Source organism: Spectribacter acetivorans (assembly GCF_031846305.1).
GTDB classification, from domain to species: domain Bacteria; phylum Pseudomonadota; class Gammaproteobacteria; order Nevskiales; family Salinisphaeraceae; genus Spectribacter; species Spectribacter acetivorans.
Genome location: NZ_JAVRHY010000001.1, coordinates 1 through 57,671 on the forward strand (window position 1 = coordinate 1; position 57,671 = coordinate 57,671).

Annotated in this window: 54 protein-coding genes (1 of these 54 running past the window's edge); 44 read left to right on the top strand and 10 right to left on the bottom strand. The window is 67.0% G+C overall.

Annotated features, from left to right (window positions below; all coding sequences use genetic code 11):
* Positions 1–163: 163 nt before the first annotated feature.
* Both RM531_RS00005 and RM531_RS00010 read left to right on the top strand, forming a co-directional pair.
* A complete protein-coding gene (locus RM531_RS00005) occupies positions 164–2,125 on the top strand; it encodes a YjbH domain-containing protein (RefSeq protein ID WP_311656323.1) in 1,962 nt (653 codons plus the stop codon).
* 626 nt (positions 2,126–2,751) lie between these two features.
* Complete coding sequence (locus tag RM531_RS00010; protein WP_311656325.1) at positions 2,752–3,729, top strand: IS110 family RNA-guided transposase; 978 nt, start codon at positions 2,752–2,754, stop codon at positions 3,727–3,729.
* Between the two features lie 152 nt (positions 3,730–3,881).
* On the opposite strand, the gene RM531_RS00015 is transcribed toward RM531_RS00010, so the two are convergent.
* Together RM531_RS00015 and RM531_RS00020 are read right to left on the bottom strand one after the other, a co-directional pair.
* Positions 3,882–5,030 carry an OmpA family protein gene (locus tag RM531_RS00015; protein ID WP_311656327.1) on the bottom strand — a complete coding sequence of 383 codons (1,149 nt, stop codon included), beginning with the start codon at positions 5,028–5,030 and terminating at the stop codon, positions 3,882–3,884.
* A gap of 195 nt (positions 5,031–5,225) precedes the next feature.
* Positions 5,226–6,350, bottom strand: a complete 1,125-nt coding sequence (locus RM531_RS00020; RefSeq protein WP_311656328.1) for an OmpA family protein — start codon at positions 6,348–6,350, stop codon at positions 5,226–5,228.
* Positions 6,351–6,656: 306 nt separating this feature from the next.
* On the opposite strand from RM531_RS00020, the gene prfB reads away from it, so the two are divergent.
* Both prfB and lysS read left to right on the top strand, forming a co-directional pair.
* Positions 6,657–7,728 (top strand): peptide chain release factor 2 gene (gene prfB, locus RM531_RS00025; RefSeq protein WP_349255367.1). Its coding sequence is split into 2 segments (ribosomal slippage): positions 6,657–6,701 and positions 6,703–7,728, totalling 1,071 coding nucleotides; the frame shifts between segments, so codons are not numbered across the junction.
* A gap of 21 nt (positions 7,729–7,749) precedes the next feature.
* Positions 7,750–9,264, top strand: coding sequence for a lysine--tRNA ligase (gene lysS, locus RM531_RS00030; RefSeq protein WP_311656330.1), 1,515 nt, complete (start codon positions 7,750–7,752; stop codon positions 9,262–9,264).
* Positions 9,265–9,515: 251 nt separating this feature from the next.
* Here lysS and ygfZ read toward each other — a convergent pair whose 3' ends face one another.
* Positions 9,516–10,475, bottom strand: coding sequence for a CAF17-like 4Fe-4S cluster assembly/insertion protein YgfZ (gene ygfZ, locus RM531_RS00035; protein ID WP_311656332.1), 960 nt, complete (start codon positions 10,473–10,475; stop codon positions 9,516–9,518).
* A 46-nt stretch (positions 10,476–10,521) separates the two neighbouring features.
* On the opposite strand from ygfZ, the gene RM531_RS00040 reads away from it, so the two are divergent.
* From RM531_RS00040 to RM531_RS00070, 7 genes are all read left to right on the top strand, one after another.
* A complete protein-coding gene (locus RM531_RS00040) occupies positions 10,522–10,665 on the top strand; it encodes a DUF1674 domain-containing protein (RefSeq protein WP_311656333.1) in 144 nt (47 codons plus the stop codon).
* 24 nt (positions 10,666–10,689) lie between these two features.
* Positions 10,690–11,067 carry a succinate dehydrogenase, cytochrome b556 subunit gene (gene sdhC, locus RM531_RS00045; protein ID WP_311656335.1) on the top strand — a complete coding sequence of 126 codons (378 nt, stop codon included), beginning with the start codon at positions 10,690–10,692 and terminating at the stop codon, positions 11,065–11,067.
* 98 nt (positions 11,068–11,165) lie between these two features.
* Positions 11,166–11,555, top strand: a complete 390-nt coding sequence (gene sdhD, locus RM531_RS00050; RefSeq protein WP_311656337.1) for a succinate dehydrogenase, hydrophobic membrane anchor protein — start codon at positions 11,166–11,168, stop codon at positions 11,553–11,555.
* The gene (sdhA, locus tag RM531_RS00055) at positions 11,552–13,339 is read left to right on the top strand and encodes a succinate dehydrogenase flavoprotein subunit (RefSeq protein WP_311656338.1); all 1,788 of its coding nucleotides are present in this window, start codon (positions 11,552–11,554) and stop codon (positions 13,337–13,339) included. The genes sdhD and sdhA overlap by 4 nt, the downstream gene beginning before the upstream one ends.
* A 92-nt stretch (positions 13,340–13,431) precedes the next feature.
* Positions 13,432–14,211 (top strand): succinate dehydrogenase iron-sulfur subunit, encoded by a 780-nt coding sequence (locus RM531_RS00060; protein WP_311656339.1) that lies wholly within the window; start codon positions 13,432–13,434, stop codon positions 14,209–14,211.
* A gap of 36 nt (positions 14,212–14,247) precedes the next feature.
* Positions 14,248–14,493: an FAD assembly factor SdhE gene (locus tag RM531_RS00065; protein ID WP_311656341.1), complete on the top strand. Its 246-nt coding sequence runs from the start codon at positions 14,248–14,250 to the stop codon at positions 14,491–14,493.
* Positions 14,490–14,924 (top strand): protein YgfX, encoded by a 435-nt coding sequence (locus RM531_RS00070; protein WP_311656343.1) that lies wholly within the window; start codon positions 14,490–14,492, stop codon positions 14,922–14,924. The genes RM531_RS00065 and RM531_RS00070 overlap by 4 nt, the downstream gene beginning before the upstream one ends.
* Before the next feature lie 627 nt (positions 14,925–15,551).
* Here RM531_RS00070 and nadB read toward each other — a convergent pair.
* Positions 15,552–17,174, bottom strand: a complete 1,623-nt coding sequence (gene nadB, locus RM531_RS00075; RefSeq protein WP_311656344.1) for an L-aspartate oxidase — start codon at positions 17,172–17,174, stop codon at positions 15,552–15,554.
* A 271-nt stretch (positions 17,175–17,445) separates the two neighbouring features.
* On the opposite strand from nadB, the gene rpoE reads away from it, so the two are divergent.
* The 13 genes from rpoE to RM531_RS00140 all read left to right on the top strand — a co-directional run bounded on the left by rpoE (position 17,446) and on the right by RM531_RS00140 (position 28,505).
* The gene (gene rpoE / locus RM531_RS00080; RefSeq protein WP_311656345.1) at positions 17,446–18,021 is read left to right on the top strand and encodes an RNA polymerase sigma factor RpoE; all 576 of its coding nucleotides are present in this window, start codon (positions 17,446–17,448) and stop codon (positions 18,019–18,021) included.
* 3 nt (positions 18,022–18,024) lie between these two features.
* Positions 18,025–18,639 (top strand): sigma-E factor negative regulatory protein, encoded by a 615-nt coding sequence (locus tag RM531_RS00085; RefSeq protein WP_311656347.1) that lies wholly within the window; start codon positions 18,025–18,027, stop codon positions 18,637–18,639.
* Positions 18,636–19,610: a MucB/RseB C-terminal domain-containing protein gene (locus tag RM531_RS00090; RefSeq protein WP_311656348.1), complete on the top strand. Its 975-nt coding sequence runs from the start codon at positions 18,636–18,638 to the stop codon at positions 19,608–19,610. Before RM531_RS00085 ends, RM531_RS00090 begins: the two co-directional genes overlap by 4 nt.
* 163 nt (positions 19,611–19,773) lie before the next feature.
* Positions 19,774–21,129, top strand: coding sequence for a DegQ family serine endoprotease (locus RM531_RS00095; RefSeq protein ID WP_311656350.1), 1,356 nt, complete (start codon positions 19,774–19,776; stop codon positions 21,127–21,129).
* 116 nt (positions 21,130–21,245) lie between these two features.
* Positions 21,246–23,045: a translation elongation factor 4 gene (lepA, locus tag RM531_RS00100; RefSeq protein WP_311656351.1), complete on the top strand. Its 1,800-nt coding sequence runs from the start codon at positions 21,246–21,248 to the stop codon at positions 23,043–23,045.
* 301 nt (positions 23,046–23,346) lie between these two features.
* Positions 23,347–24,123, top strand: coding sequence for a signal peptidase I (gene lepB, locus RM531_RS00105; RefSeq protein ID WP_311656352.1), 777 nt, complete (start codon positions 23,347–23,349; stop codon positions 24,121–24,123).
* Between the two features lie 38 nt (positions 24,124–24,161).
* On the top strand, positions 24,162–24,515 hold the full coding sequence (locus tag RM531_RS00110) for a DUF4845 domain-containing protein (protein WP_311656354.1): 354 nt from the start codon (positions 24,162–24,164) through the stop codon (positions 24,513–24,515).
* Positions 24,512–25,207: a ribonuclease III gene (gene rnc, locus RM531_RS00115; protein WP_311656355.1), complete on the top strand. Its 696-nt coding sequence runs from the start codon at positions 24,512–24,514 to the stop codon at positions 25,205–25,207. The genes RM531_RS00110 and rnc overlap by 4 nt, the downstream gene beginning before the upstream one ends.
* Complete coding sequence (era, locus tag RM531_RS00120; protein ID WP_311656357.1) at positions 25,200–26,090, top strand: GTPase Era; 891 nt, start codon at positions 25,200–25,202, stop codon at positions 26,088–26,090. The genes rnc and era overlap by 8 nt, the downstream gene beginning before the upstream one ends.
* A gap of 15 nt (positions 26,091–26,105) precedes the next feature.
* Positions 26,106–26,831: a DNA repair protein RecO gene (gene recO, locus RM531_RS00125; RefSeq protein ID WP_311656359.1), complete on the top strand. Its 726-nt coding sequence runs from the start codon at positions 26,106–26,108 to the stop codon at positions 26,829–26,831.
* Between the two features lie 7 nt (positions 26,832–26,838).
* The gene (pdxJ, locus tag RM531_RS00130) at positions 26,839–27,564 is read left to right on the top strand and encodes a pyridoxine 5'-phosphate synthase (RefSeq protein WP_311656360.1); all 726 of its coding nucleotides are present in this window, start codon (positions 26,839–26,841) and stop codon (positions 27,562–27,564) included.
* 285 nt (positions 27,565–27,849) lie between these two features.
* Complete coding sequence (locus RM531_RS00135; RefSeq protein ID WP_311656362.1) at positions 27,850–28,080, top strand: hypothetical protein; 231 nt, start codon at positions 27,850–27,852, stop codon at positions 28,078–28,080.
* A gap of 2 nt (positions 28,081–28,082) precedes the next feature.
* On the top strand, positions 28,083–28,505 hold the full coding sequence (locus RM531_RS00140; RefSeq protein WP_311656364.1) for a PIN domain-containing protein: 423 nt from the start codon (positions 28,083–28,085) through the stop codon (positions 28,503–28,505).
* 109 nt (positions 28,506–28,614) lie between these two features.
* Here the strand turns inward: RM531_RS00140 and RM531_RS00145 are convergent, their stop codons facing one another.
* Positions 28,615–31,209, bottom strand: a complete 2,595-nt coding sequence (locus tag RM531_RS00145) for a hybrid sensor histidine kinase/response regulator (protein ID WP_311656366.1) — start codon at positions 31,207–31,209, stop codon at positions 28,615–28,617.
* 66 nt (positions 31,210–31,275) lie between these two features.
* On the opposite strand from RM531_RS00145, the gene cysM reads away from it, so the two are divergent.
* From cysM to RM531_RS00195, 10 genes are read left to right on the top strand one after another with little or no spacing between them, the layout of a single operon-like run.
* Entirely contained in the window at positions 31,276–32,166 is an 891-nt protein-coding gene (cysM, locus tag RM531_RS00150; RefSeq protein WP_311656368.1) for a cysteine synthase CysM, read from the top strand.
* Positions 32,163–32,798: a 3'-5' exonuclease family protein gene (locus RM531_RS00155; RefSeq protein WP_311656370.1), complete on the top strand. Its 636-nt coding sequence runs from the start codon at positions 32,163–32,165 to the stop codon at positions 32,796–32,798. The genes cysM and RM531_RS00155 overlap by 4 nt, the downstream gene beginning before the upstream one ends.
* Positions 32,795–34,126 carry a 23S rRNA (uracil(1939)-C(5))-methyltransferase RlmD gene (gene rlmD, locus RM531_RS00160; RefSeq protein WP_311656372.1) on the top strand — a complete coding sequence of 444 codons (1,332 nt, stop codon included), beginning with the start codon at positions 32,795–32,797 and terminating at the stop codon, positions 34,124–34,126. The genes RM531_RS00155 and rlmD overlap by 4 nt, the downstream gene beginning before the upstream one ends.
* Positions 34,127–34,134: 8 nt before the next feature.
* Complete coding sequence (locus tag RM531_RS00165; protein WP_311656373.1) at positions 34,135–34,617, top strand: CYTH domain-containing protein; 483 nt, start codon at positions 34,135–34,137, stop codon at positions 34,615–34,617.
* On the top strand, positions 34,607–35,104 hold the full coding sequence (locus RM531_RS00170) for a L,D-transpeptidase family protein (RefSeq protein WP_311656374.1): 498 nt from the start codon (positions 34,607–34,609) through the stop codon (positions 35,102–35,104). Before RM531_RS00165 ends, RM531_RS00170 begins: the two co-directional genes overlap by 11 nt.
* Positions 35,101–36,123 carry a beta-N-acetylhexosaminidase gene (gene nagZ / locus RM531_RS00175; protein ID WP_311656376.1) on the top strand — a complete coding sequence of 341 codons (1,023 nt, stop codon included), beginning with the start codon at positions 35,101–35,103 and terminating at the stop codon, positions 36,121–36,123. Before RM531_RS00170 ends, nagZ begins: the two co-directional genes overlap by 4 nt.
* A complete protein-coding gene (locus RM531_RS00180) occupies positions 36,117–37,298 on the top strand; it encodes a mechanosensitive ion channel family protein (protein WP_311656378.1) in 1,182 nt (393 codons plus the stop codon). Before nagZ ends, RM531_RS00180 begins: the two co-directional genes overlap by 7 nt.
* On the top strand, positions 37,285–37,848 hold the full coding sequence (locus tag RM531_RS00185; RefSeq protein ID WP_311656379.1) for a hypoxanthine-guanine phosphoribosyltransferase: 564 nt from the start codon (positions 37,285–37,287) through the stop codon (positions 37,846–37,848). Before RM531_RS00180 ends, RM531_RS00185 begins: the two co-directional genes overlap by 14 nt.
* Positions 37,845–38,588: an S-methyl-5'-thioinosine phosphorylase gene (locus tag RM531_RS00190; RefSeq protein ID WP_311656380.1), complete on the top strand. Its 744-nt coding sequence runs from the start codon at positions 37,845–37,847 to the stop codon at positions 38,586–38,588. Before RM531_RS00185 ends, RM531_RS00190 begins: the two co-directional genes overlap by 4 nt.
* Positions 38,585–39,463: an SAM-dependent methyltransferase gene (locus tag RM531_RS00195; protein ID WP_311656382.1), complete on the top strand. Its 879-nt coding sequence runs from the start codon at positions 38,585–38,587 to the stop codon at positions 39,461–39,463. Before RM531_RS00190 ends, RM531_RS00195 begins: the two co-directional genes overlap by 4 nt.
* Here the strand turns inward: RM531_RS00195 and mfd are convergent, their stop codons facing one another.
* Positions 39,464–42,931, bottom strand: coding sequence for a transcription-repair coupling factor (gene mfd, locus RM531_RS00200; protein ID WP_311656384.1), 3,468 nt, complete (start codon positions 42,929–42,931; stop codon positions 39,464–39,466).
* A 159-nt stretch (positions 42,932–43,090) separates the two neighbouring features.
* Between mfd and RM531_RS00205 the strand changes: the two genes are divergently transcribed.
* Positions 43,091–43,933, top strand: coding sequence for a sulfotransferase (locus RM531_RS00205; RefSeq protein ID WP_311656386.1), 843 nt, complete (start codon positions 43,091–43,093; stop codon positions 43,931–43,933).
* On the opposite strand, the gene RM531_RS00210 is transcribed toward RM531_RS00205, so the two are convergent.
* Genes RM531_RS00210 through RM531_RS00220 form a run of 3 tightly spaced genes read right to left on the bottom strand, consistent with a single transcriptional unit; the run spans position 43,918 to position 46,172 of the window.
* Positions 43,918–44,799 (bottom strand): carbon-nitrogen hydrolase, encoded by an 882-nt coding sequence (locus tag RM531_RS00210; RefSeq protein WP_311656388.1) that lies wholly within the window; start codon positions 44,797–44,799, stop codon positions 43,918–43,920. The two genes, RM531_RS00205 and RM531_RS00210, sit on opposite strands and share 16 nt — an antisense overlap.
* The gene (locus RM531_RS00215) at positions 44,792–45,826 is read right to left on the bottom strand and encodes an agmatine deiminase family protein (RefSeq protein WP_311656390.1); all 1,035 of its coding nucleotides are present in this window, start codon (positions 45,824–45,826) and stop codon (positions 44,792–44,794) included. Before RM531_RS00215 ends, RM531_RS00210 begins: the two co-directional genes overlap by 8 nt.
* Before the next feature lie 7 nt (positions 45,827–45,833).
* Positions 45,834–46,172 (bottom strand): hypothetical protein, encoded by a 339-nt coding sequence (locus RM531_RS00220; RefSeq protein ID WP_311656391.1) that lies wholly within the window; start codon positions 46,170–46,172, stop codon positions 45,834–45,836.
* Positions 46,173–46,269: 97 nt separating this feature from the next.
* Between RM531_RS00220 and RM531_RS00225 the strand changes: the two genes are divergently transcribed.
* The 9 genes from RM531_RS00225 to RM531_RS00265 are packed head-to-tail and all read left to right on the top strand — an operon-like array spanning position 46,270 to position 55,521.
* On the top strand, positions 46,270–47,520 hold the full coding sequence (locus RM531_RS00225) for a lipoprotein-releasing ABC transporter permease subunit (protein ID WP_311656393.1): 1,251 nt from the start codon (positions 46,270–46,272) through the stop codon (positions 47,518–47,520).
* Entirely contained in the window at positions 47,513–48,202 is a 690-nt protein-coding gene (gene lolD / locus RM531_RS00230) for a lipoprotein-releasing ABC transporter ATP-binding protein LolD (RefSeq protein ID WP_311656395.1), read from the top strand. Before RM531_RS00225 ends, lolD begins: the two co-directional genes overlap by 8 nt.
* On the top strand, positions 48,160–50,496 hold the full coding sequence (locus RM531_RS00235; protein ID WP_311656397.1) for a DNA internalization-related competence protein ComEC/Rec2: 2,337 nt from the start codon (positions 48,160–48,162) through the stop codon (positions 50,494–50,496). The genes lolD and RM531_RS00235 overlap by 43 nt, the downstream gene beginning before the upstream one ends.
* Positions 50,497–50,498: 2 nt before the next feature.
* Complete coding sequence (locus tag RM531_RS00240) at positions 50,499–51,107, top strand: MotA/TolQ/ExbB proton channel family protein (protein WP_311656398.1); 609 nt, start codon at positions 50,499–50,501, stop codon at positions 51,105–51,107.
* Entirely contained in the window at positions 51,104–51,517 is a 414-nt protein-coding gene (locus RM531_RS00245) for an ExbD/TolR family protein (protein WP_311656399.1), read from the top strand. Before RM531_RS00240 ends, RM531_RS00245 begins: the two co-directional genes overlap by 4 nt.
* Positions 51,514–53,283 (top strand): lipid A export permease/ATP-binding protein MsbA, encoded by a 1,770-nt coding sequence (msbA, locus tag RM531_RS00250; protein WP_311656400.1) that lies wholly within the window; start codon positions 51,514–51,516, stop codon positions 53,281–53,283. Before RM531_RS00245 ends, msbA begins: the two co-directional genes overlap by 4 nt.
* Complete coding sequence (gene lpxK / locus RM531_RS00255; protein ID WP_311656401.1) at positions 53,280–54,254, top strand: tetraacyldisaccharide 4'-kinase; 975 nt, start codon at positions 53,280–53,282, stop codon at positions 54,252–54,254. The genes msbA and lpxK overlap by 4 nt, the downstream gene beginning before the upstream one ends.
* A complete protein-coding gene (gene kdsB, locus RM531_RS00260) occupies positions 54,251–54,991 on the top strand; it encodes a 3-deoxy-manno-octulosonate cytidylyltransferase (RefSeq protein ID WP_311656402.1) in 741 nt (246 codons plus the stop codon). The genes lpxK and kdsB overlap by 4 nt, the downstream gene beginning before the upstream one ends.
* Before the next feature lie 56 nt (positions 54,992–55,047).
* Positions 55,048–55,521 (top strand): low molecular weight protein-tyrosine-phosphatase, encoded by a 474-nt coding sequence (locus RM531_RS00265; protein ID WP_311656403.1) that lies wholly within the window; start codon positions 55,048–55,050, stop codon positions 55,519–55,521.
* 43 nt (positions 55,522–55,564) lie between these two features.
* Here the strand turns inward: RM531_RS00265 and RM531_RS00270 are convergent, their stop codons facing one another.
* Positions 55,565–57,671, bottom strand: partial view of an Rne/Rng family ribonuclease gene (locus RM531_RS00270; RefSeq protein ID WP_311656405.1) — the 3' portion only. Its footprint extends 935 nt past the window's final position; the window shows 2,107 of its 3,042 coding nt (coding positions 936–3,042); the start codon falls outside the window, past its right edge — the gene reads right to left on this strand; its stop codon occupies positions 55,565–55,567.

Genomic DNA, 57,671 nt, shown 5'->3' on the forward strand with positions numbered 1-57,671 from the left:
ATTCATGCCGCCAGGTCGCGATGGCAGGGGCCGGTTTGTGGTGTTAGGCGTGATGAATCACGCCCTACGGTCCGGACGTGTAGGGCGGCATTCATGCCGCCATGTCGAGACGATGGAAGCGTATTGAAGCAATGAAAAGGCCGATCGCATGAGTTTCCGATGCGTGCCGCGATGGGTTATCGCGGCTTTGCTGCTGGTGCCGATGACGGCGGCAGCCGATGGCTGGATGAGCTTCCAGGGCCAGACCGGGCTGATCACGGTGCCCGATGCGGGCCTGCTGGAGGCTGAGGAAGTCGTTATGCACGCCAATAACGACTTCGTGTCGGAGGGACGCGATCTGGATCGCGCCAGCAATTACGTACTGGGCTACGCACCGTTGCCGTTCGTGGAACTCAGCGGCCGGGTCTTGACCAATTACAACGCCAACGGCCGCCGCACGCGTAATGACTTGTCCGGCAACATCAAGCTGCGGCCACTGGACACGGAATATCTCGATTTTGCCGTCGGCCTGCAGGATTTCGCGGGCGATGCCCAGCAGGTAGAGGCTCGATACGCGGTGGCAACGGGGCATCTCGGCCCGCTGGATGTGACGCTGGGTTATGGCGACGGGCCGGACAGGCTGACATCGGAATTCGGCGGGTTGGCCTGGAATATCGGCAACTGGGGCCGCGTGGTGGCCGATTACGACGGCGAGTTCGTGCGCGCCGGGCTGGGCGCCCGGTATCAATTCTCCGACCGCGGCATGGTGGCGCTGTCGACCAAGCTCTACAGCGAGGACGACCGCGAGGATTTCGCGGCCGGGCTGTCGCTGCGCTTTGCGTTCGGCAAGTCACCAGCGCCCATTTCGGGGCCGGTGCAGCATGCCTCGCCGGCACCGGCACCCGCTGCGGCTAGTGAGGCGCCATCTGCTAGCCCGCTCACGGCGGATCAGGCCAGCCGTGTGGCTGACCAGCTGGCAGCGGCGGGGCTGTCTGATGTTTCGGTAGGCCGGGACGAGGAGGCACGCGTGATCGTGCAATTCGAAAACCGGCGTTTCCTGCACAATCATCTGGACGGGTATCAGGTGGTGCGGGACGTGTTGCGCCGGACCGGCCTCCAGCCCGAGGGCTGGGCGTTGTTCGAGCAGCGCAATGGGGTTCCGCGCTCGGCGGTGTTGCTGGACGAGAACGCCAATGCGCGCCGCATCGCCTGGGGCTCGGATGACCCGGCCGGCGTTGACTGGCTGGCGGAATCGGCCAGCCCGGCGATCGGTGCCGAACTGCGTCTGGAGCCGGTGCTGGACAGCGCCACGGCCACCGATTTCGGCGTGTTCGATTATGACGTGGCGCTGCAGTCGTCGCTGCGCCTGATGTTCGGCAGCGGGCTCTCGGCTCATGTCGCAGGGTTGGTGGAAGGTGCTCGCTCGGATTCCTACCGGGATGGCGGCGCATTTGCCGGCCGGCAGCAGGATAGCGGGCTGGATGAGGCGTTCGCCCAGTGGACTCATCGCCCCGTATCAAGCTACCTGGGACAGCTCTCGCTGGGCATCCAGCGCATCGGGCAGGACGACCATAGCGTTATCGATTACGAGGCGTTGCTCCATTCGCCGACCGGACGTCATCAGGTTCATGCGCATCTGGCGCGGTACCAGAACGAGGATGTGTCCGGTCTGGAGGCGCAGGATCTGGCGATCGGCTCTTACCGGTTCTGGTGGTGGGAGCAGGATCTGAGTCTGTCCTTTTCCTACGGTCAGTTCTTCGGTGAAGACCGCGGCGGGCGGGTCATTCTTCGCCGTTACATCGGCGACGTGATTGTTGGTTTGTTCTACCTCCGCGACGAGGATGATCAGCAGTTTGGCGGCCTCTCCGTCAGCCTGCCGTTGACTCCGCGGGTGGGGATGAAGCCCTGGAATGGCGTTACCGTGACCGGTCAGCCGCGCTGGCAGTATTCGACGGGCACCGTGATCGATGGTCCCGGCAATCGCAATGTGCTGCGCCCCGATTTTCTGGTCGAGCCCACCCAGAACTACAACCTGCGGCGCGATTTTCTGGATTCGGACCGGGCGCTACCTGGCCACATGCGTCAGCACTGGCGTGATCGCGTTGGCGCCGATGAGGTGTGGGAGGTTGCACAGCCGGGCCGGTAGGGTGTGGTGTGCTTCATCGCGCCTGTCTGTCATAGCGAGGCGCGAAGCGCCGCGGCTGTACCGTTCGGATGGGGCCCTGAGGCATGACCGAGCCGGAGATCGCCGCGTCAGCCCCGCTGGCGCGGGACTTCCTCGCGATGACAGGGGTGGGGAAAGGCGTCGAATCTGGCAGGCCGAATGAAGTCGGCCCTACGATGAACCTCGCCCGTCGCATCCCTTGGCAGCAGGCTGTAGGGCGTGATTTATCGCGCCTGCCTGTCATAACCAGGCGCGAAGCGCCGTGGCTATGCCGTATGGGTGGGGCACCCTTTTGAGGTGATCCGGCCGGAGGTTGCCGCAGTAGACCCGCTGACGCGGGGCTTCCTCGGGATGAATTGGGTTGCGATGGGAGTCGGACCTGGCAGGCCGAATGAATTCGGCCCTTGTATGTTGATCCTGGTTCCAGGACGCTGGAGCCGGACGGGCCAGATGAGGCTGTTTCGGCCCTTAGGTGGCACCAACCTGTGACGTAGATCAAGCCCCTGGCCCGGCTTTCTGTCGCGCACAGATCGAACGGTATCGAAGACCGCCCGGCAGGCCCGGGCTGAGTCTGGATGAGCAAGGTTGATCGGACAGGAGGTGATGCCATGACAACCGAGGCAGTGTTGGGCATCGATGTCGCCAAGCAGGATCTGCATGTGGCGCTGTTACGCGCCGACGGCAAACGCAAGCACAAACGGTTTACCAACAGCCCGGCGGGTTTCGGGCAACTGGCCGACTGGCTGGCCGAGCGCGGGGTTGCCACGGTTCATGCCTGCCTGGAGGCCACCGGCGGCCATGAGCAGGCCGTGGCCACGTATCTCTACGAGGCCGGCCATGTGGTGAGTGTGATCAATCCCGCGCAGGTGGCCAAATATGCCCAGAGCCTGCTGAGTCGCAACAAGACCGACCGGGCCGATGCCAGCGTGATCGCCCGGTTTGCCGCCACCCAGGCGCCCGAGCCCTGGGCCCCGCCGCCGGTGGAAGTGCGCCAGCTCCAGGCCCTGGTCCGGCGACTGGTCGCGGTCCAGACCATGCGTGACGAGGAAAACAACCGGCGCGCCAGTCCCGCGCTGCCCGACGCCGTCGCGCAGTCCATCACACAGGTCCAGGCCGAACTCGAGCGCGAGATCGCGCGCCTCAGGCGTGAGATCGACACCCACATCAACAATCACCCGCACCTGCGCGAGCAACAGGACCTGCTGGCCACCATCCCCGGCATCGGGGTGGCCACCGCCCAGCGGCTTATCGCCGAAATCGGGTCGTTGACGCGCTATACCGGCGCCCGCCAACTGGCTGCGGCCGCTGGCTTAACGCCCCGTCAGCACCGCTCCGGACGCAGCGTGTGCGGGCCCAGTCGCTTGAGCAAGACCGGTAACGCCCATCTGCGGCAGGCCTTGTACTTCCCTGCCATCGTGGCCTGGACCCATAACCCGGTCATCCGAACCTTCTGCGACCGCCTGCGCCACCAGGGCAAGCCCAAAATGAGCGTGCTCGCCGCCGCCATGCGAAAACTGCTGCACATCGTCTTCGGGGTGCTCAAACACCGGCAGCCCTTCAATCCCGATATCCCGCAAACCGCTTGACGGGTAAGACGGTATCTACCGGTAGCTGGTTCCACTTATCCACCGGCCTTTATAGCGTCGCGTCCTGCGCGTGGGTAGATTCCAGGGTAGACACAAAAAAAGCCCCGGCAATGCCGGGGCTTTGAATCGTCTTTGTCCGCTGATGCGAGCGGTTATTCGTCTTCGACGTGCAGTTCCACGCGTCGGTTTTCCGCACGGCCAGCCGGATTGTCGGAACCATCCGGGTTGGTATTCGGGGCGACCGGGCGGGTCTCACCGAAACCGCGGGTGGTCAGGCGGTTTGCGTCGATACCGTACTGGACCAGATAGGCCTTCACGGAATCCGCACGCTCCTGCGACAGCTCGAGGTTGTACTGGGCGCCGCCGACGCTATCGGTATGGCCTTCCACGCGGACCTCGATCTGGTCAGCAGCCTGCAGCGCGTTAACCACGTTATCGAGACGATCTTCCGCCTGGGTGGTCAGCGTTGCCGAGTTGAACTCGAAAGTCACGCCGCGCAGGACGATCGGCTCGTCCTTCTCGATCGGGCAGCCGGTGCCGTCGACTTCAGTGCCGGGCGGTGTGCTCGGGCACTCGTCCTTGGCATCGATTACGCCGTCGCCGTCGCTGTCCGAGGGGCCGGTCTGCACGGGCGCCGGGACAGGCGTGGGCGCAGACTGCGGTTCCGGCTTGTTGGGGTTGGGGCCGAGCGGGATCTGAAGGCCGAGCTGGACAATATGGCCTTCGAACTCGACATTGCCGGGCACGTCATCCACATCCGACTGGCGGTAACGATACTCGCCGCGGATCGAGAAGCCGTAGTTGTCCGGAATACCCAGCGCGTTCAGCGGCAGGATGAAGCCGAGACCCAGGTCGAAGAAGTCACCGTCCTGGTCACCATCCAGAGCCGGATTGCCGGTGAATTCAAACTCATAATCACCCATGCCGACGCTGGCCAGGCCATAAACCGGCGCGTCGTCGGGAATCGGGAAGTAGAGGCCGCTCAGGCCGTACTCCAGCATCTCGACGTCGCCGGTGAAGACATTCGGGCCCTCGAAATCGACATCGCCGAAAAAGGAGCCAAACAGTTCCACTGAGAAGTACTTGTTGATCGGCTTGCCGAAGCTCAGGTGTACGCCACCGGCGTTGTCCGGATCGAGCTGCTGGGTGCCGTCGTCGTCGATAAACGTCCAGCTCGCCATCGGGGCGAGGTAGAAGCGGTCATCGAAGACCTTTTCGTCTTCCTGAGCCAGGGCTGCGCTGGTCCATGCGCTGGAGATTGCCAGCGCGCCAGCCAGCACGATGCTGTGTTTACGGTTCATCTTGATCACTCCCCGAGTAGGCAGTTTGTTGGCCTTCCATGCTTGCTTGCCGGCAACGCTAAAAGGCTAACCCCAGCCTGATTTTTACCACTGTTCCCACCTGGTACGCAATCGCGGGAACACGAGTCCTTCAAATACACCGCCCCCGGCCGACATGAATTCGACCGGGGGCGAAAAATGCGCCGGTGCTGCTGCCTAATCGGCTACATGCAACTCCACGCGACGGTTCTCGGCGCGACCGGCATCGGTCTCGTTCGAGGCCACCGGCTTGCTCTCACCGAAGCCTTCCGTGGTCATGCGGCCCGGCTCGATTCCGTGCTCGACCAGGTAGCGCTTCACGGAATCGGCGCGATCCTGCGACAGTTCCTGGTTATAGGCGTTGTCGCCAATGCTGTCCGTGTGGCCTTCGACGCGAACGTCGATGTCCTCCGCGGTCATCAACGCGTTGACCACGTTGTCGAGCCGGTTCTCGGCGTCGGCGGTGAGCCGATCCGAGTTGAACTCGAAGGTCACGCCTTTCAGCACGATGGGCTCGTCCTTCTCGACCGGGCAACCGCTGGCGTCGACTTCGGTGCCCACTGGCGTGCCGGGGCATTCGTCGTTGTCGTCGTTGACGCCGTCGTTATCGCTGTCAGCCGGGGGCGGGGGTGGGGGAGCCGGCGCGGGAGCCGGTTCGGGCCCGGGTTCTGCGGGCGGCGCGCCCAGCGGGATGGACAGGCCGACCGATGCAATCTTGTCGGTGAACGACAGGTCATCAGTGCCGCTGATTTCCACGTCGACGCTGCGCACGCGGTATTCAGCGCGCAGAGACACGCCGTAGCCGAAGTCCAGCAGATCCGGAATCGGCAGGAGGAAACCGCCACCGAACTCGTAGAAGTTGCCGTCACCGTCGTCCAGCGTGGCGCCGCCGACCATGCCATCGAAGGAATAGTCGCCGGTACCAGCACCGCCCATCAGGAAGAACGGGAAGAAATCCCGATAGGGGAAGATCAGGCCGCTCACGCCGTAGGCGTCGATGTCGGCTTCGCCGCCGTTGCTGTTGAGGTCTTCCACGCCGCTGAAGCCGGAGGCGAACACTTCCAATGCGAACATCTTGCTCAGCGTCTTGCCGATGGCGATGGTGTAGCCGTCGGTTTCGTCGAAGTCCACCTCGTTGCCGTTGTTGAACGAGGCGTCGTCGAAGTCGCCGAAGCTGTACATCGGCGCCACATAGAAGCGCTTGTCGACTGTATTGTCTTCATTCTGGGCGCTCGCGGTGGCGGACACACCGAACGCCAGCGCCGCCAGCAACGCTGGCCCTGTCGCAAATGTTAGTCGCATCGTCGTTCTCTCCCTGCAATAGCGGTGGCGGGCTTGTTTGGCCCCCTGGACTCATCGCCTCGGCTCGCGCCGGGCATCGCACCCCGCCGCATTATGGGCCGCTTCGGGTGCGGGGGCAATGATGACGCGTTCCCGGCGCGCGCACGAGCCGCGATGCCGGACGAAGCCCGGCATTCGCCATGTTGTCCCGTTGCGACGAAACTGTAATCATCCGCGGCCCTCGACCCGGCCGGCGGCCGGCAATGAGATGCGCACGACCAAGGAAAAATCGTGGAATCGATCGAACCCGCACACCTGGAATCACGCATGGATGCCCTGCGGTCGCGCGTCAGCGACCTGCGGGGCTATCTTTGACTACGCTGAGCGCAAGGAACGCCTCGAGGAAATCGAGGGTGAGCTGGCGCAGGGCGAAATCTGGGTAGAAGACCCGGATCGCGCGCAGAACCTGGGCAAGGAAAAGGCCCGGGTGGAGGACATCATCCGCCCGCTGGAGAAGGCCGATCACAGCCTGGCCGAATCCGCCGAGCTTCTGACCCTGGCCGCTGACGAGGACGATGCCAGCGTGCTGGCCGATATCGGTAGCGAGCTGGAAAAGGTCGAGGCGCTGGTCAAGCAGCTGGAATTCGCCCGGATGTTTTCCGGCGAGGCCGACGAGCGCAACGCCTTTGTGGATATCCAGGCCGGGTCCGGCGGCACCGAAGCCCAGGACTGGGCGGATATGTTGCTGCGCATGTACCTGCGCTGGTGCGAGCGACGCGGTTTCACCACGGAAATCCTGGAAGCCTCGGCCGGTGATGTGGCGGGACTCAAGAGCGCCTCCGTGCGGGTGGAAGGCCCCCACGCCTACGGCTGGCTGCGCACCGAAACCGGCGTGCACCGGCTGGTTCGCAAGTCGCCGTTCGATTCCGGCGCCCGGCGGCATACCTCGTTCGCGGCCGTGTTCGTGTCGCCGGAGATCGACGACGACATCGACATCCAGATCGATCCATCGGACCTGCGGGTCGACGTCTACCGGGCCAGCGGCGCGGGCGGCCAGCATGTCAACCGCACGGAATCGGCGGTGCGCATCACCCATCTGCCCACCAACATCGTGGTGCAGTGCCAGAACAGCCGTTCCCAGCACGCCAACCGGGCCACGGCCATGGCCCAGTTGCAGTCCAAGCTGTACGAGCGTGAACTGGCCGAACGCAAGGAAGTGGCCGAGGCCACCGAGGCCGGCAAGGCCGATATCGGCTGGGGCAGCCAGATTCGTTCGTATGTGCTGGATCAGTCCCGCATCAAGGATCTGCGCACCGGGCACGAAGTGGGGAATACCCAGGCAGTGCTCGACGGCGACCTGGACGGGTTCATCGAGGAAAGCCTGAAGCAGGGCATCTGACACGGTTGATACGGCAGCAGCATGAGCAGTGATAACGCGAATAATCAGAATCCGGATGATTCCGGCGATGAACACCGGCTGATCGCAGCCCGGCGGGACAAGCTAACCGCCTGGCGCGAGACTGGCGGGGCGTTTCCCAACGATTTCCGGCCTGCAAACCAGGCCGGGCCGCTGGCGGAGGCGTTCGGCGAGGCCGGGGACGAGGCGCTGGAATCCGCCGAATCGGTCACCGTGGCCGGGCGTCTGATGGCAAAACGGGTGATGGGCAAGGCCAGCTTCGCGCAGTTGCAGGACGGCAGCGGCCGGATTCAGTTATTCGTGCAGCGGGATGCCATTGGCGAAGAGGCCTATCGCGCCTTCAAGGCCATGGATGTGGGCGACATCCTGGGCGCGGCCGGTCAGTTGATGCGTACCCGCACCGGCGAGCTGTCGATCCGCGTGGACGAACTGCGGCTGCTGACCAAGTCGCTGCGGCCCCTGCCCGAAAAGTGGCACGGCCTGTCCGATACCGAAGCGCGCTACCGTCAGCGGTATCTGGATCTGATCATGCATCCGGAATCGCGGGCGGTGTTCACGCTGCGCAGCCGGCTGATGCGGCAGGTGCGAGGTTACTTCGACGAGGCCGGCTTCGCCGAGGTGGAAACGCCCATGCTGCAGGCGATCCCCGGCGGTGCTGCCGCGCGGCCATTCGTGACGCACTACAACGCGCTGGATCACGATTTCTATCTGCGCATCGCCCCGGAGTTGTTTCTCAAGCGGCTGGTGGTGGGCGGCATGGACCGCGTCTACGAACTCAACCGCAATTTCCGCAACGAGGGGGTGTCCACGCGGCACAATCCCGAGTTCACCATGCTCGAGTTCTACCAGGCCTATGCCGATCACGAGGATCTGATGCGCCTGATCGAGGGGCTGATCGAGCGCCTGGCCGTCGAACTGCTGGGCAGCGCGCAGATCGAGTATCAGGGCGAAGCCATCAACCTGGCCGGTCCGTACCGCCGGTTACCGCTGGCCGAGGCCATTGTCGAGTTCAATCCGGACATCCAGCGCGCGGACCTGGACGACGACGCCTGCCTTGATCGTCTATGCCGCGACCACGGCATCACTCCGGAATCCGGCTGGGGTCGCGGCAAGCGCCAGACCGAGCTGTTCGAGAAGACCGTCGAACATCGCCTGCACGAACCCACCTTCATTACCGATTACCCGGCCGAGGTGTCCCCGCTGGCCCGCCGCCGCGATGACGCCCCCGAGCTGACCGAGCGCTTCGAGCTGTTCATCGGTGGCCGGGAAGTGGCGAATGGTTTTTCCGAGCTCAACGACCCGGAAGATCAGGCCGAACGACTGCGCGCCCAGGCCGGGGCCAAGGACGCCGGCGACGACGAGGCGATGTATTACGACGCCGATTACGTGGAGGCGCTGGAATACGGCCTGCCGCCCACCGCCGGCGCGGGCATCGGCATCGATCGGCTGGTCATGTTCCTGGCCGACCGCGCGGCCATCCGCGACGTGTTGCTGTTCCCGCAGTTGCGGCCGCGGTAGTCGACCTGGGTTTCGTGGCCTGACCTGTCATGGCGAGGCGCGTCAGCGCCGCGGCTATCTCGCCCGGTTGATCCGCTCCGTGGCGTGATCTGGGCAGAGAGATCGCCGCGGCAGCCCCGCTTGCGCGGTCCTGCCTCGCGATGACATCGCCAAAAGTCTTAGCGAGGCGCGGAGCGCCGCGGCTATCTCATCGCCCTTGGCACCGGAGCCGGCTAGCGCCGACGCATCGGACAGGTCGAATTAACTCGGCCCTATGGTGGATCAGTGGCGTAGGGGAGTTCCCGCAACTCCATCGCCTCGCCATTCACCTGTAGTGACTGCTCGGTGGTGGAAAGCTTGAGTACTGCCAGCACCTCATTCCGGCCATTGCCATCGGGTGCCGCATCGAGGATGGTGCCGGCATTCCCGTCATCGGCATCAATAACGGCGTCGCCGGGTCGGCAGGCGGCGGTGGTGGCACCGCGGAACAGCCGGCGCTTGAGCTTGCCCCGGAACTGTAGTCGCGCGACGACTTCCTGGCCGGGATAGCAGCCCTTGTCGAAGTCGAGCCCGTTCAGCCAGTGAAGGTTGAGCATTTGCGGCACGAACAGGGCGCGCGTGGCGGTGTGGATCACGGGCAGCCCGGCCCGGATGCCGGCCAGCCGCCATGCGGCCAGACGCCGGGGGTCGTCAACGCCCGCTGTTTCGGCCTCGGTATCGCGGCGGGCGGCCAGAAGGCATCGGGCCGGGTCGCCGGGCAGGCGTATCGCCAGCCAGCCGTCGTTGTGGGCGACGGCGTTATCCTCCTCCAGCCCCGAAAGGCCGACGTCGTCCAGTGCCCGGGTTGCGCTTTCGAGCGGAAAACCGCGCCGGTCCCAGTTGTCGGGCAGGGCGGCAAGCGTCACCCGGGCGCGCAGTACGAACATCTGCAGGCGCTTGAGGGTTTCGGCGACCAGATCAGCGGCGCAGAGCAGCAGAAAGCGCCCGGGCTCGAGCCGTATTACCTGGAACACGGCCAGTGCGCGGCCCTGGGCATCGCACCAGGCGGCCGGGCGGCTTTGGCCGGCCTTGACGCGGTTGGTGTCGGCCGTGATCTGGGCGTTCAGGAACGAGTTGGCGTCGTCGCCGGCGACCTCGATGGCACCGATATGCGACAGCCGAATCCCGTCGTCGGGCCAGTTTTCGGCGTCGGAAATGGCATCCGCGCCGGGGTTCATCTGTTCTCGAATCATGCCCGTATATTGCCATGCAACATCCCGACCGTTTAAGCTTCCGGCGATGACTGAACCGCGCAAGCCGACTCCACCGCCCGCTGATCGCGAGCCCGAAACCACCCGGCCGCGCGAACTCGGTGGCCGTAAGGGCCCGGAACCGACCCGCTACGGTGACTGGGAAAAGAACGGGCGCTGCATCGACTTCTAACGCGTTTTTCGGGGACCGACACTCATGGCGAATGCCTCCCAGCGGCCCTTGTCGCCGCATCTTCAGATTTACCGACCGCAGCTCACGTCCATACTCTCGATCAGCCACCGGCTGACGGGCGTCGCGCTGGCCGCCGGCACGGCGGTGCTGGCGTTGTGGCTGATCGCCGCGGCTGGCGGGGCCGACACGTTCGCCCTGATCAACGATCATCTCGCCGCCTGGTACGGGCAGGTGCTGATGGTGTTCTGGAGCTTCGCCCTGTTCTACCACCTGTGCAACGGCATTCGGCACCTCGCCTGGGATGCTGGCTGGGGTCTGGATATCCGCACGGCATACCTGACCGGTTACGCGACGGTCGTTGCCGCTGTTCTGCTCACCGCCGGCGCCTGGCTGCTGGTGTGAGCCGCCCGCGGGCCGTGGAGGCGGGCCGCAGGCATCGGAAGACATGACCCGGCGCGTGGGGGCACTGCCGGGCCGCCATTTTCGGAGAGGACGCACGAATGGAACAGATTCGCTCACCGCTGGCGCGCGCCCGCGGGCTGGGGTCGGCCAAACACGGGGTCGGCCACTGGCGGGCGCAACGGCTGTCGGCCGTCGCGCTGGTGCCCCTGACCTTCTGGTTCGTGGCCTCGCTGGCCACGCACACCGGTAGCGGTTACGACGCCGCGATCGCCTGGATCGGCTCGCCGCTGGTGGCGGTGCTGCTTAGCCTGTATCTGGCAGTGGCGTTCTATCACTCGCAGCTGGGGTTGCAGGTGATTGTCGAGGATTACGTGCACGGCGAGGGCCTCAAGATGGTCACCCTCACGTTGCTGCAGTTCATCCATGTGGTGCTGGCTGTGGGATCGATTTTCGCCGTGCTCTGGATTGCCCTGGGAGCCGGCGCATGAGTCAAGCCTACGAAGTGATCGAACATCGGCACGATGTCGTTGTGGTGGGCGCCGGCGGCGCCGGACTGCGCGCCACCCGCGGTCTGGCGCAGGCGGGATTATCCACCGCCTGTGTGACCAAGGTGTTTCCCACCCGCAGCCATACAGTGGCGGCGCAGGGCGGGGTATCCGCCGCGCTCGGCAACATGGGTGACGACGACTGGCGCTGGCACGCCTACGACACCATCAAGGGGTCGGACTGGCTGGGTGATCAGGACGCCATCGAATACATGTGCCGCGAGGCCATCCCGTCGGTAATCGAGCTGGAGCACGACGGCGTGCCGTTCTCCCGCACCGAGGAAGGCAAGATCTACCAGCGGCCGTTCGGCGGCATGACCACGCATTATGGCGAGGGCACGGCGCAGCGCACCTGCGCGGCGGCCGACCGCACCGGCCATGCGATGCTGCATGCGCTCTACCAGCAGGCGCTGAAGTACAAGGCCGATTTCTTCATCGAGTACTTCGCGATCGACCTGATCATGGATGACGAGGGCGTATGCCGCGGTGTCTGGGCCTGGGACCTGTCCGAAGGCACGCTGCACCGCTTCCGCGCCCATCAGGTGATTCTGGCCACCGGTGGCTACGGCCGGACCTATTTCTCCTGCACCTCGGCGCATACCTGCACCGGTGACGGCGGCGGCATGGTGCTGCGCGCCGGGCTGCCGCTGCAGGACATGGAATTCGTGCAGTTCCACCCCACCGGCATCTACGGGGCCGGCTGCCTGATCACCGAGGGCGTGCGCGGCGAGGGTGGCTACCTGACCAACTCGGAAGGCGAGCGCTTCATGGAGCGTTACGCCCCCAACGCCAAGGATCTGGCCAGCCGCGACGTGGTCTCGCGGTCGATGACCATCGAGATCCGTGAAGGCCGCGGCGTAGGGCCCAAGGCCGATCACATCCACCTGCATCTGGAGCATCTGGGTGCCGAGGTGATCAACGAGCGGCTGCCGGGCATCGCCGAAACCGCCCGCATCTTCTCCGGCGTGGACGTGACCCGCGAGCCGATTCCGGTGCTGCCGACCGTGCACTACAACATGGGCGGCATTCCGGCGAATTATCACGGCGAAGTGCTGACCCTGCGCGACGGCGATCCGGACGCCGTGGTGCCCGGCCTGATGGCGGTGGGCGAGGCGGCCTGCGTGTCGGTGCACGGCGCCAACCGCCTGGGCTCGAATTCGCTGCTGGATCTGGTGGTTTTCGGTCGCGCAGTGGCGCACCGCTGTGTCGAGACGATCAAGCCGGGGGCCTCGCACAAGAGCCTGCCGGCGGATGTGGACGACAAGATGCTGTCGCGCTTCGATGCCCTGCGAAATGCCAAGGGCAGCCGGCCGACCGCCGGTATCCGCGACGACATGCAGCACACCATGCAGAACTTCGCCGCGGTCTTCCGGACCGGTGACACGCTCCAGGAAGGCCTGGACAAGATCAAGGACGTGGTGGGCTCGTTCGACGAGATCGACGTGTCCGACCGCTCGCTGGTGTGGAACTCCGATCTGGTGGAAACACTGGAACTGGACAACATGCTCGGTCAGGCGCTAGTGACCATGCGTTCGGCGCACAATCGCCAGGAAAGCCGCGGCGCGCATGCCCGCGAGGATTTCGCGGACCGCGACGACGAGAACTGGATGAAGCACACCCTGGCCTGGCGTGACGGGCAGGATGTGACCATCGATTACCGGCCGGTCCACATGACCACCATGACCGATGACATGGAAGTGATTCCGCCCAAAAAGCGGACGTACTAGATGCGTCAGGCGCAGGTATGAGGTGTACAGCGCGATCGTCGCGTTACTGAAACCGCCTCACACCCTGCGTCTCACGCCGCACGGAGAATTCAATGGCTCAATTCCGTCTTCCCAAGAACTCCCGCATCGGCAAGGGCAAGCATTTCCCGGCGCCGGACGGTGCCACCAATGTCCGGACGTTCAATATCTACCGCTGGGATCCGGACGCCGGCGAAACGCCGCGCATGGATACCTATGATCTGGATCTGGACGACTGTGGCCCGATGGTTCTGGATGCCCTGATCAAGATCAAGAACGAGGTGGACCCCACGCTGACCTTCCGGCGTTCCTGCCGCGAGGGCATCTGCGGTTCCTGCGCGTTCAACATCGACGGCACCAACACGCTGGCCTGCATCAAGGGCATCGACGAGGTGAAGGGGGCGGTCAAGATTTACCCGCTGCCGCACATGCCGGTGGTCAAGGACCTGGTGCCGGATCTGACCCATTTCTACGCGCAGTACGCGTCCATCGAGCCCTGGATCAAGACCGACACCCCGGCGCCGACACGGGAACGACTGCAGACGCCGGAAGACCGCAAGGAACTGGATGGGCTTTACGAATGCATCCTGTGCGCCTGCTGCTCCACGTCCTGCCCCAGCTACTGGTGGAACCCGGACCGCTATCTGGGCCCGGCCGTATTGCTGCAGGCGTATCGCTGGATCGCCGATTCGCGTGATGAGGGCATTGGCGAGCGCCTCGACCAGCTGGAGGATCCGTTCAAGCTGTATCGGTGCCACACCATCATGAACTGCACCAATACCTGTCCCAAGGGCCTGAATCCGGCCAAGGCCATTGCCGAGACCAAGAAGCTGTTGCTGGAACGCCAGGGATAGCGCCGGTCGGCACCGCATGAATCGGAAAGCGCCAGCGTGAGTGAAGCCGGCCGTATCCGCTGGCTCTGCCGTCGTGGCATGAAGGAACTGGACGTCCTGCTCGAGCGGTTCTACCGCGCCGAATTCGAGGGGCTGAGCCCGGACGAGATCAGCGCGTTCCGCGGTCTGCTCGAGTACGAGGACCCGGACCTCTACGCACTGCTGCTGGGCAGCCAGCCGCCGACCGATCCGGTATCGGCCGGCCTGGCCGAACGCATCCGGGAATACCGCCGGGTGGTGTGACTCGTCAGCCGGCGCCGCTGGATATTCCCATCCGGCCATCCCGCCGGCTTCGCGCCCTGTGTCTGATCGTCCATGTTGCCGCGGCGCTGCTCGTCGGCTGGCTGGCGCTACGCTGGCCGCTGACCCTGTTATTGCTGCCGCTGATCGCGTTGTCGTTGCGTCATGAATGGTGGCGGTTATCGCTGCGACGGAACGATGCCGTCGTGCATCTACGTGGCCCTGTCGATGAGGCTCGGTGGCGGTTGACCCGCCGCGACGGTAGCGTGACCGATGCGACGCTGGCGCCTACCTCCGTATGTCTGCCGTGGCTCGTGCTGCTGCATTTCCGGCATCGGCGATGGCGTTTACCCGTACCGGTGCCGCTGGTGTCGGATAGTGTCGACGGGGAGATGTTTCGCCGGCTGCGGGTGGTGTTGCGGACGCGGGGTTAGCCCGTGGTTACCAGCCGAATGAATTCGGCCTTACACAGTGGGTGACATACGAGCCTGGATTTGGCTTCCGTAGGGCGCCATTCATGGCGCCTGCCAGCGTTCAAGAGGTACCCGAGGCCAGGAAGCACGTCGTTGCGAGGCCCCGCCAGGGGCCGCGGCAATCTCGAACCTTGCTGGCTCGTCACCGCCCAGTGCCGTAGGCCGGCATGAGCGAAGTGTTGCCGGTAATTCGGCGTTCCCCTAGCTCCGAGAAGAAGATTCCGCCCCGCTGAAGCGGGCCGGGTGTCTTTCTTGTGCGACAAGAAAGTCACCAAAGAAACGCTCCCGGCGGGCGAGTCCTGCCTCGAACGGGGTTCGAGGCAGGATGCCCTGCGCGCTTCGGTCGGCGAGGGGGTGTTCCGACGGGTCATCCATGACCCGGCGAAAACCGCACGCCCGTCCTGGGCGCGCCCCTTCGGGCCCGGGGCCTCGCCGCCCTGCAGTGCTCAGCTCGTCCCGACGGGAATGAAGAAAAGGAACGCGCCCTTTAGGGTGAAATTCTTAAGCGTCTGAAATGTTTCCATCGCGCTGGCCGCATGAATGCGGCCCTACACGGCAACCGGTTGTCGGTCACGAACATTGCGATAGTCAGCGCGCGGCAGCCTGCACCGGGTCGGGCCGCGGCGGCGGCACCAGCACGGTGGGCGCGGCCTGGGGCAGGCGGTCGGGATAATCCAGGTTGGCGTGCAGCCCGCGACTCTCACGGCGCTGCTGGGCGGACTGCACGATCAGGTCTGCCACCAGGGCGAGGTTGCGCAGTTCAATCAGGTCCGCCGTGATGCGGAAACTGCCGTAGTACTCGTGAATCTCCGCTCGTAGCAGTTCCACCCGGTGGCGGGCGCGCTCCAGCCGCTTGTTGGTGCGCACGATGCCGACATAATCCCACATGAAGCGGCGCAGTTCATGCCAGTTGTGGGCGACCACAACTTCTTCATCGGAATCCGTGACCCGAGATTCGTCCCAGGCGGGCAGGGCCTGCGGGGGGATCGTTTCGCCGGGCTCGGCAAGCATGTGATCCGCGGCGGCGGTGGCGAACACGATGCATTCCAGCAGCGAGTTGGAGGCCAGCCGGTTGGCGCCGTGCAACCCGGTGCAGGCGGTCTCGCCGATGGCGTAGAGGCCGGGCAGGTCGGTACGGCCGGCGAGATCGGTGACCACGCCGCCGCAGGTGTAATGGGCGGCGGGCACTACCGGCAGCGGTTCCCGCGTCATGTCCAGACCCAGTTCCAGGCAGCGTTCGTGGATGGCTGGAAAATGGCTGCGGATGAAATCGGCGTCGCGGTGGCTGATATCCAGCCAGACATGATCGGCACCCAGCCGCTTCATCTCCGCGTCGATCGCCCGGGCCACGATATCGCGCGGCGCCAGTTCGGCCAGTTCATGGTGATCGGTCATGAAGGCGTGCCCGTCCGGACGCAGCAGGCGAGCGCCTTCGCCGCGCAGGGCCTCGCTGATCAGGAACGACCGGGCCTGCGGATGGAACAGGCAGGTGGGGTGGAACTGCATGAACTCCATGTTTGCCACCCGGCAGCCGGCGCGCCAGGCCATGGCAATGCCGTCGCCACTGGCGGCGTGCGGATTGCTGGAATACAGATAGGCCAGATTGGCGCCGCCGCAGGCCAGGACGGTGTCCCGCGCGGCCAGGGTGTGCACATTGCCGCTGACCGTATCCAGCACGTGGGCACCCAGGCAGCGGGCGCCGCCTTCGTCGCGGATCAGTTCGACGGCCACATGGTGCTCGAACACGGTGATGGCGTCCGACGTCCGGGCCAGTGCCTCGAGGGTGGTTTCCACTGCCCGGCCGGTGGCATCGGCGGCGTGGATGATGCGCCGGTGGCTGTGGCCACCCTCCCGGGCCAGGTGGTAGGCGTAGCCGGTGTCGTCCTCCGCGGGCGTGAAACCCACGCCCAGCGCAATCAGCCACTCAATCGACTGGCGGCCGCGTTCCACCGTGAAGCGTACCGCCTGCTCGTCGCACAGGCCCGCTCCGGCCGTCAGCGTATCGGCGACATGGGATTCCACCGAGTCGCGGTCGTCCAGTACCGCGGAAATGCCGCCCTGGGCGTACAGCGTGCTGCCCTCGGACAGACGGGATTTCGACAGCACGGCTACGCGCCGTCCGGCCTCGGACAGGCGCAGGGCGAGGGTCAGACCGGCAGCGCCGCTGCCGATCACCAGGCAATCGAAGAAGGTTGTGGAATCGTTTGGCATGACGGGAAGGCTTGTCGACGCTAAACTATGGTGCCGGGTCACCGCCGGGATGCCGGCGTCGGCACCGGGTGCAACGCGGACACGGCAGTCGTCGATGGAATCACCGCGACGGCATCGACATGCACTATACACAGTATCGCGGCGAACTTATCCGGACGGGACTGGTCTACAACTTTGCTGGCGCCTCGTGGCGCAAGATCGGCAAAGCGACGGGCCGCAGTAGCCCGACGGGCCGTCGCAATCCGGTCTTCACACGGGGATTCAGGCCCAGATGGGCGAACAGGCGACTGACGAGCAACTGGTCGAGCGAGCGCGTGCCGGCGATAACCGGGCATTCGACCTGCTGGTACGCAAGTATCAGCACAAGGTCGTGAAGTTGGTGTCGCGCTACGTCAACCCGGCCGATGCCCCCGACGTGGCCCAGGAAGCGTTCATCAAGGCTTATCGGGCGCTGGCGGGTTTCAAGGGCAACAGTGCTTTCTATACATGGCTTTACCGCATCTCCATCAATACCGCGAAGAACTATCTGGTGGCCCGGTCACGACGACCGGCGGCCCAGGACATCGACGTGGCGGATGCGGAAGCCTATGGTCATACCGATCGGTTTTCCGAGCAGGACACGCCCGACGCGTTGCTGGAGAGCGAAGAGATTCGCGATACAGTGATCGCCGCCATCCGGGCCTTGCCGGACGACCTGCGCACCGCGATCATGCTGCGCGAGCTTGACGGCATGTCGTATGAAGAGATCGCCGAGACCATGGAATGCCCGGTGGGCACAGTGCGGTCACGAATATTCAGGGCCAGAGCGGCAATTGATGAGCAGTTGCGGCAACTGGACGAGGGATAGCACATGATCAACGAGAAAGTTTCGGCCTATCTGGACGGCGAGTGCGACGACCGCGAGGCTGCGGACGTTGCTGAGGCGCTGATGCGTGATCCGGCGCAGCGGGCGGCCTGGCAACGGCAGCTGTGGCTGCGCAGTGCGCTGCGCAGCGAGCGGGACGTGCCGCCGCTGGACCCCGGCTTTGCCGATCGGGTGGCCGCCGCGATCGACAGCGATGCCACCGCGCCGGCCGGCAAGGTTGTGCCCATGCGCTCGCGCCGACGCCGCACCTGGCGATCGGCCGCAGGGCTGGCGGCAGCGGCCTCCGTGGCCGCGGTGGCGGTCCTGATCAGCCAGCCCGTGACCAACGTGGATATCCCCAACGTCGCCGCGCCCGTGATGAGCGCCGACGTGACCGAATCCAACCCGGTTGCCGACGTCACCCAGGTGGCGGCGAATGAACCCCGCGACAATCGCCGCGAGCGCGATGCCGATCACTGGTCGGTGTCCGACCCGGCCGTGGCCGATCAGCTGCACGGCTACCTGATCGAACACAACGGCGTTTCACGCGGCTACGGGCTGTCCAGCGCCACGCCCAGCTTCCTGCGTGTAGCCACCTACGGACAGAGCGAGGGCCGGTGACGCGACTTCTCCCGCTGGTACTGCTGCTGGTCGCGGGCATTGTTTACGCGGACAGCACCTGGCTGACCCGAGCATCCAAGGCTGTCCGGACCACCGACTACCGGGGCACGCTCGTCTACCTGCGCAACGGCAAGATGGACACCCTGCGGGTGGTCCATCGCCATCGTGAGGGCAGCGAGCGCGAGCGTCTGATTTCCCTGACCGGCGAGCCGCGCGAGATCATCCGCCACAACGGCGAGGTCAACTGCATCCTGCCCGAGAAGCGCGTGGTGCTGGTGGCCAAGCATGCGATGCAGAGCCTGTTGTCCAACGTGGCCGACATGTCGGCGGATACGCTGCAGGACAATTACACCGTGCGCGATCTGGGCGAGCGCCGCCTGGCGGATCGCCAGTGCCGGGCGATCGCGATCGAGCCACGTGACGACTATCGCTACGGGTACCGGCTGCTGATCGATGCCAAGACCGATCTCCCGCTCAAGCTGGATCTGCTGCAGGGCGACGAGGTGCTCGAGCAGCTGATGTTCACCGACATCGATTTCGCCGCCGACATCGCCGATTCCGAACTGCAGCCGACCTTCGATACCGACGGCTTCCGCTGGGTGCGACACCAACCCATGCACAGCGCCAAGCCCGGCGGGAATGGCGACGACGCCGAGCCGCCGCCGGCCTGGCGTATTGACGATCTGCCCCCGGGATTCAGCCTGGCAGAGAGTGGCGTCCGGCAGGTGGATAACAACCTGATGGCCCGTCAGATGCTGTTCACCGATGGCGTGGCCACCGTGTCCGCCTTCATCGCGCCGCTGGCCGAACGCAAGGCGTTTTCCGGGGAAACCACGATGGGGGCGGTCAACGCCTTCGGCCGGGAAGTGGACGGGTTCCAGATTACGGTGGTAGGCGAAGTGCCTCACATCACCGCGGAAATGATCGGCAACAACATCCGCCGGGATACCGACGCCGCCGCATCCGAATGAGGGCGGCATCTGCAGGCGCCCGGCCGGCGTAAGCGACTCAGGTACGTCATTGCCCGATGCGTTGGCCGCCGCCCGGCGGCTTGCGCTATGGTCGGGACCATTCTTCATGCAACCCAGCTGGCGACTTATGCGACAACGGTATCGAGGTTTGTATCTGGCGGCCGTGGTTGTCGCACTCGCCGGCTGCGGTCAGGATTCGTCCGGGCTGCCGGACTTCACCGGCCTGGCGCGCGACGCCGCGCCGTCCGTGGTCAATATCAGCACCGCCCCTGAAACCCGGCCCGCCCGTCGGGACAACGACGAGGATGAGGGCGATGGCAGCGGTCCGGTGCCGGAATGGTTCGACCGCTTCTTCGGCAACGGACCGCCCAAGCGCCAGCCCGACCGCCCGGCGCTGGGGTCCGGCTTCATCATTTCCGAAGACGGCTACATCCTCACCAACCGCCACGTGGTGGATTCGCGCGGCAGCATCCTGGTCAAGCTCACCGACCGGCGTCAGATGGTGGCCCGCGTGGTGGGCAGCGACGAGTACAGCGACATCGCCCTGCTCAAGGTCGATGCCGAGGACCTGCCCGCCGTGAACATCGGCGCGGTCGAGGATCTCCAGGTGGGCAGCTGGGTTGCCGCCATCGGCTCGCCGTTCGGCTTCGAGACCTCGGTGACCGCGGGCATCGTCTCGGCCAAGCAGCGCAGCCTGGTCGATGATCAGTACGTGCCGTTCATCCAGAGCGATGTGGCCATCAATCCGGGCAATTCCGGCGGTCCGCTGTTCAATCTGGACGGCGAAGTGGTGGGCATCAATGCCCAGATCTATAGCCGCAACGGCGGCTTCCAGGGCGTGTCCTTCGCCATTCCCATCGACGTGGCCATGGACGTGGCCGACCAGCTGCGCGAGCACGGCAAGGTCCGCCGTGGCTGGCTGGGGGTGCAGATTCAGGAAGTCGACCTGGCGCTGGCCGAATCCTTCGGCATGGCCCGGCCGGAAGGGGCGCTGATCTCGCAGATACTGCCCGGCTCGCCTGCCGAGAAGGCCGGATTCGAGGCCGGGGATGTGGTGCTCGAATTCGACGGCAAGCCGGTAAGCACCGCCGCGCGGCTGCCGCCGCTGGTCGGCCTAGTACCGCCCGGCCGCGAGGTCACTGCCATCATTCTGCGCGAAGGTGAGCAGCAGATGCTGGATGTCACCGTGGGCGAGCTGAACGACGAGACCGTCGCCGGCGCGGATTCGTCCGCCGAAGAAGCGGTGCCCGAGGAGCTGGGTCTGACGCTGCGCAACCTGCGTGATCCGGAAATCGCCGAACTCGGCGTAAGCGGTGGCGTGCGCGTGGAAGAGGTCACCGGCAACGGACCGGGCAAGCGGGCCGGCCTGCAGGCCGGGGACGTGATCGTGGCGGTGGGCGCACGGCGCATTACCAGCGTGTCGGATCTGCGCCAGCGTCTGGCCGATACCGACGGCCCGGTGGCGCTGCGCGTGCTGCGCGGCGGCGCGGCGCTCTACCTGCCGCTGACGCCTGAATAGGGCTGTCCACGAGGCTGAGAACTTTTTGCCTGATCCGCGGACGGGTCGGGTGGCCGGTCGCGTATACTGCGCGCCTTTGAATCCCGCGGTTTCAACAGGGGGCCTGCGCCCACCCGATGCAATCCCGTATACGCAATTTCTCGATCATCGCCCACATCGATCACGGCAAGTCCACGCTGGCGGATCGGTTCATCCGCGCCTGCGAGGGCCTGACCGAACGCGAGATGGCCGAGCAGGTGCTCGACTCCATGGATCTGGAGCGTGAACGCGGCATCACCATCAAGGCCCAGGCGGTGACGCTCGACTATCACGCGGCCGATGGTCACACCTACAAGCTGAACTTCATCGACACGCCGGGCCACGTGGATTTCTCCTACGAGGTGTCGCGGTCGCTGGCGGCCTGCGAGGGCGCGCTGCTGGTGGTGGATGCCTCCCAGGGGGTGGAAGCCCAGAGCGTGGCCAACACCTACACCGCGATCGAGCAGGATCTCGAAGTGGTGCCGGTGCTCAACAAGATCGACCTGCCGGCAGCCGATCCGGACCGGGTGGCCCAGGAGATCGAGGACGTGATCGGCCTGGAGGCCACCGACCGTCTGCTGGTGTCGGCCAAGTCCGGCATCGGCGTGACCGAGGTGCTGGAAGCCATCATCCGCCGCATTCCGCCGCCCGGCGGCTCCCCGGACGAACCGCTGCAGGCGCTGATTGTCGATTCCTGGTTCGACAACTACCTCGGCGTGGTGTCACTGGTGCGCATCGTCAACGGCCGGCTGCATGCCAAGGACCGCATCAAGGTGATGGCCACCGCCCGCGAATACGAGGTGGACGAGGTCGGCATCTTCACCCCCCGCAAGACCCCGCGAAAATCGCTGGAAGTGGGAGAGGTCGGCTATGTGATAGCCGGCATCAAGGACATCGACGGCGCGCCGGTGGGCGACACGCTCACCCACGCCCACGCCCCCTGCGACAAACGCCTGCCGGGATTTCGTCAGATCCAGCCGCGGGTATTCGCCGGGGTCTACACGGTGTCGACCGATGACTACGAGGACTTCCGCGATGCCCTGGCCAAACTGCGGCTGAACGATTCCTCCCTCAACTACGAGCCGGAGACCTCGGCGGCGCTGGGTTTCGGTTTCCGTATCGGGTTCCTGGGCATGCTGCACATGGAGATCGTGCAGGAGCGGCTGGAGCGCGAATACGGGCTGGAACTGATCACCACCGCGCCCACCGTGATCTACGAAGTGTTCACCAATGCCGGTGAAACCTTGTCGGTGAGCAACCCCACATCGCTGCCGGAGGTGGGCAAGATCGCGGAAATCCGTGAACCGATCATCCGGGCCAACATCCTGATGCCGCAGGAGTTCATCGGACCGGTGCTGCAGCTATGCATGGAAAAGCGCGGGGTGCAGAAGGACATGCAGTACCTGGGCAAGTCGGTGTCGATGAACTTCGAACTGCCGCTGTCCGAAGTGGTGCTGGATTTCTTCGACCGGCTGAAATCGGTGTCGCGGGGTTTTGCCTCGTTCGAGTACGACTTCGCCCGCTTCCAGGCGGCCGACCTGGTGCGCCTGGATGTGATGATCAACGGCGAAGCGGTGGACGCACTCGCCCACATCGTCCATCGCGATCGCAGCTACGAACGCGGCAAGGCGCTGGTGGACAAGCTCAAGGGCATCGTGCCCCGGCAGATGTTCGACGTGGCCATCCAGGCCACCATCGGCACCCGCATCATCGCGCGGTCGACGGTCAAGGCCATGCGCAAGAACGTGACCGCCAAGTGCTACGGCGGCGACATCACCCGCAAGCGCAAGCTGCTGGAAAAGCAGAAGGCGGGCAAGAAACGCATGAAACAGCTCGGCAGCGTGGAGATTCCGCAGGAAGCCTTCCTGGCGGTGCTTTCCACCGGCGATCGGGACTAGGGCAACCCTGCACGGGAGCGGTAGGGAACCTCTGATTCATGCCTGCACGGTCACGCCGGTGTCTTTGCGCGTTCCTGGCAAGGAATGAGGAGAGAGGTTTGCTGATTGCAAATGAACGACGAATGACGCCGTCCAGGGGCGCGCAAAGGCCCGGCCCCGAAGGGGTTTGGCCCAAAAGCGTCGACTGCGGCGTTGCCCGGCTTGACCGTGGGGCCTACCACGGCGCGGCGCCGGGCGCCTTGCATTCGAAGCTTTTGGGACACAAACGTGATCCGCGCATGCATGAATCAGAGGTTCCTCGATGAACGACCTGCATTTTGATTTCGAGGTGGGCCTGTTACTGGCCACCGTGGTGACCGGAATCGTCTGGGCGCTTGACCGCTGGTGGCTGGCGAAACGCCGGGCCGAGAATTCCGGCGCCGGCATGGTGGTGGAGTTTTCGCGCTCCTTCTTCCCGGTGATATTGGCAGTCCTGATTCTGCGATCGTTCGTGGTGGAACCGTTCCGGATTCCCTCGTCCTCCATGGTGCCGACGCTGCTGGAGGGCGACTTCATCGTGGTCAACAAGTTTGGCTACGGACTGCGCCTGCCGGGCCTGCACACCGAGTTCGTCGATTTCGGAGAGCCCGAGCGGGGCGACGTGATCGTGTTCCGCTGGCCCGAGGATCCCAGCAAGGACTTCATCAAGCGCGTGGTGGGCCTGCCGGGGGACGACATCCTCTACCGCGACAAGATGCTGTTCATCAACGGCGAGGAAGTCGCGATGGAGCGGCTGGGCGAGTACAGCGGCCCGGGCATCTCGCCGCTGCAATCCGCGGTGGAGTTCCGGGAAACCCTGGGCGAGCACACCCACAATCTGCTCAACACCCGTGGCCGCGAACTGCCCGCGTTGCGCTACGAGGTGCCGGCAGGCCATTATTTCGTGATGGGTGACAATCGCGACCACAGTTCGGATTCCCGTGTGTGGGGCTTCGTGCCCGAACGCATGCTGGTCGGGCGCGCTTTCATGATCTGGATGAGCGTGTCGTTCGACCCCTTCCGCGTGCGGTTCGACCGGCTGGGAAGCCTGATCCATTGACGGCCGCTCCGATTAACTCGCCGACGCGGCAGGCCGGCATGACCATCTGGGGCTGGCTCTATGTGCTGGGCACCTTGGGCATGATTATCCTGGTGGGCATCAAGTGCGTGCCGATCTACGTGAACAACTACGAGATCCAGTCCACCCTGGCCTGGGCGGCGGGTCAGCCCGAGCTGCGCGACGCGTCGGCCTATGAAATCCAGAGCCGCATCCAGCGGCGTTTCGACTCCGGCTATGTCGACAACCTCAAGGGCAGTGACGTGCGGGTGAAGCGGGTGGAAAACGGCCGTGAACTCACGATCGCCTACGAACGGGAAGAGCCGCTGTTCGGCGATGTTTCGCTGCTGTTCGATTTCCGGGAGACGGCGTTCCTGCCGGCACCCGGCTCTTGAGCGAACAGGCCGACCATCAGCGTGCGGCCCTGAGCCGGCGTCTGGGCCACGAGTTCGCCAACGCCGATCTTCTGAACGTGGCGCTGACGCACCGCAGCGCCGGCGGCGGTGACAACGAGCGGCTGGAATTCCTCGGGGACTCGGTACTCAACATGGTGATTGCCCACGCGCTGTTCGAGGCCCGGCCGCATGCGCCCGAGGGTGACCTGTCGCGGCTGCGGGCCAGTCTGGTACGCGAGCGTACGCTGGCCGAGGTGGCGACCGAGCTGGAGCTCGGCCCATGCCTGCAGATGGGGCAGGGCGAACGTCGCTCGGGCGGTGCCCGGCGGGCCTCGGTCCAGGCGGACGCCCTGGAGGCGGTGATCGGCGCCGTATTTCAGGATGCCGGCTTCGAGGCTGCGGCTAGTCTGGTGCGGCGGCTGTTCGCCGATCGCCTGACCGACCTGCCCTCGGCGGACAGTCTCAAGGATGCCAAGACCCGGCTGCAGGAATACCTCCAGGGCCGGGGCCGGGAACTGCCCCGCTACGAAATCGTGTCGACCTCCGGCGTCGACCACGAGCGCCACTTCGTGGCCCGCTGCAGCCTGGCCGACGCCCCGCAGACCGCGGACGGTGAGGGCAGCGGCCGCCGCCGGGCGGAGCAGGCCGCCGCCCGCGCGATGCTCACACAACTGGAATCCGGTCATGAGTGATAACCCCCGCCGCAGCGGCCTCGCGGTGATCCTGGGCCGGCCCAATGTGGGCAAGTCCACCCTGATCAACGCCCTGGTCGGCGAGAAGGTCAGCATCGTCACCCACAAGGCCCAGACCACCCGGCACCGGATCGTGGGTTTGCTCACCCGCGATGACACCCAGATCGGTCTGGTGGATACCCCCGGGCTGCACCGGGGCGGTGGCCACGCGCTCAATCGGGTGATGAACGAAACCGCCGCTGGCAGCGTGGCCGGCGTGGACCTGGCGCTACTGGTGGTCGAGGCCGGCCGCTGGCGCGACGAGGATGCCCAGGCGCTCTCGGTGGCGGCCAGCGGCGGAGTGCCGGTGGGGCTGATCGTCAACAAGGTGGACCGCGTGACGCCGCGCGAGGCGTTGCTGCCGTTCATCGAGTCGGTCGGCCGCGAGCATGATTTCGCCTTCGTGGTGCCGCTGTCGGCCCGGCGCGAGGACAATCTCGAACCGCTGGTCGAGGAGATCGCGCGTTTCATGCCGGCCGGTGAGTTCCTATTCGATGATGATCAGCTCAGCGATCGCGACCTGCGGTTCATGGTGGCCGAGACGGTGCGCGAAAAGCTCACCCTGTTGCTGCACCAGGAGCTGCCGTATTCGCTGGCGGTGAACGTGGATGCCTGGGAGGAGGTGGACGGCCTGCTGCGTATCGGCGCCGTCATCTGGGTAGCGCGCGACAGCCAGAAGGCTATCGTCATTGGCAGCGGCGGCGCCACGCTCAAGGAAGTGGGGCGGCGGGCAAGGCTGGAACTGGCCAAGCGGCTGGACCGGCGACTGCATCTGTCGCTATGGGTGAAGGTGCGCGAACACTGGCCGGACGACGAGGCAGCCGTGCGCGGCTTCGGCCATTGACCGTATTCCGGTGCCATGCGCGTTGATCTGGAACCCGCCTTCATCCTGCACCGGCGTCCGTATCGCGATACCTCCCTCCTGATCGACGCATTTACCCGGGGCTATGGCCGCATCGGCCTTGTGGCCCGGGGCGCCCGTTCGCCACGGGCCCGCGGGCGCGGTCTGCTGGAACCCATGCAACCCCTGCGTCTGTCCTGGCGCGGCCGCGGTGAGTTGCATACCCTGGCCGGCACCGAGGCCGGCGGCAGGCTGGCATGGAAAGGCGATGGCCTTTACGCGGGATTCTATGCCTGCGAGCTGGTGCTGCGAGTGCTCGCGCGCGACGATGCCCATGTGGCACTTTTCGATCGTTTCGCCGCATTGCTGGAAACCCTGGCCGGCGCGGTCGATCCCGGGCCCGCGTTGCGACTGTTCGAGCGCGATCTGCTGGCCGATCTCGGCTATGCCCTTCCTTTGACCGCGGAATCGGCCACGGGCGAAGCGGTTTCGCCGGCCGGGTCGTACCTGTTCAATCCGCGTGCCGGTCTGCGAGTCGACCAGGGTGACAAGCAGTCCGATGATGTGGCGGTCGGGGGTGCCGAGCTGTTGGCGCTGGATCGTGGCGAAGTCGACGATCCGGCCGTCGCACCTGCGCTGCGGCGTCTGCTAGCGGCTGCCCTGGCGCCCCATCTGGGCGGCCGGCCGCTGCTGACGTCGCGAACGCTCCAGTCATTGCGCCGATTTCAATCCGAGGAGTCCTGAATCCGTCATGAGTATCCGTCTGGGTGTGAACATCGATCATGTGGCCACGCTGCGTCAGGCGCGGGGCACGGCCTATCCGGATATCGTCCGCGCCGCCCGGGCGGCGCTGGCCGGCGGCGCGCAGGGCATTACCGTGCATCTGCGCGAGGATCGTCGGCACATCCAGGACGCCGACGTCGAGGCGCTGGTGAATCTGCCGGGTGTGGTGCTCAATCTGGAAATGGCGGTGACCAACTCGATGCTGGCCATTGCCGAACGCCTGCGCCCCCCGCATGCCTGCCTGGTGCCGGAAAAGCGCGAGGAGCTGACCACCGAGGGTGGCCTCGACGTGGCCGGCCAGCCGGCGTCGGTGGCCGAGGCCTGCCGGCGTCTGGCCGCCGCGGGCATCCGGGCGTCGCTGTTCATCGATCCGGACCCTGCGCAGATCGAGGCCGCGGTGGTGGCCGGGGCTCCGGCAGTGGAGCTGCATACCGGCGCCTATGCCGATGCCGGCGACGCCAGCGCCCGCGAGGCGGAACTGACGCGATTGCGAGAGGCCGCCACCGCGGCGGCTGCGGCCGGTCTGGAAGTGCACGGCGGTCACGGGCTGAATCTCGATAATGTGGCGCCGATTGCCGCCATCCCGGAACTGGTGGAGCTCAACATCGGCCATGCCATTGTTGCCGACGCGGTCTTCATGGGCCTGGAACAGGCCGTGGCCGCGATGGGGCAGGCGATGCAGGCGGCTCGATAGCCGAACGTGGGGCCGAATTCATTCGGCCGGTTGGATTTGATGCCAATGGCCTGGTCGGTCGCCAGGCGCAATGAATTGCACCCTACGGTCTGGTGCGGATGGATGGGAACGTCCGGCTATATAGTAGCGCCGGATTCATCCGGCCGGGCCATTCTGGTGCCTTGGCTGGCGATGGAAGGGGCGGGATAAATCCCGCCCTACAAGCGGAGGGCTGTCCCGCAAGCATCGCCGGAATTGGATTCTGCCCGTGCTACACTGATTTCGTGTTACACGAGGTTGCTCGTTATGACGAATCTCACCATTACCATCGATGCAGAAACCCTGCAGCAGGCCCGTGTGCGTGCCATGGCGGAAGGCCGCTCGGTGAACGCGTTGCTGAGGGAATACCTCGAAGCCTACTCCGGACGCGGCAACACACAGCGTGAGGCCATGGCCGACCTGCTGGCGCTTGCACGCGCGAGTGACGCGGGCAGCGGCGGGCAGTGCTGGCAGCGGGATGAGTTGCACGAGCGTTAGCGGTGCGTGTCTTTGTCGATACCAACGTGTTCGTTTATCTGTTCGATCGCGACGCGCCCGAGAAAAGCCGGATAGCCCGGGATATTGTCCAACGGCAACAGCGTGACCTCGAACTGGTGGTCAGCACGCAGGTGTTGCAGGAATTCTACGTCGCCGTTACCCGAAAACTGGCGCGACCCGTGCCGACGGATGTCGCCGAACGGGCAGTGCGTGATCTGTCCCGTCTCAGCGTGGTTGCTGCCACCACCGATCTGGTGATGGATGCCATTTCGCTGACCCGACATGAAAGCTTTTCGTTCTGGGACGCGATGATTGTCGAAGCCGCCCATCGTGCCGGCGCCGAACAGTTGCTGTCCGAGGACATGCAGGACGGCCGTGTGCTCGGGGAACTGGTGATTCGCAATCCGTTTACGGCCGATAATTGAAGCGATCAACTGCCGGTGCCGGCAATCGCGCGGGTATATGGCCGGGTTCATCCGGCCAGGTCTACCCGGCGCGGTGACTGGTGTTGGAAGAGGCGGGATGAATCCCGCCCTACGGGCTGGTTTCGTTCAGTTGATCCATGGCCTCACGAGTGGATTCGATCAGGGCCATGCGTGCCTCGGTGGTGACCGGATCGCCGGACTGTAGCGCCCGCTCCACAACATCGGCCGCGGCCTGCAGCGACGTCAAGGCATAGAACGCCGCGGTGCCGTGCAGGGTGTGGATGTCGCGGCATGCGGCTTCGTATTCGCCGGCATCCAGGGCCTGTTCCACCGCGGACAACTGGCGGGGAAGCTCCTCGCCGAGTAACCGCGCCAGGGCCGGATCCGATGCCAGGGCGGGTGCCGCACGATCGGCCGGCCGGGGCGCTTCCTCGCCGATCAGGTCGGTTGTGGCCATTGCCCGCTGCAGGGTCGCGGCGTCGAAGGGCTTCACCAGGCAGACGTCCGCGCCGGCTTCGGTCAGGCGCCGGGCGCCGGTGCCGCTGCTGTCCGCGGTCATGCCGACGATGCGGGGCGGATTGGCGGGGTCTGCCAGTGTCCGGATCTGGCGAATCGCGTCACGTCCGTCCTGCTCCGGCATCTGATCGTCCATCAGGATCAGCGGAAACCCGCCCTTGCGCCAGGCGCTGACGGCCTCGCGGCCGTTGCCGGCGAGGGCGACGCTGGCGCCGAGTTCCCGCAGTGTCGCCGCCAGCAGCTGTCGCGTGGCCTCGCTGTCGTCAGCCACCAGTACCTGCAGGTTCCGCCAGCCGGACTCGTCATCCGGGGACCGCCCGAGCAAAGCCTGCAGTTCGCGGTGCAGGGACAGTCGGGGCAGGGACTTGGCCAGACTCCGGTCCGCGCCCAGGGCGCGGGCGGCGGCGTGATCGGCCTCGTCGATGGAGGTCAGCAGTGCAAGGCTGGTCACGCCGGTCGCCCGCGATGCCTGCAGCAGATCGGCGGGTGCAGCGTCCCGCAGATCGGCCCGCCGCAGACCGAATATCAGCAGGGTCGGCCGGCCGGGACCCGCCATGGCATCCCGTGCGGCCTCGATGGATTCGGCGCGGCGGACCTGCATGCCCCAGGCCTCGAAACAATGGCTGAGCGCCAGCCCGGCGGCGGTGCCGGTCTCGACCAGCAGCACGTCGACACCTTCCAGACCCGCCGGGGCCGCCGCCGGCTGGTCACCGCCGGCGGCCCGAGCCAGGGTCAGGTGCACGTGGAAGGCAGCGCCGGCGCCGAGCTCACTCTCCACCGTGATCTCGCCGCCCATCATGTCGAGCAGACGCTTGCTGATGGCCAGCCCCAGGCCGGATCCGCCCGGCTGCTGGGGCTGCAGCTGGCTGTACATCCGGAACAGGCGGGCCTGCTGGTCCGGGGCGATCCCGGGACCGGTGTCGGTGACACTGAGATGCAGCCCCACGCCCTGGTCGTCCTCGTCTTCCGCCATCACCCGGATCACGATTTCGCCGCGTTCGGTGAACTTGATCGCGTTGGAAACCAGATTGGTCAGAATCTGCTGCAGCCGCAGGGGATCGCCGCGGACCTGGTGCGGCACATCGCTGAAGACCAGATGGACCAGATCCAGGTCCTTCTCGAAGGCTAGCGGCGCGAGCAGGTTGAGGGTTTCCTCGACGATGTCGCGCAGATTGAAACCCACTTCGTTGAGCGTGGTGCGCCCGGACTCCAGGCCACTCCATTGGATGACGTCGTCGATCAGGGCAAGCAGGTTGTGGGCCGACTGGCGGACGGTATGGACATGCTCGCGCTGGCCGCGGTCCAGCCGGCCGCGATCCAGCAGATCGGCATGCCCGAGGATGGCGGTCAGCGGCGCCCGCAATTCGTGGCTCATGCCGGCCACCAGGTCGGCGCGAAGGCGGGTGGCGTTGCGCTCCTGCTGGCGGGCGCGCTCGAGTTCGCGTTCGCGGGTCTTGAGTGTTTCCGCGGCGGTGCGGGCCTCGTGCTCGCTGCGAGTCAGCCTTTCGCCCAATGTATCCAGGCTGCGGTCGATGTCGTCGTTACCGGCCTCGCCGGCCAGCTCGCCCAGGCGTCGCCGCAGCCGGGATACCGGCCTGGCGGTCGTCCAGGCCACTGCCAGGCCCGCGGCCAGCAGCAGCGCGAATGCTGCCAGCCCTTGCAGCGCCGCCTGCCGCAGGGACGCGGCAAGATAGTGCTGCCAGGCCGCGTCGGACAGGGTCAGGCGGGCCCGCCCGATATCCGCGCGCGGGGTACCGAACGGGTCCAGCGCGCTGCCTTCGCCGGCCGGCGGAATTTCCGACTCGTAGTCCGTGGTCAGCGAGGGTTGTGCCACCAGCCGCGCCCAGGCCGCGAAGCGCTGCGTCCACCGGCCCACCGCCGGATGATCCGCGGCCAGATCGATGCGGTTCTCGCCCGGGGTATCGATGATGCGGATCCGGCCGAGAAGATCGTTGGCCTCGAACAGGGTCCGGGCGATCTGGCGTAGCTCGGGGTCGTCGCCGGCCACCAGCGCCAGGTGGCCGGCACGGGCCAGCTGGCGAATCTGGCTGTCGGCCAGACGCTGCTGGGTGAGGACGGTATCGCGGACCTCGCTGTGCAGTAGCCAGCCCGCGGTCGCGGTTGCCACCAGCAGGGCGGTAACGATCACCGCCGAAGTGGCGGCCATGCCGAGGGGCCAGCGCATCATTGCTGCAGTTTACGGTGCTGCGGCTCGGGCAGTTAAGCCCCGGGCTCCCCTGCTAGAATTGCGGCCATGAATTACCCGACTCTGGAACAGTGCGTGGGCAACACGCCGCTGGTGCGGTTGCAGCGGCTGGTCGACGACGAGCGTGGCAATACCGTGCTGGCCAAGCTGGAAGGCGACAACCCGGCCGGTTCGGTCAAGGACCGCCCGGCCTACAGCATGATCCGCTACGCCGCCGAACGAGGGGATATTCGTCCCGGCGACACCCTGATCGAGGCCACCAGCGGCAATACCGGTATCGCGCTGGCGATGGTGGCAGCGATGCAGGGTTTTCGCATGCGCCTGATCATGCCGGAGAACATGAGCGAGGAGCGCCGCGCGGTGATGCGGGCGTTTGGCGCCGAGATCGTATCGGTGTCCGAATCCGAGGGCATGGAGGGCGCCCGCGATCTGGCCGACGACATGGCCGCCCGCGGTGAGGGCATGGTGCTCAACCAGTTTGCCAATCCCGACAACCCGCGTGCGCATTACGAGGGTACGGGCCCGGAAATCTGGCGCGACACCGACGGTGCGATTACCCATTTCGTCGCCTCGATGGGTACCACCGGCACCATCATGGGTGTGTCGCGTTTTCTCAAGGAGAAGAATCCGGACGTGCGCATCGTCGGCGTGCAGCCGGCCGGAGAGTCGCGTATCCCCGGCATCCGCCGCTGGCCGCAGGAATATCTGCCCCGCATCTTCGAGCCCGAGCGGGTGGACGAAGTGATCGACGTCGAGGCCACCGATGCGGAAAACACCATGCGCGATCTGGCCGCCCGGGAGGGCATCTTCGCCGGGCCGTCGTCGGGCGGGGCGGTCTGGGCCGCGCTGCAGCTGGCGCAGCAGACCGAAAACGCCGTGATTGCGGTGATCGTCTGTGATCGCGGCGACCGCTATCTGTCCACCGGGGTCTACGCTTGACCCAGGGGCCGGTGGTGGCCCTGGCCCTGGCCACCGCCCTCGATCCCGACGCGGCAAGACACCTGCATGATTTCGACGGCCTCGACGAGGCCGGTATCGAGCGCGCGGTTACCACCCTTTGTCAGCAGCGCCACGGCAACCGGGCGTTGCCGTGGCATCTGCAACGGCTGGATGCCGCTGCCTGGGTCACGGTCACGCCGGATGCGGCGCGGATTCATGCCGCGAGCGTCGCCGACGGACAGGCGGAAGCCGAGCTTCTGGAGCAACTGAATGCACTGCTGAGCGACGCCGCCGTTGTCGCCGCCTGGGCGGGTGAGCGAACCTGGCCGCTGCTGCGCGCCCGTGCCGCCCGTCATGGGCGCACCTCGCCCTGGCTCTGGCCGACTGGCGGCGATAATCCGACCCTGGTGGATGTGGCCGGCGGTTTCGGCCCCTTCGGGGACAGTCCGGCGCCGCCGCTGCGCGAATGGGCGGCGTTGCTCGGCGCGCCGCTCATATCGACGCAAGGTGCGGCCCCCTGTCAGCAGGAAGCGCTGGATACCGCGTACGCCCTGCTGGCACTGCAGGTAGCCCGTGGCGATCGCAGCCCGGCCGAGGTACAGGCCTGCCGTTCGGCGCTGGCCCGGGCATGAGCCGGAAATCGGCGCGCAGGGCCCCCGCCGGTCCGTTCGAATTGACGGTGGCCGACCTGGCAGCGGACGGTCGCGGTGTGGGCCGGGACGACACCGGCAAGACCGTGTTCGTGCCCGATTGTCTGCCCGGCGAACGCGTCACCTACCTGCGCAAACGGCAGCACCGCCAGCACGATGAGGGTCTGCTCGAGTCGGTGCTCGAGGCCGCGCCCGAACGGGTCACACCGCGTTGCCCGCACTTCGGCCTTTGTGGCGGCTGCGCCCTGCAGCATCTGGATGCCGAGGCGCAGGTGGCGTTCAAGCAGCAGCAGGTGCTGACCACGCTGGCCCGGGTGGGCGGGGTGATACCCGACCGCACCCTGCCGCCCGTCACCGGGGCTCGCTGGGGGTATCGCCGGCGGGCGCGGCTTGGCGCGAAGTACGTGGCCAAGAAGGGCGGCACCCTGGTCGGGTTTCGCGAGCGCGGATCGCCTTTCGTGGCCATGCTGGATGAATGCCACGTGCTGGTCCCGGCGGTGGGCCACCGTCTGACCGAACTGCAGACGCTGATCGATGGCCTGTCCATCCGCGAGCAGCTGCCGCAGATCGAGGTGGCTGCCGGCGACGATGTGACCGCCCTGGTCCTGCGGGTGCTGGCCACGCCCTCCGCGGCGGACCGCGAACAGCTTGCGGCCTTTGCCAAGGCAAACGATGTCGTCATCTATCTGCAGACCGGCGGGCTGGATACCGTCGCGCCGCTGCAGCCGCCGGCGCCGGCGCTGACCTACGATCTGCCCGAGTTCGATGTCCGGGTGACTTTCGAGCCCACCGATTTCGTGCAAATCCACGCCGAGGTCAACCGCGGCATGGTGTCGCAGGCGGTGCAGTTGCTCGAAGCCGGGCCGTCGGACACCGTGCTCGAGCTGTTTGCCGGCCTGGGCAACTTCAGCCTGCCCCTGGCACGGCGAGCGGGGCAGGTGATCGCGGTGGAGGGCGAGGCCGGTCTGGTGGCCCGGGCCCGTGCCAACGCGGCCGCCAACGGGCTCACCAACGTGGAAGCCCATGTGGCCGATCTGTTCGAACCCGCTGACGGGGCGGCCTGGCTCCACCCGCCGGCCGACCGGCTGCTGCTGGACCCGCCGCGGTCCGGGGCGCGGGAAATCCTGCCGGCAGCGGTGGCCAGCCGGCCCGGGCGCATCGTCTACTGTTCCTGTCACCCGGCCACGCTGGCCCGGGATGCGGCCACGCTGGTGAATGATTTCGGCTATCGGCTGGCCGCGGCCGGGGCGGTGGACATGTTTCCCCATACGGCGCACGTCGAGGCGATGGCGCTGTTCACCCGGGACTGAGCACAGCGATGGCGACCGAGATCGATCGCAAGTTCCTGACCGCGGACGAGTCCTGGCGTAACCAGGTAGAGAGTTCGCGGCTGCTGTGCCAGGGCTATCTCAACGATCCGGGCCGGGCGTCGGTACGGGTCCGGATCGACGGTGAGCAGGCCAACCTGAACATCAAGGCGGCGGTGAAGGGAGCCGCACGAGCCGAATACGAATACCCCATCCCGCTCGCCGACGCCCGGGCGATGCTGGCCGAGCTGTGCGTGCATCCGCCGGTGGAAAAGCGACGGCATCTGCTGCGGCACGGCGCGCATCTCTGGGAAATCGACGAGTTCGCGGGCGCCAATGCCGGTCTGGTGGTGGCCGAGGTGGAGCTGGGCGCGGTGGACGAGCCATTCGAAAAGCCGGCCTGGCTGGGATCGGAGGTCACCGAGCTGCGGCGCTATTACAATCATGCACTGGCAATCACGCCCTACCGCGACTGGCCGGCCAATGAGCGCTGAACACATCGACATCGATCTGACCCGGCAATCCCTGAGACTGCTCGATGGCGACGGCCGGATGCTGGCGCGCTATGCGGTATCCACCTCGAAGAACGGGGCGGGCGAGCAGGAGGGCAGCTTCCGCACGCCGCGCGGCCGGCATCGCATCCGGGCCAAGATCGGCGCCGGCGCCGCGCCGGGCACGGTATTTCGTGGACGTCGGCCCACCGGCGAGATCTACTCCGAGGCACTGGCCGCCGCCGAGCCCGGACGTGACTGGATTCTCACCCGCATCCTCTGGCTCTGTGGCGAGGAAGTCGGCCGCAATCGCCTGGGCGCGGTGGACACCATGCGCCGCTACGTCTATATCCACGGGTCGCCGGACAGTGCCCAGATGGGTCGGCCGGGGTCGATCGGCTGCGTGCGCATGCACAACAGCGACATCATCGAGCTGTTCGACCGGATTCCGGTCGGCATTCCGGTGAATATCCACGAGGGCGGCGCATGAGCACGCCCGGTCCCTTGATGATCGACGTGGCCGGTACCCGGCTGGATGCCTCGGACCGAGCCCTGCTGGCGGAACCTCTGGTGGGCGGGGTGCTCCTGTTTTCTCGCAACTTCGTCTCCGTGGCGCAACTCGGCGAACTGTGCGCCGCCATTCGCGAACTGCGCCCCGAGTTGCTGATTGCCGCGGACTACGAGGGTGGCCGCGTGCAGCGCTTCCGCGAGGGTATGACGCCCATTCCGTCCATGGGGACGATCGGCGCCCACCATGATGCGGATCCGCATGCGGCACGTGCCCTGGCGGCCGACTGCGGCCGGGTGATCGGCGCTGAACTGGCGGCGCTGGACATCGACCTGGCGTTCGCGCCCGTGCTGGACCGCGACTACGGCTGCTCCACGGTGATCGGTGATCGCGCCTTTCATGCGGACGGCGGGGTTGTCGCGGCACTCGGCGGCGCCCTGCGCGCCGGCATGGCGGAAGCCGGCTTGGCGGCTACCGGCAAGCATTTTCCCGGCCACGGCGCGGTGGTGGCCGATTCGCACGAGACGCTACCGGTGGACGAGCGGCCGCTGGCCGATCTCCAGGCCGATACGGCCCCGTTCGCGGCGCTGATCGAGACGGGGCTGGAGTCGGTGATGATGGCGCATGTGCGCTATCCGGCGGTCTGCGACGAGTTGGCCAGCCTGTCTTCCACCTGGATTGGCGGGCGGCTGCGCGGCGAACTGGGCTTCACCGGCGTCGTGTTCTGTGACGATCTGAGCATGGGCGGCGCTGCGGTAGTCGGCGACTACCTTACCCGCGCCCACAAGGCGCTCGCCGCCGGCTGCCAGATGCTGCCGGTCTGCAACAACCGCGAGGCCGTTCGCTCGCTGGTCGAGCAGTTGCCGCGGCCCGCGGATTTCGATCCGACCCCGTTGATGCGCCTGCGGCGTCGTCACGACATGACCATCGACGAATCCACGCTGGCGGCGGCGCGATCGCGCGTCACGGCGCTGGCCCGACCGGCAGACGGCCAATGTTAGAGACCCTCAGCAACGGGTGGATTGCCCTGGAGGATTTCCGGACCCGCTGGGGCGAGATCGCGGATATCTTCCTGGTCGTGCTGGCCGTGGTGGTGATCAATCTGATCCTGCGGTTGGCCTTCCGGCAGCTGGCAAAACGGGTGGAACACACCCGCAGCGTCTGGGATGACGCCATCTACGAAAGCCTGAGCGGGCCGCTGCGCGGCGCCGTCTGGGTGGGCGGGCTGTCGCTGGCGGCAAGCATCGGCAGCCCCGATCCGGAGTCGATCATCGGTACCTGGCTGCCGGACGCGCGGTTGGTGGCGTATGCGGGCATCGTCATCTGGTTCGTGCTGAGCCTGATCACGGCGGTGGAAAAGAACATGCTGGTGCACGCCGCGCGCCGCGGCGACCCGCTGGACGAAACCACCGCCGACGCCATCGCCAAGCTGCTGCGGCTGGCGGCGATGATCACCGGCGCGCTGGTGGTGCTGCAGACGCTGGGGGTATCCATTTCCGGCCTGCTGGCCTTCGGTGGCGTCGGGGGCATCGCGATCGGTTTCGCCGCCAAGGATGTCATCGCCAATCTGCTGGGCGGGCTGACCATCTACCTCAACCGGCCGTTTTCGGTGGGGGACTGGATCCGTTCGCCGGACCGGGACATCGAGGGGGTGGTCGAGGCGGTGGGCTGGCGAGCGACCTCGGTGCGCCGCTTCGACAAGCGGGCGCTGTACGTGCCCAATGCGGCGTTCACCACGATCTCGCTGGAAAACCCCTCGCGCATGACGCATCGGCAGATCAACGAGACCGTGGGTCTGCGCTACGAAGACTCGGCGTTGGTGGGGCCGGTGGTGTCCGATATCCGCGAGATGATCGAATCTCATCCCGACATCGACACCTCGCAGACGATTCTGGTCTACTTCAACCGCTTTGCCCCGTCCAGCCTGGAACTGTTCATCTACTGCTTCACCGTGACCACCGGCTGGGGCGATTTCCTGGCGGTCAAGCAGGATGTGCTGACGCGTTGCCATGACATCATCAGCGGACACGGCGCCGAGGTGGCGTTTCCGACCACCACGGTGCATCTTGCTCGCAACGATGATGATGACGCCGACGGAAAGATGGCGCGTGGCCGGCCGGGCACCGGCGCACCCAAGGATCCGGAACAGCAGGGAAGTACCGATGACGATGCATGACGAACGGCGCCGGGACGCCATGATGGTGCGTGAGCGGGCCGACTGCGTTTGCGACGCGGCGCAACTGGCCGACATCTACGACCGCATGGCCCGTGACATTACCGAAGTGCTGGCCGAGGCCAATCCCGTGATTCTCTGCGTGATGCTCGGCGGCCTGGTGCCGACCGCCGAAATCACCCGACGGCTGGATTTCCCCTTCGAATTCGATTATCTCCACGCCACCCGCTATCACGGCGAGACGCAGGGCGGGGAACTGGTGTGGAAGGTCAGCCCGAGCATCGACCTGGCCGATCGTGACGTGCTGGTGATCGACGACATTCTCGACGAAGGCACCACGCTGGAGGCCATTCTCGGGGCCCTGGCCGCCCAGGGCGCCCGCCGCGTGCGCACGGCGATTCTGCTGGAGAAATCGCATGCTCGGCGTGATCCGGCGCTGACGGTCGACTTCGTCGGCACCACCGTGCCGGATCGTTACGTATTCGGCGCGGGCATGGACTACAAGGGCTATTTCCGGCAGCTGCCGGCGGTCTACGCCGTCGCCGACACGTGAGCGCGCCGGTCGGGATCATCGGCGGCACCGCGCTGGCGGAGCTGGCCGAGCTGGAGGATGCTCGCGACCTGGATGCGCACACGCCCTATGGGCCGCCCTCCGGTCCGCTTCGGCGCGGCCGCCTGGCCGGGCGCGAGGTGGTGTTCCTGTTCCGCCATGGTCCCGGGCATCAGTTGCCGCCCCATGCCATCAACTACCGCGCCAACATTCGCGCGCTGGCCGATGCCGGGGTGCGCAGCGTGGTGGCGGCCGCGGCGGTGGGCGGCATCAGCGATGCGGCCGACGCGGGCCGGCTGGTGATTCCCGACCAGATCATCGACTACACCTGGGGCCGGGTGCACAGCTTTTCCGCCGATGGCGACGCGCCGCTGCAGCACGTGGATTTCACCGAGCCCTACGATCCCGCCGCGCGCGACGAACTCCAGCGGGCGGCCGAGGCCGCCGGCCTGGATGCGCTGGGTACGGGTGTGCACGGCGTCACCCAGGGTCCGCGGCTGGAAACCGCGGCCGAGATTCGCCGCATGCAGCGCGACGGCTGCGACATCGTGGGCATGACCGGCATGCCAGAAGCAGCTCTCGCGCGGGAGGCGGGGCTGGCCTATGCCTGCTGTGCGGTGGTGGTCAACCGCGCCGCCGGCCTGGGCGATGGCGCGATCCATGCGGAAATCGAGCGCCATCTTCGTAACGGGATGCAGGCGCTCGGCCGGGTGCTCACCGCCGCCGTCCCGCGGCTGGCGTGACCCTGCCGGTTCCCGACAGCGCCTCCGGCGCCCGCCGGGCGGTGGCGGCCTATTACCGCCAGACCCAGTGGCAGTACTACGGGCTGTGGAGCGGTCGCGGCACGCTGGCGCTGCACTACGGCTACTGGGAAGAGGGCGTGCGCACGCACGCCCAGTCGCTGGCGCGGCTCAACGCGGTGCTGGCCGATCGGGCCGGCATCGGTACGGGCGACCGCGTTCTCGATGCCGGTTGCGGCTGGGGCGGCTCATCCATCTGGCTGGCCCGCGAGCGTGGCGCCCGTTGCACCGGGGTGACACTGGAACGACATCAGGCCCGCATCGGCCGCACGATGGCGGCCAAGCGCGGGGTTGCCGGGCAGGTGGATTTCGCGCTCGCGGATTTCACCGGGCTGCCGTTCGCGGATGCCAGCTTCGACGTGGTGTGGGCGGTGGAAAGCGTCTGCCACGCCACGGACAAGTCGGTCTTTCTGGCGGAGGCGGCGCGCGTCCTGCGGCCGGGTGGGCGGTTGATCCTGTCGGATTTCTTCCGCGCCGAGGCCGCCATGGATGATCGCCGCGAAGCCCTGCTGCATGCCTGGGTCAGCCAGTGGGTGGTGCCGGATCTGGCCGAGTTGGAAGGCTTTGGCGAAAGCGCTCGCGAGGCCGGCTTCGGCGACGTGGTAGCCGACGACGTCACCGACCGTATCCGTCCCGCCGCGCGGCGCCTCTATCGCACCGGGTTGCTGACGGCGCCGCTGGCCGGGCTTTTCCGCCTGCTGCGGTTGCACAATGACTACCACCACGCCAACTGGCTGTCGTCGCTGCGCCAGTACCGGGCCCTGCAGGCCGGGGCCTGGCGCTACGGCATCGTCAGCGCCCGGAAGGCCGGCGCCTGATCAGCCGGCGTTACGGGACGCGGGCTGTGGCTCGTCGGCGGCACCCAGACGGTTGAGCAACTCGTCGACAATCTCGATGCGTTGTTGCGTATCCGGCATGTCGCGGAAGAAGGTCAGCTTCTGGTCGCCGTCCAGCCGGTAGCGCCGGCTGTCCGACTGCACCAGCGCGATCAGGCTGGCCGGGTCGATGCGGGTGGCCTTGCCGAAATGCAGCCGGCCCACGTCCGGGCCGGTCTCCACCTTGGCAATGCCCAACGGAGTGGCACGCAGCCGGAGGCGGGCGGCGTCGAACAGGTGCTCGGTTTCCTCGGGCAGCAGGCCGAAGCGGTCGATCAGTTCCACTTTCAGTTCGCGCAGGGCGGATTCGGCCGCCGCCGCACTGATGCGCTTGTACAGCACCAGCCGCACGTGCACATCCGGGATATAGTCCTCGGGCAGTAGCGTGCTGACGCCCAGTTCCACTTCCGTGGCCTGGGACAGGGCCTCGTCGAGTTCCGGCACCTCGCCGCGGCGATAGGCTGCCACCGCCTTCTGCAACAGTTCATGGTAGAGATCGAAACCGATCTCGGTCATCTGCCCGCTCTGATCCTCGCCCAGCAGTTCGCCGGCGCCGCGGATCTCCAGATCGTGGGTCGCCAGCGCGTAGCCGCTGCCCAGATCGGTGAGTGACGCCAGGGCATCCAGCCGCTTCTGTGCGTCGCCGGTCATGGCTTCCCGCGGCGGGGTGAGCAGGTAGGCATAGGCCCGATGATGGGACCGCCCGACCCGGCCGCGCAGCTGGTGCAGCTGGGCCAGCCCGAACTTGTCTGCCCGCTCCACCACGATGGTGTTGGCCGAGGGTACGTCGATGCCGGACTCGATGATGGTGGTGCACAGCAGGATGTCGAACCGCCGGTGATAGAAATCCAGCATCACCTGTTCCAGATCCCGTTCCCGCATCTGGCCGTGGGCGATGCGCACCCGGGCCTCGGGAAGAATCTCGTTGAGCTCGCGGCCGATGCGCTCGATGTCGCGCACCTCGTTGTGTAGGTAGTAGACCTGCCCGCCGCGGCGCAGCTCGCGCCGGCAGGCTTCCTGGATAAGCACGGTATCCCGGCGTGACACGAAGGTCTGGATCGCCAGCCGCTGCTCCGGCGGCGTGGCGATGATGGACAGATCCCGCAATCCCGCCAGGCTCATGTTCAGCGTGCGCGGAATCGGGGTGGCGGTGAGCGTGAGCATGTCCACCTGGGCCCGCAGCGACTTGATCCGCTCCTTGTGGCGTACGCCGAAGCGGTGTTCCTCGTCCACGATCAGCAGGCCCAGGCGCTTGAAGCGGGTGTCCTTCTGCAGCAGACGATGGGTGCCGATCACGATGTCCAGGCTACCGTCCTGGATGCCGGCCATCGTCTGGTCCCGCTCCCTGGCGGAGCGCAACCGGGACAGGGAATTGACCTTGACCGGCCAGTCGGCGAAGCGGTCGGCGAAGGTCTGGGCATGCTGCTGGGCCAGCAGGGTGGTGGGCACCAGCACGCACACCTGGAAGCCCGCCGATACCGCGGCAAAGGCCGCCCGCAGGGCGACCTCGGTCTTGCCGAAGCCGACATCGCCGCAGACCACCCGATCCATCGGCGTGGGCGCGGCCAGATCGGCCAGCACCTGTTCGATCGCGGTGAATTGATCCTCGGTTTCGGTGAACGGGAAGCCGGCGCAGAAACGGTGGTAGTCCGCCGCATCCGGCACCAGCGTCTCGCCCGGCTGCGCCGCCCGGCGGGCCTGCACTTCCAGCAGTTCGGCGGCCACGTCGCGGGCCTTTTTCGCGGCGCGCTGGCGGGCCTTGCGCCAGCGGTCGGCGCCCAGCCGGTGCAGCGGCGCGGTGTCGGCGTCAGCCCCGGTGAAACGGTGGACCAGATGCAGCGAGGTGACCGGGACGTAGAGCTTGTCGCCCTCGGCGTATTCCATCGCCAGGAATTCGGTTTCCACGCCGCCAGCGCTCAGACGGGTCAGGCCCAGATACCGACCCACGCCGTGATCCGCATGGACCACCGGCGAGCCCGGCGCCAGATCGGTGAGTTCGCGAATCGCGGTTTCGGGATCGCGGGTGGCCTTGCGGCGCTTGCGGGCCGGCGGCCGGCTGCCGGTCAGCTCCGGTTCCGCGATGATCGCCAGGCCGGGTAGCAGCACGCCGGCTTCCAGCGGCGCCGCGGTGACCGCCAGCCCGGCATCATCGGCCGCGAACGACTGCCAGTCCTCCACCCGGGCCGGGCGCAATCCCAGGCCCCGCAGCCAGTCGTGCATGGCCTCGCGCCGTCCCGGGGAATCGCCCGACACCAGCACGCGCCGATCGCCTTCGTGCAGGAAACGCATGAAGTTACGGCCGGTCTGTTCCTGGTCCGCTCCGCCCATGGCGGGCACCGGCTCGCAGGCGAACACCACGTCGCCAGCGCTGTCGTCCGCCCGGATGACCGCGGCGCTGCGGTCGCCGAGCCGCGTCTTCAGGTCATCCAGCGGGATGAAGGCCTGATCGGGGGCCAGCAGCGGCCGCTCGCTGTCCACCGAACGCTGTTCGTAGCGGTCCTCGATTTCCCGCCAGGCCCGATCCATCGCCGCGGGCACGTCACCGACTTCGGTGATCAGGGTGCGTTCGGGCAGATAGTCCAGCAGGCTGGCAGTCTGATCGAAGAATAGCGGCAGGTAGTATTCGATGCCGCCGGGCGGGATGCCGCGGCTGACCTCGCTGTAGATCATGCTCGCCGACGGGTCGCCGTCGAAGCGCTGGCGATAGCGCTGGCGGAAGGCGCGGATGCCGTCGTCGTCCAGCGGGAATTCCCGGGCCGGCAGCAGGCGGATTTCTTCCAGCCGGTCGGTGGAGCGCTGGGTCTCGGGGTCGAAGCGGCGGATGGATTCGATTTCGTCGTCGAACAGGTCCAGCCGCAGGGGCTCGCGCTGGCCCATCGGGAACAGGTCCAGCACCGCGCCACGCAGGGCGAACTCGCCGTGGGCGCGGACCTCGGAGACCGCCGCATAGCCCGCGGATTCCAGCCGCGTGCGCATGGCGACCGGATCCAGCGTTTCCCCGGTACGCAGGATCAGCACGCGGCCGTCGATGTATTCGGCCGGGGCCAGCCGCTGCAGCAGGGTGTCGGCGGCCACGATCAGCAGGCCGCGGCCCGCGCGCGGCAGGCGATGCAGGATCGATAGCCGCTCCGACACGATGTCCGCATGCGGCGAGAACACGTCGTAGGGCAGCGTTTCCCAGTCCGGGAAATGGTCGATCGGCAGGTCCGGCCCGGCGAAGTAGCGGGCCTCTTCCTCCAGGGTGTACGCGTGGTGCTCGTCGGCCACGACGGCCACGACGGGCCCGTCCCGGTCGCGGGCGAGATTGGCCAGCACCAGGGCCGGGGCACAGCCGGGCAGGCCGGTCCAGCGGGCGCGCTGACCGGGCGTCGGAACCGGCGGGGTCAGGGGATTTGGGGTGGTATCGGCCATGGTCGAAAGCGGCGCATTGTCGCACAGCGGCCGTGACGGCGGTGTGTCCGTCCGGGCCGGCCGGTTGTCATCGTCGGGTCAAGCGAGGCTCACAGACTGTCCGGGTCAAAGCGGCCCAGGCATCGGGGTCGGCCGCCCCCGACGGACAGGGAGTCCGCCGTGAAGATCGTCGTGATCATCGGGCACTGGAACAGCGGTTCGACGCTGCTGACCGAACTGCTGAGTCGGCATCCGGCGGCGCGTCCCGGTCGGGCGCGCCATCTGCCCAATCGCGAGGAACGCCATACCCGGCGGCTGTTGCGTCAGCTGGCCAGGCGGCGCGGGAGTTGCCGTCGCCACGAGTGGTGCTATTACAACCGCCCGCAGCTCGACGAGGCGGAACTGGCCTGGTTCCGTGCCCGGCTGCTGCGCCGCCTGCGGCCGGGCAACGGCGGATTCGCGCTGATCAAGAACCCGTGGCTGCTTTACGGCCACGATCTGCTCACCCATGCGCTGGCCGGCCATGATGTGCGTTACGTCTACATCACGCGGCGCGGCGCGAATCAGGTCACGTCGTGGAATGCTTGGTTCTCGGAAGCCCGGGGCCTGGCCGAGGCGCGCGCTAATCTGATGGCGCGGGCACGGCTGTGGGTGGACGGCGTGGAGACCTATCGGCATGACTGGGCCGAGCGCGATGACTGCCTGGCGGTGCGCTACGAGGATCTGTGCCGCGAGCCGCTTGCTGCGCTCGATCGACTGGCCGAGTTCGCGGCGCTAAGGCCGTCCGTCTGGCGCCCGGCATTGCCGCGGGAATTCACCATCAGCGATGCCAAGTGGCAGGCGCTGCCGGACTGCTTTCGGGAAGAGATTCTGGGGATCACGGCCATCGCCCAAAGCTGGCTGGATGAACATGTCGCGCCCATCGATGCCGTGAGTCACGCTGGCGAGTGGCCGCGGAAAGATCATCCGGCGGTCAATCGCCCGCGGGTGTCGCCGCCTCTGGTGCCTCAGCCGTCCCGGTAGCGCCGGGTCAGATCGTCATAGGCGTCGATCCGGCGATCCCGCAGGAACGGCCACATGCGGCGCAGCGATTCGGTGCGGCCTGTGGGCAGGTCCACGATCAGCGTCTCCGCACCGTCGCCGGCCTCGGCGAGCAGGCCGCCCTGTGGATCGACCGCGAAGCTGGCGCCCCAGAAGCGGATACGCGCGTCGCCGTCGCCCTCCACGCCGACCCGGTTGCTGGCAACCACTGGCAGGTGATTGGCCACTGCGTGACCGCGCTGGACGGTCTGCCAGGCGAGGTGCTGCCGCGCGCGTTCGTCCGCGTCGTCGCGGTCATCCCAGCCGATGGCGCTGGGATAGATCAGCACCTCGGCCCCGGCCATCGCCATCAGCCGCGCGGCTTCCGGGTACCACTGGTCCCAGCAAACCAGCACGCCCAGGCGGCCGACGCTGGTATTGATGGGCTCGAAGCCGAGATCGCCCGGGGTGAAATAGAACTTCTCGTAGAAGGCGGGATCGTCCGGGATGTGCATCTTGCGGTAGCGGCCGGCCAGCCGGCCGTCACGGTCGAGCACCACGGCGGTGTTGTGGAACAGCCCCGGGGCACGGCGCTCGAACAGCGAACCCACCACCACAATGCCGTTGTCGCGGGCGGCAGTGGCCAGTCGTTCGGTGGTGGGTCCGGGAATCGGCTCCGCCAAGTCGAACTGGGCGGGATCCTCGACACGACAGAAGTAGGGATGGTTGTGCAATTCCGGCAGCACCACGAGCTGCGCGCCCGCCGCGGCGGCGCGCTCGATGCCGGCAATCGAGGCGGCCAGATTCACCTCGGCGTCGGGCAGGCAGGCGTGCTGGACGATACCGGTGCGCAGGATGGCTTCAGTCATGGTCGGGGGCCGCGGGTAGCTGCATGGCAGCGCAGTGAATGCCGCCATTTTGCCGGATCAGCGCCCGGCAATCGACGGGGATGATGCGTCGGTCCGGCAGGGCCGCGGCCAGCACCGCCCGGGCCACGGCATCGGCCGGGTCATCGAAGGCCGGCATCAGCACGCAACCGTTGGCAATCAGGAAGTTGGCGTAGCCGGCAGGCAGCCGATGGCCATCGTCGGGGTCGTGAATCGGCGCCGGCAGCGGCAGCTCATGTAATACGTAGGGCTGGCCCGAGCTATCGCGCAGCGTGGCCAGTTCATCGGCCATGGTTTGCAGGGGCTGGTAGTGGTCGTCGCGGGAATCGTCGCAACCCTGATACACGATGCCGTTGCCGGGGACGAAGCGGGCCAGGGTGTCGACATGCCCATCGGTGTCGTCGCCGATCAGTTCGCCGTGATCCAGCCAGTGAACGCGGTCCACGCCGAAGCAGTCGGCAAACAGCGCCTCGAAGGTCGCCTGATAGCTGCCGGGATTGCGGTTCTCACCGAGCAGGCAGCGGCGGGTGGTAAGCAGAGCGCCGCGGCCGTCCACTTCCAGGCTGCCGCCTTCCAGTACCAGCGTTTCGGCCTGATAGCTGACATCCCCGAGCCATCCGTCGGCCGCCAGTCGACGGGTGGCCTCGTCGTCGCGCCGGGCGGGGAACTTGCCGCCCCATCCGTCAAAACGGAAGTCCAGCGCGGTACGGCGGCTGTCACGGAACGTGGTGAGCGGGCCGTAATCCCGGATCCAGATGTCGTCCACGGGACAATCGATAAGGCTGATCGCGGGGTTGGCAGCAAGGTCGCGCCGTTGCTCGATGTCATGGCGCGCCTCCGGGTCGGGGGCCAGCAGCAGCACGGGCTGGCAGGTCGCCAGGGCGGAGGTCATCCGGGCATGCACGTCGCGCGCGTCAGCCAGACCATCGCCCCAGTCGCCGTCGGCACGCGGCCAGACGAGCAGGGTGGCGGCCTGCGGCGCCCATTCCGGCGGCAGGTAACCGGTCACGCGCGAATCAGCGCCCGCTGGCGAGTTCGTCGCGGTGGCGGATGGTGGGGAAATCCCCCGGGATCACCGCATGCAGCACCCGGTCGTGTTCGAAGAACACCCGGAAATCGGCATAGTCCCAGCGGGTGATCGGCGGGTCGCCCACCGCCGGATGTCGACGTGCCGGCGCGCCGAAGCGCTCACGCACCGTCTGCATGGAGACGCCGCGACCCGGCAACGTCGGCGGCTGCGCGTTGTCAGAGCCACCGGGTACCGCGACCACGGTGCCGGTGGTGGTTGACGCGGGCGGCTGGGCAACCGCCCACGGCGCGGTCGCCAGGCCGCCTACACCGATCAGTAACAACACGAGAATTCGCATCACCTCATGAATATACCACTGCGGTTCGCGCCCGGGGCGGCCCGCGCCTGCGGCGATGGCGTCACCTGTGCTTAAATGCGCGGCCATGTTGCGTCCCCTCGAACTGCACCTCGGTCTCCGGTACACCCGGGCCAAGCGGCGGAACCATTTCATCTCCTTCATATCGGCCATTTCCATGGGCGGTATAGCGCTGGCCGTGCTGCTTCTGATCACGGTGCTGTCGGTGATGAACGGTTTCGAAACCGAACTGCGCGACCGCATTCTGGGCATGGCATCGCATGTGACGGTCAGCGGCAGCGACGGGGTGATCGAGGACTGGCCCACGGTGGCCGATCAGGTCCGCGGGCAAGGTGACGGTATTGCCGGCGTGGCGCCGTTCGTCAGCGGCGAGGGGATGCTGCGTTCCGGCCGTGATATGAGCGGCACGCTGATCCGCGGTGTGCTCCCCGAAGAGGAAACCGCCGTCTCGGAAGTCAGCACCCACATGACGGCGGGATCGCTGGCGGCGCTGAAGGCCGGCGAGTACGGCATCGTGCTGGGCGCCGAACTGGCGCGCATGCTGGGTGTGGGCATGGACGACACCGTGGACCTGATGATTCCCCAGGCCACCACCACGCCGGCGGGTATCGTGCCCCGGTTCCGGCGTTTCACGGTGGTGGGGATGTTCGAGGTCGGCATGTACGAATACGACCGCGGCATGGTGATGATCCACATGCGCGATGCCGCCCGGCTCTACCGCATGGGCGACGGGGCCACCGGCGTGCGCCTGAAGCTGGACGACATGTTCGATGCCCCGCGGGTCAGCGACCGGTTGCAGGGCCGGCTGCCGCCGGGGCTGCGGATTTCCGACTGGACGCGCCAGCACGCCAGCTTCTTCCACGCCATCGCCACCGAGAAGACGGTGATGTTCATCATCCTGTCGCTGATCATCGCGGTGGCGGCATTCAACATCGTGTCGATGCTGGTAATGCTGGTCACCGACAAGCAGGGCGACATCGCCATTCTGCGCACCCTCGGGCTGAGCCCGCGCTCGGTGATGGCGATCTTCGTGATCCAGGGCAGCCTGATCGGCGTGATCGGCACGGTGATCGGGGTGTTCCTCGGGGTCTTGCTGTCGCTGAATATCGAGAACATCGTGCCCCTGATCGAGCGTCTGCTCAGCACCGACTTATTGTCCGCGGATGTTTATTACATCAGTCAGTTGCGCGGTGAACTTCATCTCGAGGATGTGATTCAGGTATCGATACTGACGCTGGTGCTGAGTTTCCTGTCCACACTCTATCCGGCCTGGCGTGCGGCCCGGGTGCAGCCGGCGGAGGCACTGCGTTATGAGTGATGACGTCGCGGTCGCCTGCACAGGTCTGGGCAAGGTTTTCGATGAGGTCCAGGCCCCGATTCGGGTGCTGGATAACGTGTCGCTGGAGGTGGCGCGCGGCCAGTGCGTGGCGATCGTGGGAGCGTCCGGCTCGGGCAAGAGCACGCTGCTGCATCTGCTCGGCGGGCTGGATCAGCCCACCGAAGGGCGGGTACAGGTGGGCGGCCACGACATGACCGCGCTGTCGGATGCCGAGCGCGGTCGGCTGCGCAATCGGCAGTTGGGCTTCATCTACCAGTTTCATCATTTGCTGCCCGAATTCACCGCGGTGGAAAACGTGGCCATGCCGCTGCTGGTGCGGCGCGAACCCGCGGCGCAGGCCTATGCCGCGGCCGAGCAGGTGCTGGACCGGGTGGGGCTGGGCAAGCGACTAACCCACAAGCCGTCGGAGCTTTCGGGCGGTGAACGGCAACGCGCCGCCGTGGCGCGGGCCCTGGTCACCCGGCCCGCCTGCATTCTGGCGGACGAACCGACCGGCAACCTCGACCACCGCACGGCGGTGGTAGTGTTCGAGCAGATGCTCGAACTCAACCGCGAACTCGGGACCAGTCTGGTCATGGCCACCCATGACCGTAGTCTTGCGGGCCGTACGGACCGGATATGGGCGCTGGAGGACGGCAGGCTGGGTCCGCCCGAGGACTGACCGGCGCCCGCGACGTCCGCCTGCTGGCGCTGGCCTTTCTGGCTGGTGTGCTGGCTGTCCACCAACTGGCCACGCTGCCGCCTCTGTGGCTGCCGGCAATGCTGTTGTTGCCGGGCCTGGTCCGCTGGCCCGGCCACGCCATCTGGCTGGCGGCGGTGCTGGGTGCGGGCTGGACCATCATTGACGCCGACAAGCGCCTGACGGCCCGGCTACCGGTGGCCGCGGAGGGCGAGACCCGAACCCTGACCGGCCGCGTCGCATCGCTGCCCGAACGCGATGCCATCCGCACGCGCTTCGTACTCGAATCCGACGCCGATCCCGCCCGTGCCCGCCTGGCCTGGTACGGCGAGCATCCGCCATTGCGGGCGGGCGACTGCTGGCGGGTCACGGCCCGGCTGTCGGTGCCCCAGGGGTCGGCCAATCCGGGCAGTTTCGATTACGAGGCCTGGCTGTGGCGGCAGCATCTGCATGCCACCGGTTATGTGGATTCGGCACGGCGCTGTGACGCCGACGCGCCGTGGTCGGTCAACCGCTGGCGCCAGGCGGCCAGCGAGCAGCTGGCGGCGGCGCTGGATGCAGGTATCGGCGCAGCGCTGATCCGGGGGCTCACCCTGGGGGATCGCTCGGCCTTGACGGACGCGGACTGGCAGGTATTACGCCGCACTGGTACCAGCCATCTGATGGCCATTTCCGGGCTACATATCGGGTTGCTGGCGACGCTGGTGTTTCTGGCGTTGCGCGGGGTTTTGCCCTGGCTGCCGCCGGCAGGCATGAATCCGCCGGTGCTGACCCTGGCGGCGCTCGGCAGCGGGCTGGCGGCCCTGGGTTATGCCGCCTTCGCCGGTTTCGCGCTGCCCACCCAGCGGGCGCTGCTGATGGTGGCGGTGGTGCTGGTCGCACTGGTACTGCGGCGCCCGGTGCTGCCGTCCCGGGTGCTGGCCCTGGCCGGTCTGGCGGTTCTAATCCGCGACCCGGCAGCGGTGCTGGCGCCCGGTTTCTGGCTGTCGTTCGCGGCGGTGGCCTGGATTCTCTACCTGTTGCGTGGACGGCTCGGAAGCGGCGGCTGGCGTCGCTGGCTGTGGTGGCAGCCGGCGCTGGTGCTGGCGCTAACGCCCCTGACGTTGTTCTGGTTCGGCCAGGCGTCGATTGTGGCGCCGCTGGCCAATGCGATCCTGATTCCGGCGTTCGGGGTGGTGGTGCCGGCAGTCCTGGGTGCAGCCGCTCTGACGCTAGTCTGGCCCGGGGTGGGGGCGCCGCTGCTGCGTCTGGTCGAGGGGGCGCTGGCAACCGGCTGGCAGGGTCTGGCGTGGTTGGCCGAGCTGCCGGTAGCACAGGTTTCGCTGGCGCCGCCGTCGGCCTGGGCGCTGTTGGTGGCAGTGGCCGGACTGGCATTGTGGCTGGCGCCACGCGGTATCCCTGCCCGGTGGCTCGGGGTCATCGGGCTGCTGCCACTGCTGGCGGCGCCGCCAACTCCGGCGCCCGGCGCGTTCGGCCTGACCGTACTGGATGTGGGGCAGGGGTTGTCCGCGGTGGTGCGAACCGCCGACCATACGCTGCTGTTCGATGCCGGGCCGCGTTATCGGTCCGGGTTCGATACCGGCCGGGCACTGGTGCTTCCGTATCTGAAATCGCGAGGTATTGGCCGGCTGGACCGCGTGGTGATCAGCCACGGGGATATCGATCATCGTGGCGGGTGGCCGGCGATCCGGTCGGCGATGCCGGTGGGACAGGCGTTGGGGGCGGCGACGGATCGTCCCTGTCTGGCGGGGCAGAGCTGGCGCTGGGACGGCGTCGACTTCAGGATGCTGCATCCGGCGACGCCGGGCGGCGAGGATAACGACGGCTCCTGCGTGCTGCGGATTTCGGGGGCCGGCGGGTCCGTGTTGCTGACCGGCGATATCGAGGCCTCGTCGGAGCAGGCGCTGCTGGATCGTGAAGCCGAGGGGCTGGCGGCCGATATCCTGGTTGTGCCCCATCACGGCAGTAACAGCTCCTCCACCGGCGCTTTCGTGCAGGCGGCCGCGCCGGCATTCGCGGTGGTGCCGGCCGGCTGGCGCAATCGGTGGGGATTTCCGGACCCGGCGGTGGTGGCGCGCTATCGGCAGGCCGATGCCCGGGTGCTGCATACGGGCCGGGTGGGGGCGGTGCGATTCGATTTGCGGCCGGGCGAAGCGGTGGATGTCAGCCGCTGGCGTCTCCGCTATCGGCGGTTCTGGCATCGCCCGGTATGCGGCTCGGCTGGTCGCGCCGGGTCCGGGTCACTATCATGCGTGCAACCGGAAGAGGGACGATAACGATGTGGGAACTGGTGGTCGCCGGGGGGTGGGTGATGCTGCCCCTGCTGCTGTGCTCGATCGGCGCGCTGGCAATCGGGCTGGAGCGGGCCTGGGCGCTGCGCGTGTCGCTGGTGCTACCGGCCCGCATCGATCAGCGGCTGGATTCGCTGGCCGCCCGGCCACTCAGCGCCGGCGAACTGAAATCCCTGCACGAGGACAGCCCGCTGGGGCGCATTCTGGCGGCCGGCCTGGCCGTGCGTGGTGACGACCCGCGCGTCATCCGGGAACGCATCGAGGAGGCCGGCCGCGAGGTCGTGCACGAGCTGGAGCGCTATCTCAACACCCTGGGCACGATTGCCGCGATTGCGCCGCTGCTGGGGCTACTGGGGACGGTGATCGGCATGATCAAGGTATTCGCGGCCATCACCGCGGCCGGGGTGGGGGATGCCCAGCCGCTAGCCGGGGGCATTTCGGAGGCGTTGCTGACCACCGCCGCCGGCCTGTGCGTGGCAATTCCCGCGCTGGTGCTCTACCGGACCCTGCGCGGCCGGGTCGATGACCTGGTGATGCGCATGGAAACCCGCGCGATCCGCCTGGCGGACCGTCTCGGCGCGCCGGCCCCCGCGTGAAGCTCGCCCGCCGCCGGCTGGAAGAGCCCCAGATCGGGCTGACGCCGCTGATCGACGTGGTGTTCCTGTTGCTGATCTTCTTCATGGTGACCACCACATTCGTCGAGGACGCCGGCCTGACCCTGCAACTGCCTATTGCCGGGGCGCAGCCGGTCGAAAGTGACAGGTTGCCGGAAGTGGTGGTGGACGCCGGCGGCAATCCCCATGTCGACGGCCATCGCCTGGCCAGCCGCGAGGCCCTGACCGCGGCGCTTGCGGACATGGCGGATCGGTCGCAGGCGCTGCGGGTGCGGGCCGATGCCCGGGCCAGCCATCAAAGCGTGGTGACCGTGATGGACGCGGCTGCGGCAGCCGGTTTCGGCCGCATTGACATCGCCACCCAGCCGCAGCCATCGGACGACGCGTCATGAGCGGGACACCGAAAATCGAAACCCGGTATCTCACCAGCGAGGTCTACCCACGCCTGCTGCGCTACAGCCTGCGCTACTGGCACTGGCTGATACTGGCGGGTGTGGGCATGGCGCTGTTCGCGGCGGCCGATACCGCCCTGATCTACATCCTCAAGCCGTTGCTCGACGGCAGCATCGTGGATCGGGATCCATTCCTGATCCGCTGGATGCCGGTATTCCTGTTGTTGCTGTTCCTGGCGCGGGGAACGGCCGGATTCTTTGCCCGCTATGGCATGGAATGGGTGGCCAATCAGGTGATCTACCTGATGCGGGCCGATGTGTTCGACCAGTTCCTGCGGCTGCCGGTGGCCTACTTCGACGTCAACGCCTCCGGCAAGATGACTGCCAAGCTGACCTACTACACGGCGCAGATTCGGCAGGCCTCGACCAGCGCCATCACCATCGTGGTGCAGGATTCGCTGCGGGTGGTGGGATTCATCGGACTGATGTTCTATCTGAACTGGATGCTGGCACTGCTGACGCTGACGGTGGGGCCCGCGATCATGGGCATCATGCGGCTGGTCAGTCACCGCTTCCGGCGCTACAGCATGCGCATCCAGTCCTCGATGGGTGATCTCACCCACATCAGCGAGGAAGTGCTGACCGGCCAGCGGGTGGTCAAGGTGTTCGGCGGCGAGGAGTACGAGCGCGAGCACTTCGCCGAGGCCAACGAACGCAACCGGCGCATGTCCATGCGCATGGCTACCACCCAGGCAGCCAGCGTGCCGGTGATCCAGCTGATTGCCGCCATCGCCGTATCCCTGGTGGTGTGGTTCGCCATCAACGAACGCGGCGGCGGCGTGATGTCGCCGGGGGATCTGGCAGCCTTCTTTGGCGCCATGATGGCGCTGATGGGACCGATCAAGCGCCTGACCAACGTCAATGCGGTGATCCAGCAGGGCGTGGCGGCGGCCGGGGCGATCTTCGAACTGCTCGACGAGAGCGGCGAGGACAGCGGCGGGGAACGCCCGCTGGCCGAACGGGCCCGGGGCGATCTTGACATGACGTCGGTGTGGTTCCGTTATCCCGGCACCCGGCGCGACGTGCTGCGGGACATCGACCTGACGGTGGGCGCGGGGCAGACGGTAGCCTTCGTCGGGCGCTCTGGTAGCGGCAAGAGCACGCTGCTGTCGCTGTTGCCGCGTTTCTACGACCCGACCCAGGGCGTGATCCGACTCGACGGCGTGCCGCTGCAGGAATACCGGCGCCGCGATCTGCGCGACCAGGTCAGCCTGGTCGACCAGAACGTGGTGCTGTTCAACGACACCGTGGCCCGCAACATCGCCTATGGATCGCTGGCCGAGCATGACCGCGAGGATGTGATTTCGGCCGCGCGCCGGGCCCATGCGGCGGAATTCATCGAGGGCCTGCCCGACGGTTACGACACCGAGGTGGGGCAGAACGGTATCATGCTGTCCGGCGGTCAGCGCCAGCGTCTGGCTATTGCCCGCGCGCTGCTCAAGGACGCGCCGGTGCTGATCCTCGACGAAGCCACCTCGTCGCTGGACACCGAGTCGGAACGCGCTATCCAGCAGGGCCTGGAGGCGCTGATGGCCAATCGCACAACACTGGTGATCGCGCACCGGCTGTCAACCATCCGCGATGCCGATCTGATCGTGGTGATGCACGACGGGGCGATCGTCGAACGGGGCAGGCACGATGACCTGATGGCCCGCGACGGCCATTACCGGATGCTGCACGACATGCAGTTCCGTGACGAGTCGTGATCCGGGTCGCCATCGAGCGGGCCTGGTACGCCGGTCGGGGCTGGACCGCATTGCTGCTGCCGCTGGCCTGGCTTTATGGCGCGGTGGTCGCGATCCGGCGGGTCGCCTACGCGCGCGGCTGGCTGGCATCGCGGCATCCCGGTGTGCCGGTTCTGATCGTGGGCAACATCACCGTCGGTGGTACCGGCAAGACCCCGCTGGTGGCCGAGCTGGCGGCCCGGGCACGCGCCCGGGGACGCCGGCCGGGCATCGTGACACGGGGGTACGGTGGCCGCGCCGGTGAGCGGCCGCAGCGCGTTACCGCCGGCGCCGACGTCCGCGTGGTCGGCGACGAACCTTTGCTGCTTGCGCGCCGTGCGGCCTGCCCGGTGATGGTGTCACCGGACCGGGTTGCCGCCGCCGAGGCGCTGGTCTCGGAGGCCGGGGTGGACTGCATTCTCAGCGATGACGGCCTCCAGCACTACCGCTTGCGCCGGGATGCCGAAGTCGTGGTTCGCGATGGCGCCCGTGGCGACGGTAATGGCTGGCTGCTGCCCGCGGGGCCTCTGCGGGAACCGGTGCGGCGAATGCGGCTGACGGACCTGTCATTGACCCAGGGGCCGGCGGGTGACTTCCGCCTGTGCCCCGGTGCGTGGCGGCGGGTGGATGGCGTCGACCAGCAACGGCCGTTCGCATCGCTGGCGGGCCAGCGGGCCCACGCAGTGGCGGGCATCGGCGATCCCGCGCGGTTCTTCGCCATGCTCACGGCGGCCGGGATCGAGGTGCTGCCGCATCCGTTTGCCGACCACCATGCACTCCAACCGGCCGAACTGGCCTTCGAGGATGATCTGCCGGTACTGATGACGGAAAAGGATGCGGTCAAATGCGCAGCCTTTGCCGCGCCGGACTGGTGGTATGTGCCGGTAACGGCAACGTTCACCGCGGAGGCTGAAATGGCCGTTGATGCCTTGCTGGATCGGTGGCTGGCATGAACTTTCGCGTGGTCATTCCCGCTCGCTACGCCTCCACCCGATTGCCGGGCAAGGTGCTGCTGCCGATCGCCGGGCGGCCGATGCTGGCCCATGTGATCGACCGGGCCCGGGAGTCCGGCGCCAAAGATATCTGGGTGGCTACCGATGACGCCCGGGTGCATGCGGCGGCCGAGGTCGCGGGCGCCCGCGCGGCGATGACCTCGGCGGATCATGCCGCGGGCAGTGATCGCCTCGCCGAGCTGGCCGCCCGACTCGAATGGCCCGACGACGCCATCGTCGTCAATCTGCAGGGCGACGAGCCGCTGATGCCGGGTCCGCTGATTGCCCAGGTGGCGTCGGCGCTGGCGGACGCGCCGGATGCCGACATCGCCACCGCCTGCGTGCCCATCCATGATGCCGCTGAGTTCCAGAATCCGAACGTGGTCAAGGTGGTTCGCGACCAGGCGGGACGGGCGCTCTACTTCAGCCGTGCGCCGATTCCGCACCGCCGCGACTCGGCCGATGGGCCGCCACCGGCATTCCGCCATCTGGGAATCTACGCCTATCGCGTGGGCGCCCTGGCACGGTTCGCGGCCGCGCCAGCCGGTGATCTGGAGCGATGCGAATCGCTCGAGCAACTGCGGGCACTGGCGATGGGCATGCGGTTGCTGGTGGTCGAGGCCGAGCAGACGCCGGGGCCGGGCGTGGATACCGCCGAGGACCTTGCGCGCGTGGTTGCTCGCCTACAACCGGACTGAAACCGGTCCGTTGTAAACTGCGGCCCGTGATTTCTGCCGGACGCCGGATTGCGTTGATGCGAGTTCTTTTTGTCTGCATGGGAAATATCTGCCGATCACCCACTGCCGAGGGCGTGGCGCGGGCGATTCGCGCCCGCCGGGGGCTGGTCGAGCAGGTGGACATCGATTCCGCGGGGACCCACGGGTATCACGTCGGCGCCTCACCGGATTCGCGGTCCACGGCCACCGCCAAGCGTCACGGCGTTGATCTGGCCGGGTTGCGGTCACGGCAGGTGGAAGCCGCGGATCTCGACCGGTTCGATCTGGTGCTGGCGATGGATAATGCCAACCTCGAGGACCTGCTGGCGCTGAAGGTCCGCCACGGCGGCCCGGCGGAAATCCACCGCCTGCTGGACTATGCGGGCGGCGGGGAAGTCCCCGACCCGTATTTCGGCGCAGGTGACGGCTTCGAACGGGTCTTCGATGCGGTGCAACGCGGTTGCGAGGCGCTGTTCGACGATATCGAGGCGCGCCTGCGGCCCGCCGACTGAGTCGGACCGCCCGGGTGGGCGGTCCGCTCGTCTTTGCGAACGATCAGCGGGTGGAGCTGTCGGCCGGCTCCGGCTTTTCGGCGGCATCGTTGCCGTCGGCCAGCGCATCGGGCCGGGTTTCGACCTGCTTCAGCGCCGGTTCCCGCTGGCTTTCGGCCGCCGGCTTGTCGTCTGCGGCAGTTTCCGCATCGGTCTTTGCCGTTTCCGCGTCGCGCTTCTGGTTATCGCTGCCCTTGTCGGCTGCGGGAGCATCCACTTGCTCGTCCGCGGAAGGCTTGACGGATGCTGTCTCGGCGGCCGGCTTAGCGGCGTCACCCTCGTCACGCCCGGCGCCCGTCTCGGCCGGGGTGGCGTCGTCTGACGTCGAGGTCGCCTTGCTGGTGGCTGCGTCCGCCGGCATATCCTCGGCGGTCGCTTCCGTCGCCGCAGCGTCCTTGTCGGGAGACTTGCGGCGGTTGCGGGTACCGCCCCGCGGGCGGCGCGTGCGTCCGCGGGGCTTGGTGTCGCCGCCGGACTCGTCGCCGTCGCTGGCGGACTGGTCGGCCTTGTCACCATCCGCTTTTTCGGGGGTGGTGCTCGCCGCGTCATTCAGCGGCTCGCCGCTGTTATCGTCGCCGTTGGATACGCGATCCGGGCGCTTCTGGTCGCGGCTGTCGTCCGCGCTCGTCTCATTCGGCACGTCGGCGGTCTGGTTGCCGGTAGCGCTGGCGTCGTTGCTGTCCGCGGGTGACGTGGTTGCCGGCGTTTCGCTCTGGTTGGCGTCGTCGCGGCGACGGTCGCCATCATTGTGCTGGCGAGTATCGTTGCCGCTGGCGGCGGTATTCGTTGCCCCATCGGCGGCCTGATCGGCGTTATTGCTGTCGCTGGCGTTATCGCCGGTACTGGCGTTGTTGCTACCAGCCTCGCCGTTGCCGCTACCGCGACCCCGGCCACCCCGACGGCGACGGCCGCCGCGACGGCCACGACGACTGCGGCTGCGGGTTTCCTCGCCTTCCTCGGGCTTGTTGCCGCGGGCCTGACGGCGATCATTGTTGTCGTTCTTGTTGCTGTCACCCGTGTTGTTGTTGTCCTGGGCGGCATTATCCTTGGCAGGAGTGTTCTGGCGCTTGTTGTCGTCGGCCTTGGGCGCATCGCCGCTCTCGGGCTTGCTTGCGGTGCCCGGCTTGCGGCCGCTGCCACTGCCGCGCGGCTTGTTGTCGCCACGTCGGTTCTGCTGGCCACGGCGATCGTTGCCGCTGCGGTCGCGGCCGCCATCGCTGGCACCACGGCGGGACGGCTGCCGCCTGTTGTCGCGGCTGTCGCCGCGGCCGCGCGACGAGGCAGCGCTGGTCTTGCCGCTCGTGCGGGATTTGTTATCGCCCTTGGACGGTTCGCCATTGCCACTGAACAGGCTTTTCAGGGCGGTCACGAAACGTTGCCAGAGGCCGGGACCGGTCGGTTTGGCGACCGGCTTCGGCGCCGCACCGGCCGGCGCCGCGGCGCGAACGAGGCGCTTGACCGCCGGTTCGGCGCGCGGCGCGGCAACCTTGTCCCGGGTCATGCGTTCGCTGGCCGGCTCGGCCGGGGTTTCGGTCTCGAGCTTGTAGCTGCGGGCGTCGTTGCCGTCCTCGGCCAGCTGGTCGGCGCGGACACGGCGAATTTCGTGGTGCGGCGTTTCCAGATCGGCATTGGGCACCACGGTCACCTCGACGCCGGTGCGTTTCTCGATGTCCGCAATGTCGCCGCGCTTTTCGTTGAGCAGGAAGCTGGCCACCGAGACGGGCGTATGGGTCATGACGCGGCCGGTGCCGCCCTTCATGGCCTCTTCCTCGACCAGACGCAGGATCGACAGCGCCAGGGATTCGACGCTGCGGATGTTGCCCTGGCCGGAACAGCGCGGGCAGGGCAGGGTGCTGTACTCACCCAGCGAGGGGCGCAGGCGCTGGCGCGACATTTCCAGTAGGCCGAACCGGGAGATGCGGCCGAACTGGACCCGTGCACGATCTTCCGTGGCTGCTTCGCGCAGGCGGCGCTCGACCTCGCGCTGATTCTTATTGGCGTCCATGTCGATGAAGTCGATCACCAGCAGGCCACCCAGGTCGCGCAGCCGCAGCTGACGGGCGATTTCATCCGCCGCTTCGCAGTTGGTATGCAGCGCGGTTTCCTCGATC

Coding starts and splice junctions, on each gene's coding strand:
- RM531_RS00010 (WP_311656325.1), top strand. CDS start 2,752: ATGACAACCGAGGCAGTGTTGGGCATCGATGTCGCCAAGCAGGATCTG.
- RM531_RS00015 (WP_311656327.1), bottom strand. CDS start 5,030: ATGAACCGTAAACACAGCATCGTGCTGGCTGGCGCGCTGGCAATCTCC.
- RM531_RS00020 (WP_311656328.1), bottom strand. CDS start 6,350: ATGCGACTAACATTTGCGACAGGGCCAGCGTTGCTGGCGGCGCTGGCG.
- lysS (WP_311656330.1), top strand. CDS start 7,750: ATGAGCAGTGATAACGCGAATAATCAGAATCCGGATGATTCCGGCGAT.
- ygfZ (WP_311656332.1), bottom strand. CDS start 10,475: ATGATTCGAGAACAGATGAACCCCGGCGCGGATGCCATTTCCGACGCC.
- RM531_RS00040 (WP_311656333.1), top strand. CDS start 10,522: ATGACTGAACCGCGCAAGCCGACTCCACCGCCCGCTGATCGCGAGCCC.
- sdhC (WP_311656335.1), top strand. CDS start 10,690: ATGGCGAATGCCTCCCAGCGGCCCTTGTCGCCGCATCTTCAGATTTAC.
- sdhD (WP_311656337.1), top strand. CDS start 11,166: ATGGAACAGATTCGCTCACCGCTGGCGCGCGCCCGCGGGCTGGGGTCG.
- sdhA (WP_311656338.1), top strand. CDS start 11,552: ATGAGTCAAGCCTACGAAGTGATCGAACATCGGCACGATGTCGTTGTG.
- RM531_RS00060 (WP_311656339.1), top strand. CDS start 13,432: ATGGCTCAATTCCGTCTTCCCAAGAACTCCCGCATCGGCAAGGGCAAG.
- nadB (WP_311656344.1), bottom strand. CDS start 17,174: ATGCCAAACGATTCCACAACCTTCTTCGATTGCCTGGTGATCGGCAGC.
- rpoE (WP_311656345.1), top strand. CDS start 17,446: ATGGGCGAACAGGCGACTGACGAGCAACTGGTCGAGCGAGCGCGTGCC.
- RM531_RS00085 (WP_311656347.1), top strand. CDS start 18,025: ATGATCAACGAGAAAGTTTCGGCCTATCTGGACGGCGAGTGCGACGAC.
- lepA (WP_311656351.1), top strand. CDS start 21,246: ATGCAATCCCGTATACGCAATTTCTCGATCATCGCCCACATCGATCAC.
- lepB (WP_311656352.1), top strand. CDS start 23,347: ATGAACGACCTGCATTTTGATTTCGAGGTGGGCCTGTTACTGGCCACC.
- RM531_RS00110 (WP_311656354.1), top strand. CDS start 24,162: ATGACCATCTGGGGCTGGCTCTATGTGCTGGGCACCTTGGGCATGATT.
- era (WP_311656357.1), top strand. CDS start 25,200: ATGAGTGATAACCCCCGCCGCAGCGGCCTCGCGGTGATCCTGGGCCGG.
- recO (WP_311656359.1), top strand. CDS start 26,106: ATGCGCGTTGATCTGGAACCCGCCTTCATCCTGCACCGGCGTCCGTAT.
- pdxJ (WP_311656360.1), top strand. CDS start 26,839: ATGAGTATCCGTCTGGGTGTGAACATCGATCATGTGGCCACGCTGCGT.
- RM531_RS00135 (WP_311656362.1), top strand. CDS start 27,850: ATGACGAATCTCACCATTACCATCGATGCAGAAACCCTGCAGCAGGCC.
- RM531_RS00145 (WP_311656366.1), bottom strand. CDS start 31,209: ATGATGCGCTGGCCCCTCGGCATGGCCGCCACTTCGGCGGTGATCGTT.
- cysM (WP_311656368.1), top strand. CDS start 31,276: ATGAATTACCCGACTCTGGAACAGTGCGTGGGCAACACGCCGCTGGTG.
- rlmD (WP_311656372.1), top strand. CDS start 32,795: ATGAGCCGGAAATCGGCGCGCAGGGCCCCCGCCGGTCCGTTCGAATTG.
- RM531_RS00165 (WP_311656373.1), top strand. CDS start 34,135: ATGGCGACCGAGATCGATCGCAAGTTCCTGACCGCGGACGAGTCCTGG.
- RM531_RS00170 (WP_311656374.1), top strand. CDS start 34,607: ATGAGCGCTGAACACATCGACATCGATCTGACCCGGCAATCCCTGAGA.
- nagZ (WP_311656376.1), top strand. CDS start 35,101: ATGAGCACGCCCGGTCCCTTGATGATCGACGTGGCCGGTACCCGGCTG.
- RM531_RS00180 (WP_311656378.1), top strand. CDS start 36,117: ATGTTAGAGACCCTCAGCAACGGGTGGATTGCCCTGGAGGATTTCCGG.
- RM531_RS00185 (WP_311656379.1), top strand. CDS start 37,285: ATGACGATGCATGACGAACGGCGCCGGGACGCCATGATGGTGCGTGAG.
- mfd (WP_311656384.1), bottom strand. CDS start 42,931: ATGGCCGATACCACCCCAAATCCCCTGACCCCGCCGGTTCCGACGCCC.
- RM531_RS00210 (WP_311656388.1), bottom strand. CDS start 44,799: ATGACTGAAGCCATCCTGCGCACCGGTATCGTCCAGCACGCCTGCCTG.
- RM531_RS00225 (WP_311656393.1), top strand. CDS start 46,270: ATGTTGCGTCCCCTCGAACTGCACCTCGGTCTCCGGTACACCCGGGCC.
- lolD (WP_311656395.1), top strand. CDS start 47,513: ATGAGTGATGACGTCGCGGTCGCCTGCACAGGTCTGGGCAAGGTTTTC.
- RM531_RS00235 (WP_311656397.1), top strand. CDS start 48,160: ATGGGCGCTGGAGGACGGCAGGCTGGGTCCGCCCGAGGACTGACCGGC.
- RM531_RS00240 (WP_311656398.1), top strand. CDS start 50,499: ATGTGGGAACTGGTGGTCGCCGGGGGGTGGGTGATGCTGCCCCTGCTG.
- msbA (WP_311656400.1), top strand. CDS start 51,514: ATGAGCGGGACACCGAAAATCGAAACCCGGTATCTCACCAGCGAGGTC.
- kdsB (WP_311656402.1), top strand. CDS start 54,251: ATGAACTTTCGCGTGGTCATTCCCGCTCGCTACGCCTCCACCCGATTG.
- RM531_RS00265 (WP_311656403.1), top strand. CDS start 55,048: ATGCGAGTTCTTTTTGTCTGCATGGGAAATATCTGCCGATCACCCACT.